Source organism: Pseudoalteromonas obscura, from assembly GCF_030135505.1.
In the GTDB taxonomy this organism is placed as follows: Bacteria; Pseudomonadota; Gammaproteobacteria; order Enterobacterales; family Alteromonadaceae; genus Pseudoalteromonas; species Pseudoalteromonas obscura.
Genome location: NZ_JASJUT010000004.1, coordinates 1 through 57,671 on the forward strand (window position 1 = coordinate 1; position 57,671 = coordinate 57,671).

Annotated in this window: 45 protein-coding genes and 1 tRNA gene (1 of these 46 running past the window's edge); 30 read left to right on the forward strand and 16 right to left on the reverse strand. The window is 43.5% G+C overall.

Annotated features, from left to right (window positions below; all coding sequences use genetic code 11):
• Nucleotides 1-736 precede the first annotated feature (736 nt).
• From QNM18_RS11405 to QNM18_RS11415, 3 genes are read right to left on the reverse strand one after another with little or no spacing between them, the layout of a single operon-like run.
• A complete protein-coding gene (locus QNM18_RS11405) occupies nucleotides 737-1,189 on the reverse strand; it encodes a DUF3299 domain-containing protein (protein ID WP_417714807.1) in 453 nt (150 codons plus the stop codon).
• 55 nt (nucleotides 1,190-1,244) lie between these two features.
• Nucleotides 1,245-2,600, reverse strand: a complete 1,356-nt coding sequence (locus QNM18_RS11410; RefSeq protein WP_284137285.1) for an ABC transporter permease — start codon at nucleotides 2,598-2,600, stop codon at nucleotides 1,245-1,247.
• Nucleotides 2,597-3,283 carry an ABC transporter ATP-binding protein gene (locus QNM18_RS11415; RefSeq protein ID WP_211011449.1) on the reverse strand — a complete coding sequence of 229 codons (687 nt, stop codon included), beginning with the start codon at nucleotides 3,281-3,283 and terminating at the stop codon, nucleotides 2,597-2,599. The genes QNM18_RS11410 and QNM18_RS11415 overlap by 4 nt, the downstream gene beginning before the upstream one ends.
• Before the next feature lie 195 nt (nucleotides 3,284-3,478).
• Here QNM18_RS11415 and QNM18_RS11420 point away from each other — a divergent pair, with 195 nt between their 5' ends.
• Both QNM18_RS11420 and QNM18_RS11425 read left to right on the forward strand, forming a co-directional pair.
• Entirely contained in the window at nucleotides 3,479-4,579 is a 1,101-nt protein-coding gene (locus QNM18_RS11420; RefSeq protein WP_211011448.1) for a phosphoribosylaminoimidazolesuccinocarboxamide synthase, read from the forward strand.
• Between the two features lie 461 nt (nucleotides 4,580-5,040).
• Nucleotides 5,041-7,353, forward strand: a complete 2,313-nt coding sequence (locus tag QNM18_RS11425) for a bifunctional diguanylate cyclase/phosphodiesterase (RefSeq protein WP_284137286.1) — start codon at nucleotides 5,041-5,043, stop codon at nucleotides 7,351-7,353.
• A 5-nt stretch (nucleotides 7,354-7,358) separates the two neighbouring features.
• Here QNM18_RS11425 and QNM18_RS11430 read toward each other — a convergent pair whose 3' ends face one another.
• A complete protein-coding gene (locus tag QNM18_RS11430; RefSeq protein ID WP_284137287.1) occupies nucleotides 7,359-8,372 on the reverse strand; it encodes a glycosyltransferase family 9 protein in 1,014 nt (337 codons plus the stop codon).
• Between the two features lie 90 nt (nucleotides 8,373-8,462).
• Between QNM18_RS11430 and QNM18_RS11435 the strand changes: the two genes are divergently transcribed.
• Nucleotides 8,463-9,296 carry a sulfurtransferase gene (locus tag QNM18_RS11435; RefSeq protein ID WP_349774891.1) on the forward strand — a complete coding sequence of 278 codons (834 nt, stop codon included), beginning with the start codon at nucleotides 8,463-8,465 and terminating at the stop codon, nucleotides 9,294-9,296.
• A 19-nt stretch (nucleotides 9,297-9,315) separates the two neighbouring features.
• On the opposite strand, the gene QNM18_RS11440 is transcribed toward QNM18_RS11435, so the two are convergent.
• Nucleotides 9,316-10,509, reverse strand: coding sequence for an ROK family protein (locus tag QNM18_RS11440; protein ID WP_284137288.1), 1,194 nt, complete (start codon nucleotides 10,507-10,509; stop codon nucleotides 9,316-9,318).
• A gap of 196 nt (nucleotides 10,510-10,705) precedes the next feature.
• Here QNM18_RS11440 and QNM18_RS11445 point away from each other — a divergent pair, with 196 nt between their 5' ends.
• From QNM18_RS11445 to QNM18_RS11460, 4 genes are read left to right on the forward strand one after another with little or no spacing between them, the layout of a single operon-like run.
• Nucleotides 10,706-11,812, forward strand: a complete 1,107-nt coding sequence (locus QNM18_RS11445; RefSeq protein ID WP_284137289.1) for a substrate-binding domain-containing protein — start codon at nucleotides 10,706-10,708, stop codon at nucleotides 11,810-11,812.
• Nucleotides 11,799-12,734 carry an ABC transporter permease gene (locus QNM18_RS11450; RefSeq protein WP_284137290.1) on the forward strand — a complete coding sequence of 312 codons (936 nt, stop codon included), beginning with the start codon at nucleotides 11,799-11,801 and terminating at the stop codon, nucleotides 12,732-12,734. The genes QNM18_RS11445 and QNM18_RS11450 overlap by 14 nt, the downstream gene beginning before the upstream one ends.
• Entirely contained in the window at nucleotides 12,731-13,516 is a 786-nt protein-coding gene (locus QNM18_RS11455; RefSeq protein WP_284137291.1) for an ATP-binding cassette domain-containing protein, read from the forward strand. The genes QNM18_RS11450 and QNM18_RS11455 overlap by 4 nt, the downstream gene beginning before the upstream one ends.
• Before the next feature lie 24 nt (nucleotides 13,517-13,540).
• On the forward strand, nucleotides 13,541-13,858 hold the full coding sequence (locus QNM18_RS11460) for a hypothetical protein (protein WP_284137292.1): 318 nt from the start codon (nucleotides 13,541-13,543) through the stop codon (nucleotides 13,856-13,858).
• Nucleotides 13,859-13,881: 23 nt separating this feature from the next.
• Here the strand turns inward: QNM18_RS11460 and QNM18_RS11465 are convergent, their stop codons facing one another.
• Complete coding sequence (locus QNM18_RS11465) at nucleotides 13,882-14,850, reverse strand: class 1 fructose-bisphosphatase (protein ID WP_284137293.1); 969 nt, start codon at nucleotides 14,848-14,850, stop codon at nucleotides 13,882-13,884.
• 159 nt (nucleotides 14,851-15,009) lie between these two features.
• Between QNM18_RS11465 and QNM18_RS11470 the strand changes: the two genes are divergently transcribed.
• Nucleotides 15,010-17,436 carry a zinc-dependent metalloprotease gene (locus QNM18_RS11470; RefSeq protein WP_284137294.1) on the forward strand — a complete coding sequence of 809 codons (2,427 nt, stop codon included), beginning with the start codon at nucleotides 15,010-15,012 and terminating at the stop codon, nucleotides 17,434-17,436.
• A 68-nt stretch (nucleotides 17,437-17,504) separates the two neighbouring features.
• Here the strand turns inward: QNM18_RS11470 and QNM18_RS11475 are convergent, their stop codons facing one another.
• Nucleotides 17,505-18,461, reverse strand: a complete 957-nt coding sequence (locus tag QNM18_RS11475) for a methylenetetrahydrofolate reductase (RefSeq protein ID WP_211011439.1) — start codon at nucleotides 18,459-18,461, stop codon at nucleotides 17,505-17,507.
• A gap of 288 nt (nucleotides 18,462-18,749) precedes the next feature.
• On the opposite strand from QNM18_RS11475, the gene QNM18_RS11480 reads away from it, so the two are divergent.
• From QNM18_RS11480 to QNM18_RS11490, 3 genes are all read left to right on the forward strand, one after another.
• Entirely contained in the window at nucleotides 18,750-21,635 is a 2,886-nt protein-coding gene (locus QNM18_RS11480) for a M16 family metallopeptidase (protein WP_284137295.1), read from the forward strand.
• Between the two features lie 206 nt (nucleotides 21,636-21,841).
• Entirely contained in the window at nucleotides 21,842-22,663 is an 822-nt protein-coding gene (gene cysE / locus QNM18_RS11485) for a serine O-acetyltransferase (protein ID WP_036976872.1), read from the forward strand.
• A gap of 15 nt (nucleotides 22,664-22,678) precedes the next feature.
• Nucleotides 22,679-23,332, forward strand: a complete 654-nt coding sequence (locus QNM18_RS11490) for a hypothetical protein (protein WP_284137296.1) — start codon at nucleotides 22,679-22,681, stop codon at nucleotides 23,330-23,332.
• A gap of 1 nt (nucleotide 23,333) precedes the next feature.
• On the opposite strand, the gene xseA is transcribed toward QNM18_RS11490, so the two are convergent.
• Nucleotides 23,334-24,683 (reverse strand): exodeoxyribonuclease VII large subunit, encoded by a 1,350-nt coding sequence (xseA, locus tag QNM18_RS11495; RefSeq protein WP_284137297.1) that lies wholly within the window; start codon nucleotides 24,681-24,683, stop codon nucleotides 23,334-23,336.
• Nucleotides 24,684-24,816: 133 nt separating this feature from the next.
• On the opposite strand from xseA, the gene guaB reads away from it, so the two are divergent.
• The 5 genes from guaB to rimI all read left to right on the forward strand — a co-directional run bounded on the left by guaB (nucleotide 24,817) and on the right by rimI (nucleotide 28,999).
• A complete protein-coding gene (guaB, locus tag QNM18_RS11500) occupies nucleotides 24,817-26,286 on the forward strand; it encodes an IMP dehydrogenase (RefSeq protein WP_284137482.1) in 1,470 nt (489 codons plus the stop codon).
• 126 nt (nucleotides 26,287-26,412) lie between these two features.
• Entirely contained in the window at nucleotides 26,413-27,987 is a 1,575-nt protein-coding gene (guaA, locus tag QNM18_RS11505) for a glutamine-hydrolyzing GMP synthase (RefSeq protein WP_023400782.1), read from the forward strand.
• Between the two features lie 146 nt (nucleotides 27,988-28,133).
• Nucleotides 28,134-28,210 (forward strand) — tRNA-Trp (locus QNM18_RS11510).
• A gap of 71 nt (nucleotides 28,211-28,281) precedes the next feature.
• Nucleotides 28,282-28,569 (forward strand): hypothetical protein, encoded by a 288-nt coding sequence (locus QNM18_RS11515; protein WP_284137298.1) that lies wholly within the window; start codon nucleotides 28,282-28,284, stop codon nucleotides 28,567-28,569.
• On the forward strand, nucleotides 28,553-28,999 hold the full coding sequence (gene rimI, locus QNM18_RS11520) for a ribosomal protein S18-alanine N-acetyltransferase (protein ID WP_211011434.1): 447 nt from the start codon (nucleotides 28,553-28,555) through the stop codon (nucleotides 28,997-28,999). Before QNM18_RS11515 ends, rimI begins: the two co-directional genes overlap by 17 nt.
• 19 nt (nucleotides 29,000-29,018) lie before the next feature.
• Here rimI and QNM18_RS11525 read toward each other — a convergent pair whose 3' ends face one another.
• From QNM18_RS11525 to efpL, 3 genes are all read right to left on the reverse strand, one after another.
• Nucleotides 29,019-31,697 carry a hybrid sensor histidine kinase/response regulator gene (locus tag QNM18_RS11525; RefSeq protein ID WP_284137299.1) on the reverse strand — a complete coding sequence of 893 codons (2,679 nt, stop codon included), beginning with the start codon at nucleotides 31,695-31,697 and terminating at the stop codon, nucleotides 29,019-29,021.
• A gap of 228 nt (nucleotides 31,698-31,925) precedes the next feature.
• Nucleotides 31,926-34,643 carry a basic secretory protein-like protein gene (locus QNM18_RS11530; protein WP_284137300.1) on the reverse strand — a complete coding sequence of 906 codons (2,718 nt, stop codon included), beginning with the start codon at nucleotides 34,641-34,643 and terminating at the stop codon, nucleotides 31,926-31,928.
• A gap of 185 nt (nucleotides 34,644-34,828) precedes the next feature.
• Nucleotides 34,829-35,401, reverse strand: a complete 573-nt coding sequence (efpL, locus tag QNM18_RS11535; RefSeq protein WP_211011431.1) for an elongation factor P-like protein EfpL — start codon at nucleotides 35,399-35,401, stop codon at nucleotides 34,829-34,831.
• Between the two features lie 158 nt (nucleotides 35,402-35,559).
• Here efpL and QNM18_RS11540 point away from each other — a divergent pair, with 158 nt between their 5' ends.
• A complete protein-coding gene (locus tag QNM18_RS11540; RefSeq protein ID WP_284137301.1) occupies nucleotides 35,560-36,141 on the forward strand; it encodes a DUF6151 family protein in 582 nt (193 codons plus the stop codon).
• Here the strand turns inward: QNM18_RS11540 and QNM18_RS11545 are convergent.
• Both QNM18_RS11545 and QNM18_RS11550 read right to left on the reverse strand, forming a co-directional pair.
• Complete coding sequence (locus tag QNM18_RS11545; protein WP_284137302.1) at nucleotides 36,138-37,466, reverse strand: hypothetical protein; 1,329 nt, start codon at nucleotides 37,464-37,466, stop codon at nucleotides 36,138-36,140. The two genes, QNM18_RS11540 and QNM18_RS11545, sit on opposite strands and share 4 nt — an antisense overlap.
• Before the next feature lie 262 nt (nucleotides 37,467-37,728).
• Nucleotides 37,729-38,466: a thioesterase II family protein gene (locus QNM18_RS11550; protein ID WP_284137303.1), complete on the reverse strand. Its 738-nt coding sequence runs from the start codon at nucleotides 38,464-38,466 to the stop codon at nucleotides 37,729-37,731.
• 323 nt (nucleotides 38,467-38,789) lie between these two features.
• On the opposite strand from QNM18_RS11550, the gene prfC reads away from it, so the two are divergent.
• The 4 genes from prfC (at nucleotide 38,790) to QNM18_RS11570 (ending at nucleotide 43,693) form a co-directional block, all read left to right on the forward strand.
• On the forward strand, nucleotides 38,790-40,379 hold the full coding sequence (prfC, locus tag QNM18_RS11555) for a peptide chain release factor 3 (RefSeq protein ID WP_063362491.1): 1,590 nt from the start codon (nucleotides 38,790-38,792) through the stop codon (nucleotides 40,377-40,379).
• Between the two features lie 63 nt (nucleotides 40,380-40,442).
• Nucleotides 40,443-42,185: an arginine--tRNA ligase gene (gene argS / locus QNM18_RS11560; protein ID WP_284137304.1), complete on the forward strand. Its 1,743-nt coding sequence runs from the start codon at nucleotides 40,443-40,445 to the stop codon at nucleotides 42,183-42,185.
• Between the two features lie 101 nt (nucleotides 42,186-42,286).
• Entirely contained in the window at nucleotides 42,287-42,928 is a 642-nt protein-coding gene (gene pdxH / locus QNM18_RS11565; RefSeq protein ID WP_284137305.1) for a pyridoxamine 5'-phosphate oxidase, read from the forward strand.
• The gene (locus QNM18_RS11570) at nucleotides 42,929-43,693 is read left to right on the forward strand and encodes a TatD family hydrolase (protein WP_284137306.1); all 765 of its coding nucleotides are present in this window, start codon (nucleotides 42,929-42,931) and stop codon (nucleotides 43,691-43,693) included.
• Nucleotides 43,694-43,748: 55 nt separating this feature from the next.
• Here QNM18_RS11570 and QNM18_RS11575 read toward each other — a convergent pair whose 3' ends face one another.
• Complete coding sequence (locus QNM18_RS11575) at nucleotides 43,749-44,396, reverse strand: AhpA/YtjB family protein (RefSeq protein WP_284137307.1); 648 nt, start codon at nucleotides 44,394-44,396, stop codon at nucleotides 43,749-43,751.
• Between the two features lie 79 nt (nucleotides 44,397-44,475).
• On the opposite strand from QNM18_RS11575, the gene serB reads away from it, so the two are divergent.
• The 6 genes from serB (at nucleotide 44,476) to lpdA (ending at nucleotide 53,263) form a co-directional block, all read left to right on the forward strand.
• A complete protein-coding gene (gene serB, locus QNM18_RS11580; RefSeq protein ID WP_211011471.1) occupies nucleotides 44,476-45,507 on the forward strand; it encodes a phosphoserine phosphatase SerB in 1,032 nt (343 codons plus the stop codon).
• Between the two features lie 93 nt (nucleotides 45,508-45,600).
• A complete protein-coding gene (locus tag QNM18_RS11585) occupies nucleotides 45,601-45,744 on the forward strand; it encodes a hypothetical protein (protein WP_211011423.1) in 144 nt (47 codons plus the stop codon).
• Nucleotides 45,745-46,182: 438 nt separating this feature from the next.
• Complete coding sequence (gene pdhR / locus QNM18_RS11590; protein ID WP_211011422.1) at nucleotides 46,183-46,932, forward strand: pyruvate dehydrogenase complex transcriptional repressor PdhR; 750 nt, start codon at nucleotides 46,183-46,185, stop codon at nucleotides 46,930-46,932.
• A gap of 102 nt (nucleotides 46,933-47,034) precedes the next feature.
• Entirely contained in the window at nucleotides 47,035-49,701 is a 2,667-nt protein-coding gene (aceE, locus tag QNM18_RS11595; protein ID WP_284137308.1) for a pyruvate dehydrogenase (acetyl-transferring), homodimeric type, read from the forward strand.
• A gap of 11 nt (nucleotides 49,702-49,712) precedes the next feature.
• On the forward strand, nucleotides 49,713-51,620 hold the full coding sequence (aceF, locus tag QNM18_RS11600; protein ID WP_284137309.1) for a pyruvate dehydrogenase complex dihydrolipoyllysine-residue acetyltransferase: 1,908 nt from the start codon (nucleotides 49,713-49,715) through the stop codon (nucleotides 51,618-51,620).
• A gap of 218 nt (nucleotides 51,621-51,838) precedes the next feature.
• On the forward strand, nucleotides 51,839-53,263 hold the full coding sequence (lpdA, locus tag QNM18_RS11605; protein ID WP_023400801.1) for a dihydrolipoyl dehydrogenase: 1,425 nt from the start codon (nucleotides 51,839-51,841) through the stop codon (nucleotides 53,261-53,263).
• Between the two features lie 48 nt (nucleotides 53,264-53,311).
• Here lpdA and QNM18_RS11610 read toward each other — a convergent pair whose 3' ends face one another.
• Nucleotides 53,312-53,647 (reverse strand): hypothetical protein, encoded by a 336-nt coding sequence (locus QNM18_RS11610; protein WP_284137310.1) that lies wholly within the window; start codon nucleotides 53,645-53,647, stop codon nucleotides 53,312-53,314.
• Nucleotides 53,648-53,873: 226 nt separating this feature from the next.
• Between QNM18_RS11610 and QNM18_RS11615 the strand changes: the two genes are divergently transcribed.
• A complete protein-coding gene (locus tag QNM18_RS11615) occupies nucleotides 53,874-54,419 on the forward strand; it encodes a hypothetical protein (protein ID WP_284137311.1) in 546 nt (181 codons plus the stop codon).
• A 26-nt stretch (nucleotides 54,420-54,445) separates the two neighbouring features.
• On the opposite strand, the gene QNM18_RS11620 is transcribed toward QNM18_RS11615, so the two are convergent.
• Nucleotides 54,446-55,552: a tRNA nucleotidyltransferase gene (locus QNM18_RS11620; RefSeq protein ID WP_284137312.1), complete on the reverse strand. Its 1,107-nt coding sequence runs from the start codon at nucleotides 55,550-55,552 to the stop codon at nucleotides 54,446-54,448.
• Nucleotides 55,553-55,724: 172 nt separating this feature from the next.
• On the opposite strand from QNM18_RS11620, the gene QNM18_RS11625 reads away from it, so the two are divergent.
• Nucleotides 55,725-56,639: an ExeA family protein gene (locus tag QNM18_RS11625; protein ID WP_211011415.1), complete on the forward strand. Its 915-nt coding sequence runs from the start codon at nucleotides 55,725-55,727 to the stop codon at nucleotides 56,637-56,639.
• A gap of 9 nt (nucleotides 56,640-56,648) precedes the next feature.
• Nucleotides 56,649-57,671, forward strand: partial view of a general secretion pathway protein GspB gene (locus QNM18_RS11630; protein ID WP_284137313.1) — the 5' portion only. Its footprint extends 75 nt past the window's final position; 1,023 of the gene's 1,098 nt are visible here — the first part of the coding sequence; its start codon is at nucleotides 56,649-56,651; the stop codon falls past the right edge of the window.

Sequence of the window (57,671 nt, forward strand, 5' to 3'; positions counted from 1 at the left end):
CTCATTTCACCTTGCGCAAAAAGAGCGCTCTCACTTCGTTCGCTGTCGCTAACCTTTTGCACGATAAGCGCAAGGTGAGGGGAGCAACCTTCACAGTGTTAATTCTTTACTCCTTTTAAATACACTCCCGTAGCAACAGCTAAACTAGCTTATTTCACCTTGCGCGAAAAGAATGTCAGCGCTTCGCGCTGTGTAATTATCCTTTCGCACGATATTCACCTTGTGCAAAAAGAGCGTACTCACTTCGTTCGCTGTCGCTAGCCTTTTGCACTCTAGGCCCTGAATCAAGTTCAGGGTGACGGCTAGGTTGAGTGCCGTGTCACATTGGGTAAAACGGCTCACTTCACCTTACGCAAATTGAACGTACTCGCTTCGCTCACTGTCGTTACATTTTGCACGATGTCATCCTGAATTCGTTTCAGGATCCATGTTTTTGATATTGGGTAGGTTTTGGAGATGACAGCCTCAGCAATAGTTAAAACAGCTCACTTCACCTTGCGCAAAAGAACCGTACTCACTGCGTTCGCAGTCGGTAGCCTTTTGCACGTTATTCTCCTTGCGTAAAAAGAGCGAATTCACTGCGTTCATTGTCGCTAGCCTTTTGCACTCTAGGCCCTGAAACAGGTTTAAAGTGACGAAGAGAGGGGAAAATTGTTTAAGAGAGCTTAGTTATCGGTGAGGTAATAAAGTAGAGTTATGGGAGGTGGAGGAAGTATCGAACTTCCTCATTATTTAGTTAAAGTTCAAAAGGAGCAACACCAACTGCTTTCATGGTATAGCCTGTTTGTGCTAATTCGCTTTTATGACTTTCTACTTTAATAGTGCCAGTCACTGTAATTGCGTCATACAAGCTATCTATGGGCACGCCATTTTTAATCTTTACATGAACAATTTGATTTGGTGGTGGAGGAGGCACGTGGATGCAGGCTCCAAAGTAAGGCACTAATAAAAATTCAGTAATGACCTCACTGTTCCCCTCTAAAGGCACGACAAACCCTGGAAGGCTAACACTTTTTCCATCAAGCGCTTTTACTACAGGGGCGTCTAAGTCGGGTTGTACCCAGTTTTTATCATCGCCATCATGACTGGCGGCTTCTTGATTACTGATTTGTTCATGTCCTTCTGGGATTAAATCATCCCAAAATAACTCTTTAGGTGGCGCTGCGGCAGCTGCGAAAGATATAAACATCACCGCAGTTAAACCTAACCAAGACGCCAAGCGAATTGAATTCATAGAAAACCTCTTAAACTTTGATACTCATACCATCATTGAGTGAGTAAAAATATGCTCGTACAGCTGGAATTGCCCCCATCAGTGTACCTGAGACCATGATAACGCTAAGTAATACGAGTTCATAGTTACTCAGCATTGATATTGAAATTGAAATCCCAAAATGTGCTTGAAGAATGCCTTTTCCTATCAAGATCGCCATGTAAAACATAGCAACACCGATAGCACATCCAATTGTGGTTATGAGTACAGCTTCACTGACCATTAACGTAAATATATGCCTTGGTCTAGCCCCAACAGAACGTAAGATAGCGAGTTCTCTACGGCGCTGACTCAGGGAAGATAATAATGTCGTCAGCATGCCTAGTAAGCTAATTAGTACAACTACAGCTGAAAACAGTAACAGGATTTTCTCAATAATATCGAGCATACCCCAAAGTTCTCTTAAGGTGACACCAGGCATGATTGCTGAGAGCGCTTCTGGCTTATAAATATTGATATTTCTGCGCACTTGCAGCGTATATAAAGGCGAATCAAATCCCATTAAAAAAGCAGTGATCTGTTTTGGTTGGCCAATTAAGTCCCCTAGTTGACTGTCAATAACCTCATGATGCTTGTCATGCTCATGCTCATGCTCATGCTCATGCTCATGCTCATGCTCATGCTCATGCTCGTGATCATGTTGGGCATCAGAGTTACTTTTTTGCCTCATGATTTGCGCTGAACCGTGCTTTGGGCCGTGCATAAGTTCAATTGCCTTTAGAGGGACGTGTACAGTTTTATCTACCGGTGTCCCTGTTGGAGCTAAGATCCCCGTAACAATAAGAGGATTGTCATCATGGTGATGAAAGCTTGTATTACCCATACCGTGTGCGACGATGATTTTTTGACCTAAGTGGTAGTGAAGTTGTTTGGCGACTTCACTGCCGAGTACCACCTCTCGTGCATTATGGAATGGCCGGCCTTGGGAAAATGCTAGGTTCTGTTTGTTACCATAACGATAATACTTGAAGTAGCTTCCATCGCTACCAAGTACCGAAAATCCTCTATGGCTGTCTCCAAGGCTAATCGGTATGGTCCAAGCAACCCCTTTTTGTTGTTTTATATACTGATAGCTTTGCCATGACAGCCCATTGTTAGCATGCCCGATACGAAACACGCTAGAAAGCAATAATTGAATGTCTCCGGTCCGAGCGCCAACTATTAAGTCAGTGCCAGAAATGGTGCTGCTGAAACTTTGTTTTGCTTCTTGCCTTACCCTTTCTATAGAAAGCAGTAACATTACGCTGATGGCGATGGTGAACAAGGTCAGTAACACGCTTGCTCTTCGGTTTGAAATACTCTTAAACGCGAGGGTCATTAACTTCATAGACTCGCTCCATTTATTCCATTTAAACTAACTTGGCGGTCGAATAGACTCGATAAACTTTTATCATGGCTGACAAATATGATGGTTGCTTGGTAGTGCTCTGCCTGCTCAAAAAGTTGATTGATAAAAATATCTCTATTGTCGGCATCGAGTGCAGAGGTCGGTTCATCGGCAATGATAAGTTCAGGTTGACCGATAAATGCCCGTGCTGCTGCAACACGCTGTTGTTGCCCGATACTTAGTTCGCTAACGGCGCGATTTTGACACGATGTATCGAGTCCCAGCTCTTCAAGTAAAATACATGCTTTTTTCCGAGCACAGATACCCTGCGTTTTTAAATTAGCTTGTCTACGCCGAGAGAAGTTGCAGCCGAGCATCACGTTTTCCAATGGACTCAGGTAAGGGAGCAAGTTGAAGTTTTGAAATATAGTGCCAATGTGATCTGCTCTAAATTTGTCTCTTTTGGCGTCATTGAGTTTAGCTAAGTTTTCATTCAGTATGGAAATACTGCCTTTTTGGGCTGTTTGAATTCCGGCAAGAAGACTGAGCAGCGTTGATTTTCCACTACCACTTGGACCGTGCAAAAAAAGCTTTTCGCCTTTCTCGATATTTAGCTCGTCAATAATAAGGGTTGGTTTTGACTGGCCCGGCCAGCTGAAATTGAGATCTGAAATTTGGATCATTTAAACATCTCTTAGTACCGAGTTTCAATAATAGTATCCCAGAAGCTTGCTCGACTGAACCAAGTTACGCTAGGTTTGCCTTGGAATGCGGTAAACAATTGTGATTTTTGCTGCGCTCGACTATTATACACCCCTCTAACCCCCTCTGTATTATGCGTCCTTTAGCAAGACGCAGCCGTTCTCTATGGAGATACAATGAGTAGCTACAAAGTTCTAGACGTCAATGACGATCTACCAATTCGCACCAAAGGTGCAGTTCATAGTGGTAAAGTACGTTCGGTTTATTGGTTAACCGACCAAGATAGTGCCAGATTAATCGAAGAAAAGGGCTATGATGTGCCTGCTGGAACAGAGTTGGCAATCATGGTGATTTCTGACCGTATTTCGGCATTCGACTGTATTTGGCAGGGTGAAAACGGTTTAAATGGTGTACCAGGAAAAGGTATTGCCTTAAATAGTGTTGCAGCCCACTGGTTTAAATTATTTGATGAAGCAGGGCTTGCTGGTAATCACATTGTTGATATTCCTCACCCGTATGTGTGGATTGTTCGCAAAGCAAGTACTGTGCGTGTAGAAGCCATCGCACGTCAATATATCACTGGCAGCATGTGGCGAGATTACAGTAAAGGTGTTCGCGAGTTTTGTGGCATTCAATTACCTGAAGGATTAGTGGCACACCAGAAATTAGATGACGTTTTAATTACCCCGTCAACAAAAGGCATTATTTCAGGTGTTGATGGTGTACCGGAAGTGGACGATGTAAATATTACTCGCAGTAATATTACAGACAATTTGGATGCGTTTAACTTCCGCTCAGAAGAAGATGTAGCACGTTACGAGCAATTACTCAGTGATGGCTTTAATTTAATTTCAGCTGAACTAAACAAGCTTGACCAAATTTTTGTCGATACAAAATTTGAGTTCGGTTATGTCGAAGATGCGGATGGTGCGACACGGCTTATTTATATTGATGAAGTCGGTACGCCTGATTCTTCGCGTATCTGGGATGGCCCTGCATACCGAGATGGTAAAATCGTTGAGAATTCGAAAGAAGGCTTCCGTCAGTTGTTGATAAATAATGTGCCGGACAGCGACGTTTTATTAAATAAAGATCGTATGCCAGAGCGTGAAGCATTGGCAAAATCATATCAGCTTCCGCAAGAGGTTATGATGTCAGTGTCGGATACCTATGTTGGGATCGCAAGTAAGATTGTTGGTAAAGAGTTGGTTATTCCTCAAGACCCTCGTGCCGAAGTCATTGAGATCTTGTCTGAGCAATACGGACTTATCGACTAGTTAGCCTCTCTAAAATGCCTAGCAATCAGTGGTTTAAATGATTGTTAGGCATTCGTTCGTGAATTCCTTGATTTTCCCTTCCAAGTCACTTTAACTTAAGATTACACGAAAACCGAGCGTGGCTAAGTTCGCTCCACTATTTGTATCTGTCTCTTCACAAATATCTTTGCTGAGGAGCGCGCAATGTTGACTATACCTGTCAAATAGGCAAGTATCATTTGATTGCTTTCAACTATATTTTGGGTATGCGAATTACTGGTTTATTGGTTAACAACATAAGTATGCTTAGGTCAGCTACGCACTTTAGTTGTGTATTTTTGAAATATTTTACCAAAACAATCGGTCTTTAGATTGGATTAGCCATAACAGTTTGTCGATGAGGGTCGAAAGAGGAAGCGGCAGCATACTGCGTGCCATTCAATGCCTGCTTTGTTAACTCATTGATGTATCAAAGGAACATTATGGGCACAAGTTTTAAAAACAGAATTATTGTACTGTGTGTTGGCCTAGTATTGATAACCGCAGTGGCTAGTCTTGCTGGGTTTTGGTGGTCGACAAGCCAGTTCAAAGAGCGGCAAGTGCAACAGGATATTCAAAAGGCACAAAGTGTTTATCAGCAGTATTTGGTTGCAAGAGAACGTTTGTTGGTGACTGCTGCGTCAGTACTAACACAAGACTTTGGTTTTAAGCAGGCTGTGGCGACTAGGGACGCTTCGACTATAAGCAGTGTATTGTTCAATCATAGCCAGCGAATAAATGCTGAGCTGATGTTGTTATTGGATATGCGTGGAAAGTTGATTTCTACTAATCAAAACCAACTTGAGTTACCGCAAGATATGCGGCCTTTAGTCAAAGAGCTGTTGGCGCATGAAGAACGTTCTGCTTTTGTAGTACTAGACAAAAAACTGTACCAAGCCATTATTTTACCTGTAAAAGCACCTCGCACTATTGCATTTACAATCGTTGGTTTTGTGGTTGATGAACCCATTGCTGAACAGCTAAAAGGGCTAACGGGGATGGAGATGAGCTTTATCAGTCAGGGCGAGCGGATGAAAGCCAGTTCGATACAGATCCCAGAAGACAGGGATTTGTTTACTCACCTCCATGAACAAAAAATACATCGTTGGTTTGGTGAGTATCCCCTGTACGTAAATGCGGAAGTGGCTCTACCCGCTCTAACTAAAGTGCCCGTTAGTTTAATTTTAAGTGCGGACTTACGTTCTGAATATGAAGAATTTGATCAGTTAGTGCTAACTATCGTTTTTCTCTCTTGTATCACAATGTTATTTGGTTTTGTTACCAGTGGTTTTTTAGCAAGAAACCTAGCAACTCCCTTGCAGCAACTGACGGTGATGGCAAAACGTTTTGCCAAAGGCGACTACCACGCTCAAATTCATGAAGCTCGTCCGACTAAAGAAATTTGCCAGCTTGTTGACGCCTTTCATGAAATGGGAGATGACATTCAAGCTCGTGAAAAGAAAATCCGTTACCAAGCAAGTCATGACTCATTGACAGGGTTTTACAATCGGACTTCAGCGATGCCTATCCTAGATGCTTTATTTTCTTCAGACCAAGTTTATTACTTATTGGTACTAGATATAAAAGGGCTTCGTCATATTAATGATAAGCTTGGTCCGCGCATAGGGGATAGCTGCATACAGGCTGTGGCGGAGCGAATTGAACAGGTTACAGCAAGTTTTGAAGGACTTAACGTTAGGCTTGGTGGTGATGAGTTTTTAACTGTCTTACAGGCCAAGTCACACTCTACCATGGCACAATGTGTAGAAAATTTTTTAGATAAGTTGAATCCCAGTTATACAGTGCATAGTTTTGATATTAACTTGCGCTTCAGTGTGGGCGTAGTCAACATTCCCGAACAAGCTGACAATGCAGACGATAGCATCCGAAGAGCGTTAATTGCGGCAGACAATGCTTCTAATGACATCGAAGATGTCTATTTTTACCAAACTGGGGAAGATGAAGCATATCTCGAAAGGTTAGAAATTGTCGATGAGTTAAAGCAGGCACTTGCAGAAGACGATGGGCAATTATTTATGACCTATCAACCAAAGCTAAATATGCGTACAGGGCTTGTCGATAAGGTTGAATCTTTGATCCGTTGGAAGCGCAACAATGGCGATTGGGTTTCCCCTGAGTTATTTATTGATTTAGCAGAGCAGTCGGGGTTAATTGTCGACTTAACTCAATGGGTGCTGCGTACAGTTATATCCCAAATATCAATGTGGTCTGCACAGGGATTAACGATGAAAGCAGCCATCAATGTATCGGCACAAGACATCGCCGATGCGGAGTTCATCCCGCATTTGCAATCTATGTTAAGTGCTTATTCGGTGCCAGCAAATCTGATAACAATTGAATTGACAGAGCGCGACATGATTGAAAATGAAGAAAAGGGGATCGCAGCTCTGATCGCACTCAAGGAAATAGGTGTTCATATATCATTAGATGACTATGGTGTTGGTCAAACATCGTTAGGGCGTCTAAAGATGTTGCCGATTGACGAGTTAAAACTAGATAAAGTATTTATATTGAAGTTGGCAGGCTCCCATCAAGACCAATGTATCGTGCGCTCGACAATTAGCTTGGGGCATCAACTTGGATTCTCTGTTGTTGCCGAAGGCGTTGAAGATGTTGAGTCTTTGAAGATTTTAGAAGAAATGAAATGCGATTACGCGCAAGGGTACTATTTGAGTCGCCCATTGAAGGCGGATGACTTTACACAGTGGCTAGGCCAGCATCATAAAGCTGTTTGATAGACTCAGTTTGATGAATTAATTGCTTTTTGCAGCGCCTGACAAATTTTATCTGGGTTCACGTCTCGGATCATTTGAGAATCACTAAAAGACATAGAGCGATGATGCAATGCAATTAAAGAGTCGCTTTTAGGAGCAACGATAGACCAAGGTGATGTTCCCTGACCTATAATAGCAATGCAAGGTATATTGCACGCTGCGGCGATATGCATAGGCCCAGAATCAATAGAGATCATTACGTCCATCATACCAATTGTATCAACAAGTTCTTCAAGAGACATGCTACCTGCAAGATTGATGACTGTGACTCCTTTGCGTTCAAGATCGCATTTGAGTGAATCCATGTCAGCTTGTTCTGATTGTGCACCCAATAAGTAGAGGTTAGCGTCATGCTGTTCTTTAATGCGCAGCAATAACTCTTGCGATAGATCTTGTGGATAAAAGCGGGCTCCTTTGACTGATCCCCCCAAATAAAGTGCAACATTGCGTTTATTGAAAGTAAAAGATTTCAGTTTCTTTGGCTGAAGGGTTGGGGCATTAAACTGCTTAAAGGGTTGGCCATGCGGGTCATTGATAAGTTTACAATAGCGGTGAATATAGTGTTCACATTGATTGAGTTTTAGGGCATGACTTAACAGTGGGCTTCTGGCATTTTGTGCATAGCCAACAATAGTTTTGATACCAGACAACCTGATTTGTAGTGCGTCTCTAAAAGATCCACGAAATAGAATAGCCATTGAAAAGTTGTATGACTTAAGTTCGCGGATCATATCGAAAACGCCGTATTGTGCTTTCTCACAATAGCGTTTATCAAGTATAAGCTCTAAACCATAGTGTTCTGCACGACTAAACAAGCCCGCCATAAACGGTCTAATCAGCACGCAAATACGCTTTGTTGGGTACAGCTTTTTCAATAGCTCTAAAGCCGGTAGGGTGTTAATCGCATCACCAATAAACTTTGGTAATACGGCTAAAATGGTATCCCCCATTTGGCTTGAATCAATGACTTTACTACCCATATACACTATTTGAGATATTCACTAAAGCTATCTAGTATAGCGTTAGCTGTGTAGGAATTTAACCAAATTTAATCAAATAAGTGTGTGAAAATGATAAAAAACTTAAAAAGTTGTCAGTGGCTTCACGAAAATAGACAAAATGTCATTATTCTTGATTCTGGAATAATAAAGCCGGGAGAATCTGGGGCTTATAAGCCTGACGCTATCATCCCTGGGTCATTACGCTTTGACATTAGTCACACTTTTAGTGAGCACAATACGTCGGTGCCAAACATGATGTGCTCGCGTGAAGTCTTTCAAGCTGAGGTACGCCAACTGGGTATCAATAACGCTGATATTGTGGTCGTATATGATGACAAAGGCTTGTTTAGTGCAGCAAGAGCTTGGTGGATGTTCAAATCAATGGGGTTTGAGCAGGTATTTGTACTCGATGGAGGCTTAAAGCACTGGCAAGCATGTGGTTATCCTACCGTTGCAGAGTATTCACTTGCAGCGAATATTGGTGATTTTACAGCTGAACCCAAAAACGGCTTTTTTATTGATAGAGAAGAGGTGAAAGAGAAAATTGCGTGTCAACAAACCTTACTTATAGATGCCAGAGGGGCACAGCGCTTTGCTGGTGAAGGTACTGAGCCTCGCTCTGGTATGCGTCAAGGGCACATCCCCAACAGCGTTAACCTGCCTTATAGCAAATTACTTACAGAACAGGGGCTGTTAAAACCGATGCCAGAGTTAACTGTGCTCTTTTCTCAATTAGGTATTCAGCCGCACGCAAAATCACTGCAATTTAGCTGTGGTTCAGGGATCACGGCGTGTATTTTAGCGTTAGCGGCAACTGAATGCGGTTATTCAGATTTACACGTTTATGACGGTTCTTGGAGTGAATGGGGGAAGCTCAAAGATCTTCCAATTGAAACTGGCTAAAATGCGCAATTTAAGCATACTAGATTGCATGTGAAAAAATACTGCGTTGTAATGCGTTTTCATTCCAGAGAGATGGTGTGTACAGTGTTTGCATATTTTTGCTACTCAACGCCGCATGTAGTGGAAGAGTTGAGACACCGGTTAATGCGATGCTACTGATATTCGGCACCTTAATCAATCTAACTATCTCGCGTTCGCCCATTTGTGAGATAGAGGGAATGAATGGCCTCAGCTGCGCAATTAGACTATCTAGGCAGGCTTCGCTCATATCACTACCAACAATGATTGTCTGGGTATTTAATAGTGACTCCAATGTATGAATGGCGATACGCATTGGCTCAGTGGCGCGGGCAATCCACTTTTCACTCATAGGGTGTTGTAACGGGGTTAATTCATCGATAGGTATGGCGGCCTCGGCGCTGCTTGCAAGATAGGTGCGTAGAGAGTTGAGTGAAACAAAATCATTCAGTGTGCCGAGCTCTCCCGTTTTTTCATTGTGCTCTGGGGTCACAAAAATATCCCCTATGGCACCGGTTAATCCATTTTGCCCCAATAGTACTTGTCTATCGTATACAACAGCAGCTTCTACTTTGCTCCCGATATGAATGTAGATAAAATTATGCAGTGTTTGTGCTTCGCCAAACAGCATCTGATAAGCTGCGCAGGCCGATGCAGTAGTTTCAATGGCGACAGGTAAGTGGAGTAGTTCACTCAATTGAGCCTGTAGTGCTTGATTTTTCTGGTGCTGGGTTATTGCGTCAGCGCTATGGATTTGAATCGAAAGTCCCGCAGCCAATATTTTGTTTTGATTTATTTTTTGATCTTTTGCAAAGCTAGTTATCGCCTCAACTATGGCTGCGGCAGTCGGCTGTGATACAAAATGTTGAGTGATTTTGCTGTGACATTCCCCATTGAGGTAATACACCCCCAGTTCCAGTGAATCGGAAGATATTCGAACTGCGTAAGTAAACGCTGCGTACTTGTTTAAACACAACATTTTCGAGGGTTTACCTGCTCCCTCGGTGCGCTTTACGCCTATTTCTTCGACTAGCTCTAAGGTTAAGAGCTCTTCTACCATATTGGTAATCGTTTGCTTTGTTAACATTGTATTACGTGCGATTTCAGCCCGAGAAATTGGTCCTAGGGTTACGATCTGCGTCAATACTAAACGTAAATTAACGGCTTTATTTTGCTTAGCATTTGACCCTTTCACAGTTTTTCCTTCAATGTTATCTCGTATATCGACCACGTCGTTAGATTGCTTATCTTATTACACAAAGAGTGATTTTCGAATAGTTTAAATTTTTCAGTTTACTATCACAGCACAAAGGGGTTAGTAAAATAAATTGACAAACTATAGCGTGCTGATTATATGTACTAATGTGAGTTTTCATTAAAGGGACTGTTGAATGATGCTAAGTAAGCTGAGGCATTATAAAAAAGCGTGTATCAAGTTGTTTTTGGGTGTTTTGGTGTGTTTTGGTTTCAGTTATCTCGCTGTTGCTAATAGCAGCGACGGCTTTACGCTTACGCGGCAGCAAGAAGCCAAGGTTCAAGATGCAAATCTAACTGCGGTTATGGCATGGCATGGTTCTAGTCCTTGGGTTAATTCGGTCACATTGGGTGCCAAAGAGGAGTTCGAGCGGCTCGGTGTAGAGGTGCTAGCAGTAACCGAAGCACATTATGATCCTGCGAAGCAAATATCTGATTTGGAAACTTTAGCAGCTTTAACCCCAGATATTTTGTTGTCACTGAGCATCGATAGTCTCAGTGCAAAGCCCAGCTATTTACGTTTGACCAAAGCCGGAACACAGCTAGTTTTGCTCAGCAACCCAATTGCCGGGTTTATCCACGGTCAGGATTTCGCTGGTTTGGTTGGCGATAATGTAGACGGCATGGGACGCGCAGCGGCAAACTTGCTTGCACAAGCAATTGATAGCCAGGGGAAGGTAGGGATGATTTACCATGAGGCAGATTATCATATCACCAATAAACGAGATGAAGCCTTTATTGGCGCACTCGAACAATATGAAAATATACATCTCACGGTACAGAAAGGCTTTGTGAAAAAAAGCCAAACCGCACAACTAACAGCAGCGATGTTAATTCAGCATCCAGACCTAAAAGCTATTTATGTTTCTTGGGATGCAGCAGCTGAGGGTGTAATAGAGTCACTTCGGATCGCCAATCGCAAAGATATTAAAGTGATATCGCACGATCTCGGCACCAATAACCTGCTAGATATGGCGCTGCATGGTAATATGTATGGTGCTGTATCTGATCGTCCTCACCAAATCGGTACTCTGATGGCAAGAATTGGCGCTGGTGCAGCAACGGGCGTCAGCACACCCCTTTACACTCAAGTAAACTACAACTCAGTGACGTTTGAAAATATCGCTGAATCATGGCGCCTTGCCTTTAAAACACCCCTGCCACATATATTACAAAGTGTATTGAGTCATTCACATGTGGCAACTACTGACGCGGGACACGGAGAAGAGCATGATGCGCATTAAGCTAACAGCACACACGCTTGTTTATTATGCTTTTGCGGTAACAATGCTGATCTTTACAGTGCTACTCTCTCATACCGCATTTTTTACGACAGCCAACTTGCTTAATGTATTGATGCAAACGAGCCCTATTGTGGTGATGGCTATTGGCCTGAGCTTTGCCCTTTCTGTCGGACATATTGACCTATCAATCGGTGCAATAGTGGCATTGTGCGGTATGGTTGCAGCTATGTTACTACAGCCCTTTGGGCTCACTATTGCAGTTGCCGCATCGCTGTTACTTGGTGGACTGATTGGTGCGTTCAATGGTTATTTATGCGAGCGTTTGGGTATACCATCTTTGATTGTCACACTGGGAATGCTTGGATTTCTAACAGGGCTTTCACGACAGCTATCTGGGCTGCAATCTATCCCGATTATAGATCCTCAATTCATTAGTCTTTTTGGTCAAGGTGCTGTGTTGGGTATACCCTCTCAAATATTGTGGCTAGCCAGTCTAGTCTGCTTAGCATATATCATTTTAAATAAACTACGATTTGGCCGTCACTTATTTGCCGTAGGAGCAAGCAAGCCAGCTGCGTATAGTATGGGGCTTGGCGTATCTCGTATCCGAGTTTGGGCAATGGCGTTGTCTGGCGGGTTTGCAGCATTGGCTGGATTGTTATATGCGGGTCGAATGCAAAGCGCGAGATATGCCATTGGCGAGTCCGATTTAATGGCGTTAATTGCTGCGGTGACTTTAGGCGGCTGCAGTTTATTAGGCGGGAGAGTCAATATTATCGGGGTCTTGCTGGGGGTTTGGCTAATTGGGTGCATTAGTAACGGCTTAATTCTCAGTGGATTTTCTAGCAATGAACAAATGATGGTGAAAGGCATAATCTTGATTGTGGCAGTGGTCGTTATTTCAAAGGTGAATAGTAAATGAAACGCACGGCATTGGACCAAACTGTATTAAAGGTGAGTGGTTTACATAAAAACTTCGATGGTGTTGATGTGTTAAATGGCGTGAGCTTTAGCATAAACCGGGGAGAGGTTGTCGCGTTATTAGGTGACAATGGTGCTGGTAAATCGACGCTTGTCAATTGTCTTGCTGGTCGGATACAGCCAAATAAAGGCACGATAGAAATAAATGAACAGGCATTGTTATTAAATTCCCCAAGCGCATCTGAGCAAGCGGGCTTGGCTATTGTTCATCAAGATTTGGCGTTGGTCAATGAATTGAGCGTGATTGAAAATCTATTTCTAAATCGTGAGATTTTGCACTCAAATAAGTTTTTGAGGTTTTTTGGTTGGCTTGATAAAAGCGCCATGGCCAAAAAGGCACAAAAGCTCCTGCAAAGGCTCGGAACATATTTACCTGATCTTAATGCGCCTGTAGCAACCTTGTCTGGTGGTCAAAAACAAGTTATTGCTATTATACGAGCAGTCCATGCAGGGGCCGATATAATAGTTATGGATGAACCAACTTCTGCTCTCGGAGCTGAGCAGTATGAATTTTTAATGTCATTGATCCGACTGCTTAGTTCTCAAGGAATTGCCATTATGCTGATCAGCCATAATTTACATCAGGTGAGTATGTTGTGTGATCGCGCTGTGGTGTTATTTCAGGGTTATTCTGTTGCGGATGTAGCACTCAATGAGGTGGATCAAGCACAGTTACTTGCATATATGAATGGAGCAGTACTTGAAATGGCACAGGCGAGTTAAGTCTATAAGATTTGAGAGGGTAGCGTGAATTATTTTGAAGCTGTATGTGCATTTGCTGAGTTTGGTGTGAATAGAGAAGGTGCCATACAAATTATGCTCAATAATACAGTACAGGTGGGGGCTTACAATTTATCGGTGGCAACCTTCAAAGCGGTGTTGCAACGCACAATTGATGATGAAATCGATGCATCGGATCTGGAGTTTTGGGCGACTGTGTTGTTGCAGAGAGAAGAATATGAAGTGGGAGAATTAGAAGGTAGTTTATACGCCTTATCTGATCCCGAGGTGATGGGAGGCATTGACAAGGCCAAGCTAACGCGCTTAATCGCGCTGTTAGATTGACCTAAAATGCAAAGGGCTTTGGATTACTTGTGGTAATTCAAGCAGGCTTCAACTTCGTTTTTGGAACCCAAAATAACAGCAACACGCTGGTGGATTGCATTTGGTTGAATGTCTAAAATACGTTCTTCACCAGTGTGCGCTAGCCCACCTGCTTGCTCAACTAGCATAGCCATTGGGTTTGCTTCATAAAGGAGTCTTAGTTTATAAGGCTTTTCTGGGTTTTTAGTGTCGGCTGGGTAAGTAAATAAGCCGCCGCGGCACAATACGCGATGCACATCGCCGACCATTGCGGCAATCCAGCGCATGTTAAAGTTTTTCCCTCTAGGCCCTTCAGTGCCTGCCAACAAATCTGCAATATACTCTTTCATTGCTGGTTGCCAGTGACGCTGGTTTGAAGCGTTGACTGCGAATTCTTGAGTATCTACCGGGATTTTTGCGAAATCTTCAGTCAATAAGAAACTGCCATGGGTCTTATCTAGTGTAAAGATGCGTGTACCTTTACCTGTTGATAATGCAAGGGTGGTAGACGGGCCATACAAAACATACCCTGCTGCAATTTGATTTTTACCAGGTTGCATGAAAATTGCGGGATCCGCAGGATCTGAACCTTCTGGTGCTTCCATAATAGAGAAAATCGTGCCAACAAGTGAGTTGATATCAGTGTTAGACGAGCCATCTAGCGGGTCAAATGACACTATATATTTGGCGTTTGGGTTGCCAGCAACTGTATAATCTTCCTCTTCAGAAGCAATTGCTTTTACGTATCCAGATTCCAATAGGATGTCTTTGATGAGCTGGTTTGACAGGACATCTAGTTTTTTCTGGGTTTCTCCTTGAATATTTTCATCCAAAGTAGAGCCTAAAACACCTGACAGTGCACCTTGTCCAACTCTAAAAGAGATCTCTTTACAAGCCGCCAAAATTGTACGGATCAGAGAGACTAATTCTCTAGAGCACCCATCTTCAAATAACACCGGTGGTAATCTACGCATATTTTAAATCCTGATAACGTTTGTCGGGTCGCAGTGGTTTTATGTGAGAGAGGCACTGCGAACTGCGCTGAATTTCGTCTTGAATTACTGTTTTTTGTATACAATTTTATATACTAGCTAAAAAACAACCACAAAACATGAAATAACAAAGACACTATTATGATTAAGAGACGCTATACCCCTTATCTCGTTACTGCTTTGTTACTGCCTATGATAACGCATGCGCAGGCAGCAATTAAGTCCATAGACGAATTTACTGATAAGTTTAACCACTTTCCTGGGTTTTACTCGTTTTATGCTGATCAGAACAGCGGGAAAATTTACCTAGATGTTGATAAGTTTTCGCAACCTTTTCTATTGCAACACAGTTTGCCCTACGGTGTGGGGTCAAATGATATTGGCTTGGATCGAGGGCAGTTAGGCGGCAGCCATTTAGTACAATTTGAGCGCTTTGGTGACAAAGTCATGCTACGTGCAAACAATACCTACTATCGAGCAAGTGCAAATAACGACGCGGAAAAGCAAAGTGTAAAAGAGGCGTTTGCTTCAAGCATTTTGCATGGTTTTAAAGTCGTTGCAGAGGATAGTGACAGCGTTTTGATTGACTATACACCGTATTTAATGTCGGATGTTCACGGTGTTTCTCGCCGATTAAAAGCAACTAAGCAAGGCAATTACAGTTTGGATCCCAGCCGCAGTGCTGTATTTACACCGAGATCCAAAGCGTTTGTACAAAACACGGAGTTAGAGGCGGTACTGACGTTTAAAGGTGGCGAACCTGGCAAGTTTGTTCGACAAGCGGTGGCTGATCCATATTCAATCACAGTCCATCAACGTCACTCATTAATTGCGCTTCCAGACAACAACTATCAGCCACGAGCTTTTCATCCGCAATCTGGGTTCTGGAGCATTGAACATAAAGACTACTCTGCACCACTTGGCAGCTCGATGTATGTTCGTTATATACCGCGTCATCGCCTAGAGAAAAAGGACCCAACAGCAAAGGTATCAGAGGCTGTAAAACCAATCGTATATTATTTGGACCCAGGTGTGCCTGAGCCTGTTAAAACGGCTTTATTGGAGGGCGCTCGCTGGTGGGAGCAAGCTTTTGAGGCAGCAGGTTATAAAGGCGCATTTGAAGTAAAAATGTTGCCAGAGCATGCCGATCCAATGGATATTCGCTATAACGTGATACAGTGGGTTCATAGAGCCACGCGAGGCTGGTCATACGGCGCATCTATTATCAACCCGCTTACAGGGGAGATTATTAAGGGCCATGTAACTTTAGGCTCGCTGCGTGTTCGCCAAGACATTCTTATTGCTGAAGCGCTGGCTGCGCCATTTAAAAATGGAGATGAAGCAACGAAAAAGCTACATGATATGGCGTTGGATCGAATTCGTCAGCTCAGTGCTCATGAAATCGGCCATACTTTGGGAATAGCCCACAACTTTGCTGCGTCGGCTGACGGTCGCGCTTCAGTTATGGACTACCCACATCCACTTGTACAATTTACAATTAATGGTCAGTTAGATGTGAGTCAAGGGTACGCTTCTGGCATGGGTGCGTGGGACATTCAAGCTGTTAAGTATGGATATAGTGACTTCAGAGCCGCTGATGAGGCCGAGGAGCTCGCGCAAGTAATACGACAAACAAAAGAGCTGGGATTGGAGTATATTTCAGACGCAGATGCTAGACCGCAAGGGGGAGCGCATCCTACAGCCCACCTATGGGACAATGGTGAAGACCCGATCACAGAACTGCGCCGTGTAATGGGGATCCGCAAACAAGCCCTAGGACATTTTGGTATTGAAAATATCAAAGCAGGTGTCGCGCTTTCACAGCTAGAAGAAAAGTTAGTCCCGCTATATTTGTTCCACAGGTATCAAGTGGAGTCTGTGGTCAAGCTGATCGGCGGGGTTGACTATGAATACGAAGTAAGGGGCGAAGGAGTCACAAAAGGCGCTGAAGTGGTTGCGAAAGAGCAGCAGATCGATGCGTTAAAGTCTTTGTTAGAGACCTTATCGCCTGAGGCGCTGGCTGTACCTGAAGCAATCCTCGCTTTGATCCCTCCTAAGGCCTATGGTGAAGCGCGCAATCGAGAGAGTATTCACGGCCGCACCGGTTTAACATTGGACGCAATGGCATTGCCAGAAATGGCAAGCCAACATACATTGAAGCTCCTATTAAATGCTGAACGCTTAAATCGAGTGGCGCAACAGCACGCACGTAACAACCGATTTTTAGGTAGCGATGAAATCTTCAATCAAATTCACAAGCAAGTATTTAAAGCAACCCCTAAGTCACCAATGGCGAAAAAGCTAAATGATCGTGTACAGTATTTAACGGCATATAGAATGGCCAATTTAAGTAGCAGTGATAAAGTTGCTCCAGAAGTACAAGCACAGTTACGCTACTATCTGAGACAAATTGCAGCGGACTTAACTGAGCAGTCACTGTTTTCTAGCCCCACCAAAGCGCAAGCCTTCGAGCTCTTCTTGGGTGAGCATATTCAGCACTTCTTGAAAGAAGGTGAATGGCCAGCAAACTATTCACCACTGTCCATGCCGCCGGGTTCACCAATCTAATCGCTTTTAATTTAGATATAAAAAAGCCCCAATTAAGGGGCTTTTTGCTACGAGAATGAAAGTTGTGATTAAGCTATTTGTTTCTCTGCTAATTGCAGTTCCATGGTTGCTTTTAACAGTCTGTATAAGTTAATAGACGCGTCTATTTCTTCTTTACGGTTTGTTAAGCTCTCAATATTCAGTCCCAGTGGAATATTGAGGTGCGCGCAGCTGCGCAAAATCAGGTCGAGATTTTCTCGACAAATTTTAATGGACTCATTAAGCGTGTTTTCTGCATCTAACATGCGCCATTTAGTCGCCTCAGGAACAGAGATACCTAGCCACTTCATAAACTCAAGGGTTTTCTCTCCGCCACAAGGAGTAAATGTTAAAATAATGCGCTTTGGTTCAAGCCCTTGCTGGCGGCATGTACGTGCATAGCTAGTTAATAAGTCAATACTCGCCTGTGCATCATACACTGCTTGTGAAATGAAGTACTCACAACCCTTGGCCGTTTTATCGATTAACCGCTCATGTTCATTGCGTTTATTGGCATGGCGCTCAGCGATTGTGACGCCACCCAAGAAAAAGCGCTCAGGGTGCGCTTGCAACGTTTGGTAAGCTTCTGGTAAGCCTAATTTGATATCACCTTGTGAAGAGGGGCTGCCAACCAGCACTAAATTGTTCAGGTCGAAGTCTTGTTTGGTTTTATGTAACCATTGATTGAATTCTTCGCGGTCCCGCTGTGCGACGCTCTTGTATGTAATGACATCAAGTTTAGAGAGGTCTCGCACCAATTTACTGTATTCACAGGGATCAACTGTTTGTTTAAATGGAAATGGTCTAGGCACTTGTGTACGACTGCTTTCATCTTGAATATCGTAAATTATGACACCGTCATATTCGATTTCATGCAATCTATCTAATAACTTAGTCGCTATGGTATGTAGTTTTTCACTGTCGGTACCTAACTTTGGTGGCGTAGTACCAATCAAGTATACCCCTTGATTCGGGTCTAATATTTTCTCTTGTAGCGATAAAGCCATGTGTCTCATTCCCACTTAATTCACCGTAGTAGGATAAATATAGCAGCCATTTAGACGTCTAGATAGATTTTTTTATTGAATTTATTTCATTAAAGATGAATTTTTTTCATAGTTATTGATATTACTCACTTTTAAGTTGTGCAAATTTAATCCATAGCTAATCGTTTTTTTTAGGCTTTTATCGTGAAGCATAAGACTTTTGCTAGCTATAAGGCATAATCGGGGCATTGACCTACGCTATAAGCGTAGGTACTAAGACAACAAAGATTAAAAGTATTAGGGACACTTATGAAATTTAAGCTTTTGGCTACCAGTTTGGCTGTGACACTGGCATTGACTGGCTGCGCTTCTAATAACGCAAGTAATGCGTCAAGTCTTCAAAGTGATGCAAAGACAGTGAAACAAGTGACTGAAAACAAAGTTTTCTCTCATGATTATGTAATCGAAGAGCTAAGCAATGGCTTGCGCGTCATGGTCGTTAAAACAGATTACCCTGATGTCGTATCTTTGCAGATCCCAGTATCAGTGGGGTCGCGCAACGAAATTGAAGAGGGTAAGACTGGGTTTGCACACTTTTTTGAGCATATGATGTTCAAAGGCTCAAAAAAATATCCTGAGGCTGTATATAAAGATATCATCAAAAATTCAGGCGTAGATAATCGTGCTTACACAACCAATGACTACACCAACTACTATCTGAGCTTTTCTAAAGAGCATTTGGAGAAGGTACTTGAAATTCAGGCTGATATTTTCCAGAACTTACATTTTAGTGAAGAGCAGTTTCGAACAGAGGCACTGACAGTAAAAGGTGAATATCTTAAAAATAACGCCAACCCCATCCGCAAGTTATTAGGTGCGGTGCGCGACAAAGCATTTGATGAACACACCTATAAACACACGACGATGGGCTTTTTTGAAGACATCGAAGCTATGCCAGATCAAATGGCTTATGCTGATCTATTTTTTGAGCGATTTTACAAACCTGAATATGCAACCATCATCATCGTGGGTGATGTTGATCCAAAAGCGACCATAAAAAAGGTGAAAAAGCATTGGGGTGAATGGCAGAGAGGCGAGTATCAAGCAGATATTCCTGTGGAGCCAAAACAGCAAGAGGCAAGGTATCAGCATGTTGTTAATGAAGGTCAACCGGGACACTGGTTATTGGTATCTTACAAAGGTCCTGCTTGGGAACCGACACAAAAAGACCGAGCTGCAGTGGATTTGATTTCCGAGCTCTATTTTTCAAAAAACTCTAAGCTGTATCAAGAGTTGGTTGTAGACAAACAAATTGCCACGCAATTGTTCACTTATAATGCTGAAACTAAAGATCCGGGTTTGTTGCATGTTTTTATCAAAGTTGAAGATGAAAAAGATTTAGTCACTGTACGTGACGCAGTTAACCGGACTTATGCAACAGCGCGTACCGAGTTAGTCGATGAAGAAAAACTTGCAGCATTAAAGTCAAATCTCAGATATAGCTTTGCAAACGACTTAGACTCTTCTAAAGCAATCGCATCTATGTTGGCAAGTTATGTACATTTCGAACGAGATCCTGAAGTGATCAATCAAATCTATGCGACCGCAGATACAGTCACGCCTGAAGACATTCGCAGCATAGCAAATAAATATTTTGTAGATTCAGGCCGCAACACTGTGACTATGTCTGCGAAAGCAAAAGTTGAAGGGTTTGATCGCGAAGTTGCACTTGATGCGCTTAGTGCACAAATGGCGCAACCTGCAACGCAGCACTTTACGGTTTTAGATAAAACATCCAATTCTCCACTGGTTGATGTGAACTGGTTATTTTATACCGGTGCAGCAGCAGATCCTGAAGGCAAAAAAGGTTTAGCGGCTTTGACAGCTGCCATGTTAGCCAAAGGGGGCAGTGCGACCAAATCGTATAAAGAAATTAAAAAAGCCATGTATCCGCTTGCAGGAAGCTTCTCACATCAGGTAGATAAAGAAATGATTGCACTGCGTGGACGTGTTCACAAAGACAATGCGCAGCAGTGGTATGGGTTGGTCAGTGAGCAGTTACTGAACCCTGGATTTAGAGAAGATGATTTCAATCGTTTGAAAAAAGAAATGATGGATAGTATTAACTCGGACTTAAAGTCGTCCAACGATGAAGAGCTGGGTAAAGAGGTACTCTATCACAAGCTTTATCAAGGGCATGCGTACGCAAGTTTAAATTTAGGCGACCTGTCTGATTTAGAGGCTTTGACATTGCAAGATGTGAAGGAGTTCTATCAACAGCAGTTTACTCAAGCTAAATTAAACCTCGGTTTAACAGGGGCTCTGAGTGACGAATTAAAATCACAGCTTATTGCTGATTTGACCAGCCTTCCTAAAGGGCAAGATGCGCGGCTCAATGTAGCCGATGCACCTAAACTAGAAGGGATCCACGCAACTGTGGTTGAGAAAAATGCGAAATCAACGGCAGTGTCTTTTGGTTTTCCTATCGATACCATTCGCAGTAGCAAAGACTGGACAGCGCTTTGGTTAGTAAGATCATATTTTGGAGAACACCGCAATGCAGGCGCATTCTTATTTGACCGAATTCGTCAAACTCGTGGTATGAACTATGGTGATTATGCTTACATTGAGTATTTCCCGCGCGGTATGTACCAGACGTTACCTGATGCAAATTTAGGGCGTTCTGAGCAGATTTTCCAGGTATGGCTGCGCCCGCTACGTTCGAATAACGATGCGCACTTTGCAACTCGAGTGGCGGTATACGAACTGGATAAGATGATTAAGCAGGGGATGAGTAAAAAAGACTTTGAGGCAACTCGAAACTTCCTAAACAACTATGTACCTCAGCTGGTGGCAAGTCAGGATAGGCAGCTTGGTTATGCGTTGGACAGCCAATTTTATAATACGGATGAATTTGTTAGTTTAGTGCGCTCAAACTTGGCCAGCTTGACGTTGGCGGATGTAAACCGAGTGATCCGTGACAATCTGCAGACCGACAACATGCACTATGTATTTGTTACCGGTGACGGTAAAGATATGAAGCAGCGTTTAGCCAATGAGCAAGTGTCGCCGTTAAAATACAATGTCAAAAAGCCGCAGTCGCTATTGGATGAAGATAAAGTTATTGAAAGCTATAAGCTATCAGTTCCGGCCAACAATATCGAAGTGATCCAAGTCCAAGATCTGTTTAAGTAACCTACCTTGAACTGCAATCTTAAACGCCCCGCTAAATCGGGGCGTTTTTATTTGTCAGAGGTCAGTTGCACCCAAGGTAAAAAAACACCATTATAGGAACCTTCGGTTATAATTAATAACTAGAAATTTGCTGCTTACTAGTGCTATCGCAGAGTGATGCGCGCTAAGATAAGCAAACGATGGTATATGAAAGACATGTGGTGATTATGAGACACGAAATTTGGCAACAATTGAGAGAGGAAGCACAAGAGTTGGTGCAAAGAGAGCCATTGCTCGCCAGTCACGTATATTCGAGTGTGCTCAATCATGAATGTTTGGGAGCTGCGCTCAGTTTTATTGTTGCAAATAAACTTTCTGATGCCGTGGTGTCTGCATTTACTATTCGAGAATTGTTTGATCAGGCATTTGTTGATTGCGAGCGAATGTTAACTCATGTTGCTCATGATATAAAAGCTGTTAAAGATCGAGACCCTGCTGCCGATAGTTATCTTAACGTGATATTAAACTTGAAGGGTTTCCATGCATTACAAGCACACCGTCTCGCATACTGCCTGTGGCGACAACAGCGCAAAGAGCTCGCCCGTTTTATTCAAAGCCGCACCTCTGAAGTTTTTGGCGTTGACATCCATCCTGCTTGTAAAGTCGGCCATGGTATTATGCTTGACCATGCGACTGGTATAGTCATCGGTGAAACCGCTGTTATTGAAGATAACGTATCTATCTTGCAGTCGGTTACGCTCGGGGGTACTGGTAATGAGCAAGGGGACCGACATCCAAAAATCCGCGCAGGTGTTTTGATTGGCGCTGGGGCTAAAGTACTGGGCAACATTGAAGTAGGGGAAGGCGCGCGTATCGGTGCCGGCTCGGTGGTTCTAAAAGCAGTTGCACCACACACCACAGTTGTTGGTGTGCCAGCAAAAGTCGTTGGAAAGCCAAATTGTCCATGTCCGGCAGAAAGCATGGACCAAAACTTCTTGGATGACACGATAAGTCGCATTAATGATTCTCACACCAGTGCGATGTTATAGCGAATTCAATTGCGCATGCGGACTACAATAGCTCTGGGATGTGCTTTTTTGGCAGGGGGATTGCTGACGTGTGCTTACTATGAGTTATATGGTGTAAAGCAGCCTGAGTCCTTTCACCATGCCGCCGCTTCAATAGAGGGCGTTACCATGGACGAGGCTCACCCCCCTGAGTCTTCTGGCGACAATGAAAAACCAAATGAAACCTCCTTAGTGCCAACAGAGCCCGCAGAGGCAGATGATCTACGTCTTATCAATCAACAGCTGCAGCAAGAAAATAAACGCATTAAGGCGCAACTAAATGCGCTCGCAACCAAGTCTGTGACGAAGAAATCAAGTCGCAATGTGCCAAAGCAGTTGCAAAGCATTTTTGAGCATCAAAGGCGTGATGATAACTGGGCTTCTGAAGTTGAGCTGTTTGCGGAAGATTTCCTTTATGAAGCACAGCTGCACGATACCATCAATTTGTTATCGGCAGAGTGTAAACTGCACGTGTGCCAATTAAATTTCATCGCGCCGGAAGGCGAACCACAATGGCAACAGCTTCACACTGCCTTACTGCGTATGCCATGGATGAAGCAATTTAAAACGGTGGCAGCAGTGCAAAATACTCAAGCAATGCAAATCCACCTCAGTTTAAAAAGTAGTGATGAGCTGAGCCGAGAATATTAATTTAGCCCTCTTTTTTGACAACACGGGATACCTGTGTGAGTAGTTGCCCATCAGCCAGTTGTGTTACCAGTGAGTCACCTTGTCGTACGTCAGCTACAGAAGCAAGTACGTTGCCATCTTTTTGTGTAATGCTATAACCGCGAGAGAGTACTGCGAGCGGACTAACGCTATCTAGTCTTGCCGAGAGTAACGCTAGACGATTTTGTTTATCGCGCAGCTGGTGGTGCAAAGTGTTATGTAATCTCGATTCGAGCTTTTCGAGCTTGGATTTGGCTTCGTTGATGCGCTTTTCTGGGTGGAACTTTAGCAGAGTATGGCTCAGAACATTCACTTTATGGTGATGCTTTTGTTGTTGATATTGCAATGCACGGGTCAAACGCTGCTGAAGTTCATCAACGCGTTGTCCTTGCTGCATCAATTGATTTTGTGGATGTTGCAAACTCAAACGTTGCTGAAGGCGCTTAATATTTTGTTGCTCATCAAAGATTTTTCTTTGTAACGCATTGATAAGGCGTTGCTTTCTATCAGCAATATAACTTAGAAGCTCGCTGCTATCTGGGCTCACTAGCTCGGCAGCTGCGGATGGGGTTGGCGCGCGCAAATCTGCAACGTAATCACTGATAGTGGTATCAATTTCGTGTCCAACTGCACTGATAGTCGGCAATGAGCATGCAAAAATGGCTCGTGCAACCACTTCTTCGTTAAAGCTCCAAAGATCTTCCAATGAGCCTCCACCGCGCCCGATAATCAGTACATCAACTTCGTTACGCTTATCTGCCAATGCGATTCTTTCAGCAATTTGTGCGGCGGCTTCTTGGCCTTGTACTAGGGTTGGATAAATGATGACTTCTAATTGTGGGGCTCGGCGCTTCAGAACGGATAAGATATCTTTGATAGCGGCACCTGTAGCAGATGTGATAACGCCAATACGATTGATCTGCTGTGGCAGTTGCTTTTTATGAAAACTATTGAATAAGCCTTCCGCAGCAAGCTGCATTTGCAGTGCCTCGAACTTTTGCTTGAGCAGACCCTCACCTGCTGGGGCCATGTGCTCGACAATCAATTGATAGTCCCCACGAGGTTCGTAAACAGACACACGAGCTTTGACTTGTACTTGTGCCCCATTTTCTGGGCGATACTTGCAATAACGATTGTTGCCACGCCACATAGCTGCTTTGATCTGTGCCTTTTCATCTTTTAAGGAAAAATACCAATGTCCAGAGGCGGGGGCGACAAAGTTTGAAATTTCACCAGTCAATTCAAGAGAAGCAAAGCCTTGTTCTAATAAACTGCGTATTTCACGATTAAGGCGCGAAACTGTATAAACTTTGTTGTTTTGTGGCAATGACATACCTAGCTCCATAAAAAATTCACAGACACTTTAGCACATTTTTTGCTAAATTTTGTTTACTCGCATAAGGAACGCTGATAAAATGCGCACGCAATTCCTTATACTCAGAATTCACTTGAGAGAAGCCGCACACATGCTAAGAATTGCAAAAGAAGCCCTAACTTTTGACGACGTACTTTTAGTACCCGCTCATTCAACTGTTCTACCGCACACAGCGAGTTTGAAAACTCGTCTGACACGCGATATCGAGCTTAATCTGCCACTTGTTTCTGCGTCAATGGACACAGTAACTGAAGCACGCTTAGCGATTGCCCTAGCGCAAGAAGGCGGCATTGGCTTTATTCACAAAAACATGACCATCGAAGAGCAAGCTGACAATGTTCGTAAAGTAAAAACTTACGAAGCCGGTATTGTTACTTTCCCTGTGACGGTTACAGCAGATAAAACGATTGCTGAAACGATCGCACTTGCTGATGAAAAAGGTTTTTCAGGTTTCCCTGTCGTTGGTGCTGATAACCAACTAGAAGGTATTGTGACTAGCCGCGATATGCGTTTTGAAACTCAACTAGATAAGCCTGTTTCTTCAGTTATGACAAAAAAAGCTGATCTAGTTACTGTAAAAGAAGGCGCAGGCCGTGAAGAAATTCTTGGTCTAATGCATGAGCACCGTATCGAAAAAATCTTAGTCGTTGATGATGCATTTGCACTGAAAGGCATGATCACAGTAAAAGATTATCAAAAAGCGCAAGAAAAACCGAATGCATGTAAAGACGCACAAGGTCGTTTACGTGTAGGCGCCGCTGTGGGTGTTGGTGCTGGTACTGATGAGCGTATTGCAGCATTGGTTGAAGCGGGCGTGGATATCTTATTGATTGACACGTCTCATGGTCACTCTCAAGGTGTAATTGACCGCGTTAAAGAAACACGCGCAGCTTACCCTGAGCTACAAATTGTTGCGGGTAACGTTGCAACAGGCGCTGGTGCACTGGCACTTGCTGACGCAGGTGCTAATGCAGTTAAAGTTGGTATTGGCCCAGGCTCAATTTGTACAACACGTATTGTTACTGGCTGTGGTGTACCACAAATCACTGCAATATCAGATGCAGTTGAAGCACTTAAAGACCGCGATATTCCAGTTATTGCCGACGGTGGTATTCGTTTTTCGGGTGACATTGTAAAAGCACTTGTTGCCGGTGCGGCTTGTGTCATGGTTGGTTCAATGCTTGCGGGTACTGAAGAGTCGCCGGGTGAAGTTGAACTGTATCAAGGCCGTTACTACAAGTCATACCGTGGCATGGGATCACTCGGTGCGATGAACCAGAAAGATGGTTCTTCAGATCGTTACTTCCAGAAGAGCAATCAAGCTGACAAGTTAGTACCTGAAGGTATTGAAGGTCGTGTCGCATACAAGGGGCCAATTGCTGCCATTATTCACCAACAAATTGGTGGGATCCGTAGTGCAATGGGCTTAACTGGTTGTGCGACGATTGCTGAGCTTAACGTTAAACCTGAGTTTGTACGTGTTACTTCAGCAGGTATGGGTGAGTCTCACGTGCATGATGTACAGATCACCAAAGAAGCGCCTAACTATCGCTTAGGTTAAGCCGGCCAACGAGTGTTGAGCCCGCAAAATTGTCAGGGCTAGCAGCAGCTAGCCCTTTTTAATTCTGGTAAAGCAGGTTAGCTGTGCTTTACTAATTTTATCGTTTCCTAACTAACGAGATTATCAATGAGCAAAGACATCCATGATTCCCGTATTTTGATCTTAGACTTCGGTTCTCAATACACGCAGTTAATTGCACGTCGTGTACGTGAGATTGGCGTTTACTGTGAACTTTGGGCTTGGGATGTAACGGAAGAGCAGATCCGTGAATTCAACCCTCAGGGCATCATCCTGTCTGGTGGTCCAGAGTCGACAACAGAAGAAAACAGCCCGCGCGCCCCAGAATATGTATTCGAAGCGGGTGTACCTGTACTTGGTGTTTGTTACGGTATGCAAACAATGGCAATGCAGCTTGGCGGTAAAGTACATAGCTCTGATAAGAAAGAGTTTGGTTACGCGAAAGTTGAAAAAGTCGGTAACTGTGCACTATTCGAAGCGATTGAAGATCATATCGAAGATGGCGTTGGTCAGCTTGACGTATGGATGAGCCACGGCGATAAAGTTATTGAAATTCCAGAAACGTTTGTAACAAGTGCAAAAACTGACACGTGTCCACACGCGGCAATGTCTTGGGAAGAAAAGCGATTCTACGGCGTACAGTTCCACCCAGAAGTAACGCATACACAGCAAGGTACACGTTTGTTAGAGCGTTTTGCAATTGATATCTGTGGTTGTGAAAAGCTATGGACGCCGTCGCAGATCATTGAAGATGCGGTAGAGCGTATCAAAGAAAAAGTAGGTGATGACGAAGTTATTTTAGGTCTATCTGGTGGTGTTGACTCATCAGTAGTGGCAATGCTTATCCACCGTGCAATTGGCAAGAAGCTAACATGTGTATTTGTTGATAACGGTTTACTTCGTTTAAACGAAGGTCAGCAAGTAATGGAAATGTTTGGTGATAAGTTCGGCCTGAATATCATCAAAGTGGATGCTGAAGAGCAGTTCCTAAATGACCTAGCAGGTCTTTCTGATCCTGAAGATAAGCGCAAAGCAATTGGTCATACTTTCATTGACGTATTCGACGCTGAATCTAAAAAGTTAAAAAATGCTAAATGGTTGGCGCAAGGCACAATTTACCCAGATGTAATCGAGTCAGCAGCGTCTAAAACAGGTAAGGCGCACGTGATCAAGTCGCACCACAATGTAGGTGGTCTGCCTGACGATATGGAAATGGGTCTAGTAGAACCACTTCGCGAGCTGTTTAAAGATGAAGTACGTAAGATTGGCCTAGAGCTTGGCTTACCTTACGACATGTTATACCGTCACCCATTCCCGGGTCCTGGTTTAGGTGTGCGTGTACTCGGTGAAATCAAGAAAGAATACTGTGATTTACTTCGTCGTGCAGATGCTATCTTCATTGAAGAGTTACACAAAGCTGAGCTATACCACAAAGTATCTCAAGCATTCACAGTATTCCTTCCGGTCAAATCTGTAGGCGTAATGGGTGATGCTCGTAAATACGATTGGGTAGTATCACTTCGTTGTGTAGAAACAATTGACTTTATGACAGCGCGTTGGTCACAGCTGCCTTATGACTTCCTAGGCCATGTTTCAAACCGCATCATCAACGAAATCGATGGTATTTCTCGCGTTGTTTATGATATTTCAGGTAAACCACCTGCAACTATCGAGTGGGAATAATTTAAATTAGCGCTCGCTAATTGAATGAAAAAAAGGCGAATATGGGAAATATTCGCCTTTTTGTTTATAAATGACGCAAACAAACAAAAAAATGCATTTTTCCTCTTTACCTTTTCTAAAAGCTCTTTATAATGCGTCGACATTGCAGGGGCGTAGTTCCAATTGGTAGAACAGCGGTCTCCAAAACCGATGGTTGCGGGTTCGAGTCCTGCCGCCCCTGCCACTTCTTACTTTACCCACTTAATTGATTCTTTTAATACTTCCATTTAGACTCAATAAAAAAGTATTTTTACCATGCACCCGATACATGCTCAATTACTTGGTTTAACACCACTCAAACTTAAAGCGCAATATGACACACTCACAGCGTCAAATGATGCCAACAGTGTTTTTGTTCCTTTGGTATTGCCTGTGCGTTTGGCGGAAGATATCGCGCTTGCGTTGAACTGTGAGAATTTAGAGGTGATCTCTGGGGAATCAATTGCACTGCACGGTACAACACTCACTCTACCGAATGAACACTTAACAGCGACGCAAAAACAACAATTATGGCAAATGATATATCATGCAGTATCTACGTAGCGAGGCGTTAGCCAAATTTCCAATAGCAGATATCATGCGGATTGAAAATGCGTGTCACAGCCACCCGTGGAGCGAAAAAACCCTGACCTCTTGTATCGGCGGGCGGTATTTTAATGCATGCCGAGATTCAGAGCTGGGGTTGGTCGGTTACTTTATTGCAGAGCGAGCAGGGCCAGACTATACCTTGATGAATATTTGTGTTGATCCAAAGCATCAGGGGCAGGGGATAGCGACAGAGCTTATGCAAGCGTTAATTCAGCAATGTCGCGATGAACAAGCTGAAAACTTATTTCTAGAAGTACGAGCATCTAACCAAGCAGCCATTGCACTTTATAAAAAAGTAGGCCTGAACATTATGGGAACGCGAAAAAACTACTACCCCGCTGAATTGGGAAGAGAAGATGCGGTTTTAATGGGCTTAGAATTTTAAAAGTAATATCGTAGGCCTGTTATTTTACTGCTTGTAGTTGCACGTCTTCGTTTTCTAATGTGTATCGGATCGCCTGCGTAAGCTGTAGCGTTGTGTATTGCCACTGTGCTTTGTTATTCTCTTGCAGGCTGCTTTCAAGCTCTCCAGCGGCACTGTGAATATTACTAAACCCAAAACAGCCCGCGCTGCCTTTAAGGCTATGAGCGAGCGCACGAAGCGATTCCCACTCTTGATTCTGATAAAGAGATTCAACCAGCTCTAGCTGCTCGGGCAATTTTTCTAAATAATTTTGGCTGATCTGTAGGAACTTTTCGCTTTTGAGTAAATTATTCCATTTAGACGCGTTGTCGTTTGCCAGCTCGAGAAACTCCAGTAACACGGCCCCAAGCTTTTCCCTGTCGATTGGTTTTCCGAGTGTCGCGTTACACCCAGCGGCAAGGTAGGTGTCTATGTCATGCTTCATAATGTTGGCAGTCAAGGCAACAATAGGGCCGTCATAGGCTGCGTGTCTGAGCATCTCAGTGGCTTCCAATCCACCCATAACGGGCATTTGCATGTCCATCAAGATTAAGTCGTAGTCGTTGATCAATGACATCTCCACGGCTTGAGCGCCGTTATTAGCGATGTCTGGAACCAGACCCCAAGAACTTAATAGTAAGGAGATCAACTCTTGGTTATCCTTGTTATCCTCGGCTAACAAAATAGTTGCTTCTAACTGGGTTTCAGCGAGTCTTTGTGAGTTGCTGGTTTGATTGTGAATATATGAGTCACAGTCAATCCATTGAATATCTTGGCTTGCGTGATTGGCAGAGATGGTGATTGTAAACGTACTGCCATTGCCTTGTTCACTGTTTACTTGGACATCTCCACCTAACAATTGCGCAAGATTTTTGGAAATACATAGTCCTAGTCCCGTGCCTCCAAAACGTCTAGTGGTGGTGGTATCGGCCTGTTCAAAAGGCTTAAACACACGCTCCATCTCACTTTGAGACATACCAATACCCGTATCTTTGACAACAAATACAAACTGGTCACTTTGGGTATGAAAATCAATCCCAATAGAGATAAAGCCGTGTTCAGTAAACTTGACGGCATTGCTGGCAATATTGAGTAAGATTTGTTTAAGACGGGTTTCATCGCTGTTGAGGACTTTGGGCAGTGGAAATGCGTAGTCAAGCGTTAACTCTAATTGCTTTTCTTCGGCAAGGGGCTGAATAATCGACTCAATGTCTTTTAGCAGCGGCAAAAACTCAATTTCGTTTTGCTCAACGGCGAGTTTTTCAGCTTCGATTTTGGATAAATCGAGAATATTATTAATTAACTCTAATAGGTGCTTAGAGTTTCTCAAAATGGTGTCTAAGTGCAGATCTGCATTTTTTGCATTTGGGTTGTGCAATAGCTGTTCTGTGAACCCCATAATCGCGGTTAAAGGCGTACGTATCTCATGACTCATATTGGCTAAAAATCGGCTTTTGAGCTGGTTTGCTTGCTCAGCTTCTTTTATTGCAACCTCAAGCTGTTGATTCATTTCTTCCAAAGCGCGTGTTCTGTTCTCTACTTTTTCTTCAAGGTGGAGTTTGTAATCTTCTAATTCACCTTGGAAGTCTCTGATTTGTTTAACCATGTGATTGAAGTCATCGAATAATGTGCCAACTTCATCATCATCATGGGCAGGTAGATACACAGATAAATCGCCATCACCAACTCGGTGACTGGCTTCGCCAAGCAGTTCTATAGGGGTGAGTAAGAGGTTACGCACCACAATGAAGATGAGCACAGGTAGTGTTACTACAGAGAGGATCACAATGAGTGCAGTGATAAGGCTAATAGCTTTGCCCGATTGATAAAGAATGCTCTTAGGTATTGTCGATATATAGTAATACCCACCACTTAACTGCGCACTGTAGGTCATGCGCTTCAGTCCATCTACGGAAGGTAAAACAATAGAGTCGAGCTTACCTCTGTCAGCTAATGAGCTTATTTGTGCCATTTCCTCATCGCTTAAATAACTAGAAGAAAATTGCCCATCTGAAGAGAAAAGTACTTCACCTTGTGCAGATACCAGCAGGTTCAATGTGTTGTCGTAGGGGGCTTCTAATATGCTACTGCTGATAATAGAAGGGGCTACTCGAACTATGATATAGCCTTGGCGCTGAGGCCTTTTGAGGTGAAAATTTACACTGTAAATTTGTTGCACAAAATAGAGCTGAGTACCGTCATCTTTCGCTGGCAGCATATATTGTTGTTGGCGCAAGTTGCTTTTAAGCACTTGGTCAAAAAAAGGATAATCGTCAGGTGCAAAGCTCAGATTGCTCGAATAGAAGGCGTGGCTATTGCCTTCTGCATCAACTAAGTTAATGCTGAGAATATCTGGATAGGCTTCACTGTAGCTTGCAAATACATCCATCAACGCACCTAGGCGTTTCGTTTTTACTTGCTTTTCGTCTGGGGGAGTCAGTAAAAAGTCACTTAGTACGGGCGAGGTGGACAGCAGTTTGGTCGTTGACTGATAGATTTCCATGTAGTTGAACATTTTCTGCTGCTGTTGCTCGACAAAGCGGCTGACAATGAGCTTTGCTTGCTTTTGCGTTGAGCTAGTTACATTGGTCAGTGTAAAGCCACCGAGAAATAACAAAGGCAAAATCACAAGCGGTGTGATGTACCAAAGTAACCTGATACTGAGCTTACTGGTTTTCATCTATCCTGATATCCATATATACCTGTTACAGTCCGTCAAACTATCCATTCATTGTGCAAATAAGGATCATATGATGGCTAGCGTAATTTCTCAAGTTTTTACGCCGTGTCGCGTATAGTCAAAGCTGAAAAGTTTAGCGTCGGAGTAGGGGTTGTCGATGGCTAATGAGGAAGGGGGTTACATACAGAGAGGACAAGGTACACGAGCACCTTGTCCTAGATATGCCATCTATTTAGCACTAAACAGTTCGATTTCAGATAGTTGTAATAAATCGTTACCATTTGCATCGGTGGCGGTATGCGTTAGCTCAATGCGAAATTGAGAGTATGCAGTATCGTTTTCAATACGGAAGGTTTTTGTTTGATTACGTGACTCAAACTGTTGTGATTGACGAGAATCCAGTGTGTGCCATTGAACGCCGTCATTGGAACCTGACACAATCCACTGCGCCGGATCTCGCTCCGGTGCGTCATTGCCACTGGTGATACTGTATGCCTTTAAAGTGCGTGGCTGTGTTGTGTTGAATTGTAACCAACCTTGTTTGGTTAGCGCGACATACTTGTTGCTGCGATCACCGTCAAAGGCACTTTGGTAGCCCTCTCCCCATTGACTAAACCCTTCGTGTTCAGCACTGGCTTCCCCACCGAGTAAAACAAAGTTTTCAAGTGTGACTGGTAACGTGGCGGTTGTTTTATCGGCTAACAAATCGATCTCTGCGATTTGAAATAAGGACTGGCCATTACTTTGGCTACCACTGTTAGTGAAGTTAAATTTAAAATGCTTGAAACTTTGAGTTGGCTCAACGCTAAACTCCCGAGTTTCCAATCTCTGTTCAAATACCTGATGTGACTGCGTGTCTATTTGGTGCCAATTAGTACCATCAGGGGACCCGTATAAAGTCCAACTACTAGGGTCTCTGCTAGGTTGATTTTCGCCAACGGTTATGCGATACGCACCCAGGTGCCCAGCACCAAAAGTAGAAAAGGTGATTTCTGAATGTGCGTTTAAAGTGAGGTATTTAGTATAGCGATCGCCATCGAAGGCGTTCGTAACGTCATAGATAGGGTCAGCAGGCACTGCGGTAGCGCTTGCCTCACCGCCCAAAGTTATCAAACTTAGTTGCTCATCAGGAATGGCTGGTGCTTCGGGAGCAGCGCCTAAAGTCGCTTGATATTTTTGCCATAAAATATTGATATCTTGATTTAAAATGCGCTTGATCGCCTCTTCAAGAGTCCATTCCCAGCCTTCTTTTTGGCTAGTCAGTACCATTTGGTTTATTTTGTAGGTGAAGTCATCGTCGTAGTTATCTTGTATCCAAGATAAAAAGAAACCTGTATTGGTATAGCCACCGAGCCAGTTTTTCGAAGGTGAAGGGCTACGTGTCGCATGAAAGCCTGCTCGGATCCTCACTAGATCAGCGATGCCCTCAATGATGGCATGTGCTTCATTGCCATCAGCCATTGCCCCTGTTGGGAAGTGTTGGTAGCCATGTACAAGCTCGTGCCAAAAAACCCCGAGCAACTCGTAGATCACTTCCTCATCGCTGGCATTGGCCAGTGACTCTGTGATGTATTTTGTACTGAATGCGATTTCCATATTACGGCCAGAGCCTGCCCGATAAGCTAAGGTGTCCATCCACTTCAAGCTAAATGTGACTGAATCAAATTCAGGTGACTCACCATAGTGTTTATATAAATATTGATTGACCTGTAGCGTTACGTCATTGATGGTTTTTTCCAAATCAGGAAAGAGTCTATGAATGCGCTTATATCCTTCGCTTTGAGTATCTTCGTGGGCAAATTTTATTTCTGGATAAGCGAACCCCTGCCAAGGGTTTGCTGGGTCGACGACCTTCACCTGTTGAGTCACTAGTTCACTTTGACCATGCCAGTTGTATGTCGTTAATTCAACATTTTTGACGCCTGGAGTCTTGAATGAGACAAGCGGGTTTTTTGCTAAACTAGCAGCGGGGATACCCTGTTCAAATTGCCATTCAAAACTATTTGGTTGATTGAGGCTAGCATCTTGAAACTCAATGATTTCACCAACAAATACGGTATTGGAGTCACTTGTTATTCCGGCAATTGGCAATTGTGTATTTGTAAACAAGTCAAGTTCGGCAATTTGCAAAAGGTCGTAGCCCCAGTCATCAGTGCCTTTATGTGTTAACTCAAAACGGTAATGTTGGTATGGCTGCTCTTCGGACAATTGATAGGTTTTTTGCTCGAAGCGTTTGCTGAATACTTGCTCGTTACGCTGATCTATTGTCTGCCAGTTTTCACCGTCGTTGGAACCTTTTAGCGTCCAGTTGTGAGGATCTCGACCTGGTGCGTCATTTGCAGAGGTAAACTGATATTGGGTAAGGCTTTGTGGCTGCGCTAGCGATACTTGTATCCAGCCTTGTGGTTTGAGCGTCACGTATTTGGTTCGAGGGTCGCCATCAAATGCATTGTTTAGGGATTCACCGGCTGGTGATTCTGCTTTTTGCTCATTCAGAATAATATTGTGGCCAATTAAACTCATTTGTGAAATTGGATCGTTCTTTTTGTCGTGCGCTATTTTCTCCCATACTTGGCTTGCACCCGGCACTTCGTTTAATGTCCACCACTTAGCCTTGAAAATCTCTCCCTTGTACGCAACCACTTGTCCCTTTGTATAAACTTGTGCGTGCAACCAAGGGTTAGATACCTCACCTTCGCCATTCATGAATTGCACAAACTGCCAAGCGCCCGATGCATTGGTTGCTGGTAAATCTCCTTCTGACCACCACTTAGCCTGGTATACAGCGCCTTGGTAGGTAACTCGCTGGCCTTTTTTATAACTTATTTTATCTTGCCACTCATTGAGTTCAGTTTGTTGAGTGTGTTGATGTGTATGTCCTGAATGTGCGTGTATTGACGTTGATTGAATAGCAAGTGCTAGAGCACACAGTGCAAATCTTCTCATGACTAACTCCCATTATCTTGATTATTTTTATTTGGAACGTTCCATTTATTATTGGCACAAAATTGCAGCAATTCAAAGTATTATTTTAACTTCTAAACTTTAGCTAAGAACTTAGTAACAGGAGAGGTCTAAGAGGTAGTAAAAAAGCCGGGTTATCCGGCTTTTAGTATTGTGTTCAAGCGGTATTAGCTTTCCGCACGACCCATGAATTTAACTTCAGTGGTATTAATTTTGATTTTATCACCTGTAGAGATGTGCTCCGGAACTTGTACAATTAGCCCCGTGGTCAGTGTGGCTGGTTTAGTACGTGCACTGGCTGAAGCACCCTTGATAGAGGGGGATGTTTCTTCAATCACAAGTTCTACACTTGACGGTAAATCAATTGATACCGGGCTGCCTTCAACGACAACCACAGATAGGCCTTTAGTATCTTCGTTAATGAACAATACCTGCTCGGAAATAGCTTCTTTATTTAGGTGATAAGGTGTGTAGTCCTCTTCATCCATAAATACATACTCTTCGCCATCTACGTATGAAAACATTGCAGGGCGGCGAGTTAGATCTGCTAGTTTTAGCATTTCTTCAGCTTTAAATGTTTCATCTACTTTGCCGTTGTTTACGACATCGTACATACGCATGCGGTAAAGGCTACCACCTGCACGACCTTGCGGTACCGAACGTTCTATATCGCGCACAATCATAACTCGACCATTGTATTCAATCGCCGCATGTTTTTTTATTTCACTGGCCTTTGGCATAGTAATTCCCAAATTTATTTTGTTTTGCAGAAAACTAGCATGAAGCTCCGCCAACGCCAAGCCCCGTAGGTATTTTATTGTGTTTTAAAGGGGTGATAGGATAAGAGAGAACGGCATGATATTTGTCTTATTGTGGCTATTGTGAATAAGGGAACTGTATGGGTAAATGTTTGAATTTTAGGTGTCGCTGCTCCAAAGTGCGTGGCACCATATCTTATGGAAATCGGCTATTTCACAATCGTGTGGTTTGTTATTGTGATGATTGCCAGAAATTTGTAAGGCATCTTGGTCAAAATCAAATGCTCAATGAGTATGGCGGTTCAGACGTTTTTCAAGTCAGTTCATCACAACTTGAGGTGCACCAAGGAAAACAGCAAATAGCTTGCCTTACGGTGACAAAAGGTGGTGTTCACCGCTGGTTTGCTGCATGTTGCAATACACCGTTGGGAAATACCGTGAATGCACGTTGGCCTTTAGTAGGACTGTTGCAAGGTTGTATTGAAGAGGATCTAAACGAGGCAGTTGGGCCACCTATTGGCAGCGTTTTCTGTAAGTTTGCCAATGCTGAAATACCTGCCGAAATTAAGGGTCAGTGGTCCCATAAGCGTGTCGTTGTGCATTTGGCATTAAAAATAGCGCTCTGGCGTTTACTTGGCAAAGGCAAGCCCAGCGAATTTTATCAACAAGGCAAGCCGATCGCACAACCTTATTGCTTAGCTGGCGATGAAAAACAACGCTAAAGCGCATACAGTGATGCCATTTCGTAGTAGGTTAAACCGAATTGTTTTTTGAACCAGCTGTTTACAAATTCATGCTGTGGAGAAATTTTGCCACAGCGCAGAATGTATTCACCATAGTGCGCACCGATCAAGCCATTGCAATGAGTTTCGACCCAGATACGATCTAGTTGTGACTTAAAATCTTGCTGTAGTGCATCTAGTTGTGTATCTAACTTAGAGTCAACATCTAAAAAAATTGCTTTCACAGGTTTGATTTTGAGTTGTGGAAAATCCGCTTGGTGGCTTTGTGTATAGTGGGTTTGACTTTCATCCACTCGAAATTCTATAGGTTGAGCTGCAATGATACCCTCGTATTTTGCGTCGACACTAAATTGCTCGGTAAATTCGGTGACAGGGTAGTTGTAGGCTTTTTTTACTTCGACATCGAGTTTGTCCGAGGGGTCGTTTGGATTGCGACGCTCTTCAACAATGGTAAAGTGCTTCTGACGGTTGACCAGCTTAGCGTCTCTAATGTGCTCTAATCTGGCATCAAATTTGAGCCTAAAAGTCTGTTGACCAACTGGGCTATACCACAAGCTTTCTCTGAATATTTGCTTTAGTTCAGAAGAGGCAGTCTGTAACGAATTCGCCTGTCGACTGGTACGATGCAAGTTTACTTTGAATCGCGGTGTCAGTGTAATGCTCGAATAGCGGCTTGGATCTTGGGTCATCGGAGAAAAGCTTTGTGGCAGATCCCATGCCATACAGTATTTTTCAGTAAATTGGCGTAAATAAAAACGCGCGTTATTTGCCTGTGTGAACATGCGAGTACACAGGGCATGTGCCTTGTTTTGCAATGGTGCACGATATATCGCAAATTGGTTATGCAGTTGCGCGTTGCCGATTAAAAACGAATAGCGATGTTCAAAAAAGCGGAACTGATCTGGAAATCGAGACTGGCCCAATTGTTCGGCGCGCTGCTTCAACCATAATGTAGCATATTCAATTTCTTCGTTTTGTGTATTAGCGATGGGCCCAAGAGGCTCTATTTGCCATTCAATTTGGTTACGCAATAGTGATTCTAATTTCATTGCCGCGCCAGTCGGATTACCCCCTAAACGCAGCATTCGAACGTCAATCAAACCTTTATCTAATATTTTATTGCGGGCCTGTAGGAGTCCTTTTTGCGCATCAATATTGTGCGGATCTTCAACCAGTGCTTGCTCATAATATTCAGCTGATTGTGAATACATCCCCGCTTCAAATAAGTTATGCCCTTTTTCGACAAGGCTTTTACAACCACACAGTGCCACTGTCAGCACAGACAACACGAATATTTTTCTCATTTTATTATCATCCTTTTAATATCAATGAGCTGACTTAAAGACATGGCTGCCATTCGCACACGCTTCTAGCAATCATTTTAATACAAAGTGAGCGAGTTAGTTTCTTCATTATGAGAATGCAAACTATTTAGCGCTTTATAGTAATTGGTATTGTGTACCTATGTCTAGGACTGTCGATTAACTTTAGTTTACAAAGGTGTGTGAAAATTGTACAGGTTTGGGAGGTGAATGGACCTCACTGTGATCCATTCAAGTACTTAATTTATAAGGAGGCTAGTATGTCAGACACTTTTGCAATCACTTGATCGCTGAGTGTGTTGATAAAAAAGTGATCGCCATTAAAAGCGTGCTGCTGAACTGGAAAGCTTGATAGCGACTGCCAAGCATCACGTTGAGCTTGTGATATATCAACATCATCGTGACCAAAAAAGACATCGATAGGCAGTGGGAGAGGGCATGGCTCAGCCCGATAACAATCTGCGATTTCGAAATCAGCGCGTAGCAGCGGTAAAAACAGGTCCATCAGCTCAGCATTTGCCAGAATTTCTTGTGGTGTACCATTGAGTTCACGAAGCTTTTTGATGAACTCTTGCTTAGGTAAATGGTAAAGAGGTTGTTTTTGGCTGGCTAAATGCGGTGCTCGACTGGCCGAGGCAATCATTTTAACTGGCAGCGTTTTATTTGCTTTTTGTAAGGTGTAGGCGAGTTCATAAGCAACACGACTGCCAAGACTATGACCAAAGAATACACATGGTTTTTGAGTAATAAAGTCGCTGTGTTGCATTAGCTCTTCAATAATTAAGTGCATTTTGTCATGGGGGGGCTCCATGAGCCGGGCACCGCGCCCAGGTAACTGGACAAGGACTATTTCAATATGAGCGGGTAATTTATCTAGCCAAGGTATAAAAATGCTTGGTGCACCGCCTGCGTAAGGAAAGCAGAAAAGTCGAATGGTTGCCTGAGGGTTCGGTTTTGGCGTTGTAAATAGTTTTGTAGTCATTGAATATTTTTTATTATTGGTTATGGGTATCTATCCTAACAATTTAAATAAAATTGTATAGGGGCCGCAGCGTTCAGGCTTGCACTGCAAAGGGGCCAACTTTGTATATCCAGAGAATCGCCTATTGATTGAATGCTATTGGCGGCACAGGTGGAATGAACGATGAGATTGGTCAAAGTTAGAAATGCCGCAGTTTATCGTCAATTTATGCGCCGATAAGTTGTTAAAATAGTCAGAATCGGAGACAATATGCGGATATGTGTTCACAGCAGAGTGTTATCAGTTAATAGTCTCACTCAGATAAGCCAAAAGTAGAGTTTTCAATGTCAAACAACAGTATCCAGCAAGAAGTATCGCTTCGCCGTACTTTTGCCATTATTTCTCACCCGGATGCGGGTAAAACCACCATTACAGAGAAAGTACTTTTATTCGGAAAGGCGTTACAAAAAGCCGGCACAGTAAAAGGTCGTGGTTCAAACCAGCACGCAAAATCTGACTGGATGGAAATGGAAAAAGAGCGTGGTATCTCGGTAACAACCTCGGTGATGCAGTTCCCGTATAATGATGCATTGGTAAACCTACTAGATACCCCGGGGCACGAAGACTTCTCTGAAGATACTTATCGTACACTGACTGCAGTTGACTCGTGCCTAATGGTAATCGATGCGGCAAAAGGTGTTGAAGATAGAACACGTAAATTAATGGAAGTTACTCGCTTACGTGACACGCCAATCGTGACTTTCATGAACAAGCTTGACCGTGACATCCGTGACCCAATGGAAGTGATGGACGAGGTTGAAACAGAACTGAATATCATGTGTGCACCTATCACTTGGCCAATCGGCTGCGGTAAAGAATTTAAAGGCGTGTACCACATTCATCGTGATGAAACGATTTTATATGCAACGGGTCAAGGCCATACCATCCAAGAAAAACGCATCATTAAGGGCTTAGACAACCCAGATCTAGATGCCGAAATCGGTGATGAGTTAGCCGAACAGCTTCGTGAAGAGCTAGAGCTGGTGATCGGTGCATCAAATGAGTTTGATCATGAGTTATTTTTATCGGGTGAGCTAACACCAGTTTACTTTGGTACAGCATTAGGTAACTTTGGTGTTGACCATATGCTTGACGGTTTAACAGAGTGGGCGCCAACGCCTATGCCACGTCAAACTGAAGAGCGTGAAGTAAAGGCTGAAGAAGAAAAGTTCTCAGGCTTCGTATTCAAAATTCAAGCGAATATGGACCCCAAACACCGTGACCGTATTGCCTTCATGCGTATTGTATCGGGTAAATATACTCAAGGTATGAAGATGGACCATGTACGTATTGGCAAAAAAGTCAGTATCTCCGACGCGGTAACCTTTATGGCGGGTGACCGTGAGCGCGCTCAAGAGGCATATGCTGGTGACATTATTGGTTTGCATAACCACGGTACAATCCAAATCGGTGATACCTTCACGCAAGGTGAGAAGCTGAAATTTAGTGGTATTCCAAATTTCGCGCCCGAATTATTCCGTAGTATTCGCTTAAAAGATCCGCTTAAGCAAAAGCAGTTGCTAAAAGGCTTAGTACAGCTGTCAGAAGAAGGTGCGGTACAGGTATTTAGACCACTACAAAATAATAGCTTAATCGTAGGTGCGGTCGGTGTGCTTCAGTTTGATGTGGTTGTAGCGCGCCTAAAAGCTGAATATAACGTAGATGCAATTTACGAAAGTGTAGCGGTACAAACAGCCCGCTGGGTGACGTGTGACGACGATAAGAAGATGGCTGAATTTAAACGCAAGTGCGAAGCGAATTTGGCCCTTGATGGTGGTGATAACTTAACTTACATTGCACCTAGCCGTGTAAATTTAAACTTATCAATGGAACGCTATCCTGATGTTAAGTTCCATCATACACGTGAACACTAATAAGCGCTTAAATTGAATTTAACCTTGCTGGTTTGATGGCTGGCAAGGACCACAGGATAACAAATGAATATCAAAACTCTATTAATTGAAAAAGCCAATGCAGCAATGCAAGCTGCGGGCATTCCAGAAGGCACAAACCCAGCGGTTACACAATCTACTCGCCCGCAATTTGGTGATTACCAAATCAATGGCGCAATGGGCGCCGCAAAAGCATTAAAAACGAATCCGCGAGAAGTTGCACAGAAGATCATAGACAACTTAGACATTGCCGATCTTGCTGCTAAAACTGAAATTGCAGGCCCAGGTTTTATCAATATTCATCTAAAACCAGAGTTCTTAGCATCAAGCTTAGAATCAGCTAACCAAGATGCAAAACTTGGTGTAGCAGAACACGCGACTCCGCATAAAGTCGTCGTTGATTACTCATCTCCGAACCTTGCAAAAGAAATGCACGTTGGTCACCTGCGTTCGACCATCATTGGTGATGCCGTTGTACGTGCCCTTGAATTTCGCGGTGATAAAGTTATCCGTCAAAACCACATGGGTGACTGGGGTACTCAGTTTGGTATGCTTATCGCACACCTTGAAGATTTACTTGATCAGGGCATTGATCTGGAAGCGGTGGCACTGGCTGATTTAGAAAGCTTCTACCGTGATGCAAAAAAACGCTTTGACGACGAGGAAGGTTTTGCTGATAAAGCCCGAGATTACGTAGTGAAGTTACAAGGTGGTGATGCACATTGCGAAAAATTGTGGCAGTTATTCATCGACACCTCGGTGAAGCACTCTGAAGAAGTGTACAAAAAGCTCAATGTGACATTGGGACGCGAAGACATTAAAGCGGAGAGTGCCTATAACGATCGTTTAAATGGCGTTATTGAGCTACTAAAAGACAAAGACATTGCTGTAGAAGATCAAGGCGCGCAAGTTGTTTTCCTTGATGAACTGGCAAACAAAGATGGTGAGCCATCAGTATTTATCGTACAGAAGTCCGGTGGTGGTTTCCTTTACTCAACAACAGACTTAGCTGCATGTGATTATCGTTCAAATGAGTTGGACGTTGACCGTATTTTAATATTTGTTGATGCTCGTCAGGGTTTGCATTTCAATCAAGTTGAAATTACAGCTCGTAAAGCTGGATTTTTGAAAGATAAAACCAGCTACGAGCCAAGCCTTTTTGGTACTATGATGGGTGACGATGGTAAGCCATTCAAAACGCGTACTGGCGGTACTATCAAGCTTGCTGATTTGTTAGATGAAGCTGTGAGTCGTGCATCAGAGAAATTGGCTGAGCGTGCCTCTGAGCTCTCTGAAGAAGCGCGCGCAGAAATTGCCCGCAAAGTAGGTATTGGTGCAGTTAAATATGCCGATCTGTCAAAGCACCGCACAAGCGACTACATCTTCAATTGGGACACAATGCTGAGCTTTGAAGGCGCAACAGCGCCATATCTTCAGTATGCTTATACACGTGTTAAAAGCATTTTCCGCAAAGCTGAGGTAAATAGCGGATCATTGAGTGGTCAGATCATCATCGCAGAGCCACAGGAAAAGGCTTTGGCCCTTAAGTTATTGCAACTGGAAGAAGTCCTTGATCTGATGATCAATGAAGCGACGCCACACGTATTATGTGGATACCTATATGAACTTGCCAGTTTGTATATGTCATTCTACGAAGCATGCCCGATATTGAAAGATGATGTCGCAGAGCAAACTAGAGAAAGTCGTTTGCTACTATGTAACTTAGTGGCTAAAACACTACACACAGGCTTAGACCTATTAGGCATTGAGGTAATGGAGCAAATGTAAGCTCCATTTATTGGTTAATGTTGTAAAAGCCGCCACTTTAGGCGGCTTTTTGTTTATTGATGAGAGTAAACACCGTTTTAATATGCTAAGGAATCGCCAAGATGAAATTAGATGAAATCCGCAGAGAGTATGTGCAGGATGGGCTGCGTCGAGAAGCGCTGAAAGACAATCCGATTGAACAATTTGAAATTTGGCTACAGCAAGCCGTTGATGCAAAGTTTACAGCGGATCCAACCGCCATGGTTGTGGCAACAGTGGATGCGCAAGGTCAGCCATCACAGCGTATTGTATTGTTGAAAAACCTTGATCAAAATGGTTTTGTATTTTTTACCAATACGGGCTCAAAAAAAGCACAAGATCTAGCTATCAATAACAAGATATCTCTGCACTTTCCATGGCATGCAATTGAGCGACAAGTGATTGTATACGGTGAGGCTCAACCTTTAAGTACAGCCGCTGTGGCGAAATACTTTTTGTCTCGTCCTAAAGAGAGTCAGCTGGCGGCATGGGCATCTCAACAATCCCGTCCAGTTTCGTCTCGACAAGCTTTGATGCAAACATTCCAAAATATGAAAAGTAAGTTTGCTAAAGGTGATATTCCATTGCCTGACTTTTGGGGCGGGTATAGTGTTGTGCCTCATAAAATAGAGTTCTGGCAAGGTGGAGAGCATCGACTTCACGACCGTTTTATGTACGTAAAGCAACCAGATGGCAGCTGGTCGATTGAACGCCTGAATCCTTAAATGCGATTTATCGATAGCCATTGCCACTTAGACTTTGCAGAATTTGCTGACAACGTAAACCAGCAAATTTCAGACGCTGCGTCTTATGGCATCGAAAAGCTGATTGTGCCAGGTGTTTCACTGGCACAGTGCAAGCGTTTAACGAATTTTCAACAAACGCACTCGTGTAGTTATATTGCATTTGGTCTGCACCCTTATTTCTTGACACCAGATAGTCGTCAAGAAATGACGCAGTTGGTTGATTTGGCAATACGATATAGACAGGAATTGGTGGCCATTGGCGAATGCGGCATTGATAGCCAATGTGCAGATCTCGCCCTACAGCAGGCAATTTTTGCTGATCATATCCGGCTGGCTAATACTTTAGAGTTGCCGCTGATTGTGCACCACCGCCAAAGTCATCATCTAATTGCGCAGTCGTTCAAGCAAATAAAACCTAAGTTTGGTGGTGTGATCCATGCCTTTTCGGGTTCTCGGCAACAAGCTCAATATTACGTCAACTTAGGGTTTAAACTTGGTTTGGGTGGTACTATTACCTACCCGCGGGCCCAAAAAACCCGAGATGTGGTGAGCGCGTTGCCACTCTCAAGTTTTGTAATTGAAACTGATGCGCCATCGATGCCAGTTTTTGGCCATCAGGGGCAGGTTAATACACCTGCGAGATTGATGGATGTTTTTACACATGTATGTCAATTACGTAGTGAACCGAAAGAAGTCATTGCGTTGTCACTTTACACGTCGACATGTGAGCTTTTTTCAATTTGATATTAGCTTTAATCGCAAGCCAAATATGGGCAAACGTACACTAGCAGACATGACGTTATGATTGGTTGTTTTCTTCATTTTCAATCAGACTGTCTTCTTGTGCGCTTTTTTTTATTTGTTTTTTGACATCACGGCGCGTTAACGCACGGCCTATTTGCCAGGTAAATACACCAACAATAAGTAGCATTAAAAGTACGATTCGGCCCAATTGATGGAAGTGTTTATGGCTTTCACTCATGGCAGCATCAGTAAGATATTCAATGCTGACAAAGCCGATGGTTTGTTGGCTATCTACAATCTTTCCAACTATGGCATCTTTACTCGGATTGATACCAGCTAACCCGTCAGGTAAACCTTGAAATTCGGGTGCCTCGGTTATGCCGTCGTTGCCTATTAGAAATTGACCCTTTTGGTTATAGACGGCAACAGAGAGCACGTACTGATCGCTGGCCAAGTGGTTGCTTAGGGCTCTGAGTCTTGGCGTGTCCATACGTGACAGTGGTTCAGCGGCATTGAGTGCAAATAGCCGGACCAAGCTTTGCCCTGTGTGATTGGCATTGGTGTGCAGTAGCTGGTGAGAGCGAAAACTGGTGTTGGTCGCTATCCATAGCAGCGCGAGCAAGCAGCCTGCTGCTATAGTGAGTCTCAGTAAACGTTTACTTTGTGAAGATTTTAAAAAAGCATGTGCTTGTGTATTTTTCATAGTTACAGGTTGTTGGCTGACATTATTTTCATTAGATGTTAAAAAGAGCCTATACCGTTATTAGGAGTGCTCAATGCCAATGCAAAATATCATTGATGTCGACCAATTCGATGTCCGCCCTGTTGAAAATCAACTTACCTTATCAAAGTGGTACGAGTTTGGAAATGCCCAATCTGCTAAAGTGGGCGTATCGACAGAGGCCAAGTCTCAATACATCGTTTTATTTGGCGCTAGTGTCAAGGGCACCTCATTGACGCAATTTATCGAGATGCTTTCATCCGAGCACTTAACGTTTATTGGCCTGTGTGCTTTTAAAGCTCATGATGATCTGCCAGTAGGTGTGGCGATAGAAGTTCATTTACAACAAGTTGATGCGTTGCCCAAAGCGATTGTCCGGCAAGCAGCTCAGACAGTGGGATGTCAAGGAGCAATATTGCCTCGTTTACCTCAACTACTAAAACCAGGCCTATTGGTGATGGATATGGACTCTACCGCGATTGAAATAGAGTGCATAGATGAAATAGCCCGTCTTGCAGATGTATACGACGAGGTGGCGTCGGTAACCGCAGAAGCAATGGCAGGTAAATTGGCATTTAGTGACAGTTTGTATAAACGCGTAGCGAAATTAAAGGGTATTGAACTGAGCTTGATTTCTCCACTCAAAGAAGATCTGCCTTTGATGGCGGGGATTAAAGCTCTATGTGAAATACTAAAGTCGCACGATTGGCGATTGGCAATTGCTTCTGGCGGATTTACTTGGTTTGCAGAGGCATTGCAGGTTCGATTGGGGTTAGATCATGTATTTGCTAATACTCTGGAAATTGAAGAGCAAAAGTTAACTGGTCGAGTTATTGGCGAAGTAGTAGATGCAGATAAAAAGGCGCAAGTACTAGAGAGTTTGCGCAGCCGTTACGATATTAGTGCGGGACAAACCTTAGCCATTGGTGATGGTGCTAATGATTTGGTAATGATGGCGGCGGCTGATTTAGGGGTGGCTGTACACGGTAAACCCAAGGTTGTGGAGCGAGCAGATGCAGCCATTTGCGATGGTTCTTTACTACAATTACTGTACTTTCTAACAGTGCCTATGCCAGATGGAATTAAATCATAATGTACACACTGAATAGGGTTTGGTATTGATAGATTGGTAGCGACTCATATACTTGGATTGAAAAAATAACAACAAAACAAAAGGAAAGTAACGATGAAAATAAAACTTATCAAAAAAAATCTCAAAACACTTAATGATGACAAGGTAATTGCATCACGCAAAACCAAGGCCGTTGGTGGTGGAATCAGTGACTTCGTTTGCAGCGGTATCGAAGCATGCGACGTGGCAATTAAGTAATTTAGTTTTTTAAGCTGGAAGCTGTGCGTTTATTCATCAAGTAGACGTGGCTTCCAGCGCATTTACTCATTCTAACTCACCACTCTCTTACTGCTTTATCCACTCTTTATTTTTCAAGCTCCCTTTTATTCACCTTTTACTGCTATGACACTCTGGTCTGACCATTTTTATTTTTCTTTGCAATCAATTTTAATTGTATAAAGTTTAATCTGAATGGATGTCAAAAAAAGGACATTAAAAGTGATGAAAAGGTGTATTTTTGACAGCCGAGCTTGATTTTGGTAACTTAATGTCCAAATTTGGTATGACCAATTTACCTGACTGGTCACAATATACTAAATAATTAAGTAAATATTGCTAAGTTTTAAAGACTTACGGTTTATCGTAGGGGCTTTATTTTTAGCTGGTGGATATAAAACCCAAATTGGCGTGTTATCAATGTCTTTGAAAATTAAAGCTGCGAAACTCTCGGATGTGATTTTAGAGCAACTGGAAAACATGATTTTAGAAGGATCATTACTTCCAGGAGAAAAGCTTCCACCGGAAAGAGAGCTTGCCAAGCAGTTTGAAGTATCCCGCCCGTCGTTACGAGAGGCGATTCAAAAACTCGAAGCCAAAGGGTTAGTGACACGTCGTCAAGGCGGTGGCACGTACGTTAAAAATCAGCTAGAAGAAGGCTTAACTGATCCGCTTTTTGACTTGATCAGTAAACACCCTGAGTCTCAGTTTGACTTACTCGAATTCCGTCATGCCCTCGAAGGGATTGCCGCGTATTACGCAGCACTTCGAGGTACAGACAACGATATGGATAAGGTCAAACAAAGCTATGACAATATTGCTGAGGTAGGGGATGATTTAGCCCTAAAAGCCAAAGCAATCAATGCATTTCATTTCACTGTAGCAGAAGCGTCACATAATGTGGTGTTACTGCACTTAGTGCGTGGGATGCAGTCGTTACTTGAACAAAATGTATTGCAAAACTTAACCGTATTGGTGCAAAAGTCAGACGTTAGCGATCAGCTAGCGCAGCACCGTGCGGTATTGATGGATGCTGTGATCCAAGGGGATCCGGAAAAGGCAAGGCTTGCAAGTAACGCACACCTAGCCTTCATCGAAGAAGCATTACTTGAAGCGGGCAGAGAGCGCTCTCGTATTGAGCGAAGTCTGCGCCGTACTAAACAGCAATAGTTAGGTAAATTCGGTCTTTTTAAGCAAAATCGGGCAATTATGCTCGATTGCGTCATTGGCGCATTGAATAAATTTGCATTTAAAACATAAGGAACACTCCATATGTCTGAAGTCAATAAGTTTGACGTTGACGCGTTAGAAACCCAAGAGTGGTTACAAGCGCTTGAGTCAGTTGTAAAAGAAGAAGGCGTAGAACGTGCGCAATTCTTACTTGAGCAAGTGCTAGAGCAAGCCCGCCTAGATGGTGTAGATATGCCAACTGGTATCACTACAAACTATGTGAATACTATTCCGGCAGGCCAAGAACCAGCTTACCCTGGTGATACCACGATTGAACGCCGTATCCGCTCTATCGTACGTTGGAATGCGATCATGATCGTACTTCGTGCGTCTAAAAAAGACCTAGAGTTAGGCGGCCACATGGCGTCTTACCAGTCTTCAGCAGCATTTTATGAAATGTGTTTCAACCACTTCTTCCGTGCGCCAAACGAGAAAGATGGTGGTGATTTAGTTTATTACCAAGGTCATATTTCACCAGGTATCTACGCACGTGCATTCTTAGAAGGTCGTTTAACTGAAGAGCAGTTAGACAACTTCCGTCAAGAAGTAGATGGAAAAGGTATCTCGTCATACCCTCACCCTAAATTGATGCCTGAGTTCTGGCAGTTCCCAACAGTATCTATGGGTCTTGGTCCAATTGCATCAATCTATCAAGCACGTTTCCTTAAATACCTAGAAGGTCGTGGTCTTAAAGAGACTAACGAGCAGCGCGTATATGCGTTCCTAGGTGATGGTGAGATGGATGAGCCAGAATCACGTGGTGCAATTTCTTTCGCTGCGCGTGAAAAGCTAGACAACCTATGCTACCTAATCAACTGTAACCTACAGCGTCTTGACGGCCCAGTAATGGGTAACGGTAAGATCATTCAAGAACTTGAAGGCCTATTTAAAGGTGCTGGTTGGAACGTGATCAAAGTTGTTTGGGGTTCTGGTTGGGATACGTTACTTGCAAAAGACACAACTGGTAAACTACTTCAGTTGATGAACGAAACAATCGACGGTGACTACCAGACATACAAAGCGAAAGATGGCGCGTATGTACGTGAGCACTTCTTTGGTCGTTACCCAGAGACAGCTGCACTAGTTGCTGATATGACGGATGATGAAATCTTCGCACTTAAGCGTGGTGGTCATGATACATCTAAACTATACGCAGCTTATAAAGCGGCGCAAGATGAAAAAGGTCGTCCAACGGTAATCCTAGCTAAGACTGTTAAAGGTTACGGCATGGGTGAAGCTGCTGAAGGTAAGAATATTGCACACCAAGTTAAGAAAATGGATATGTCTAGCGTTGAGCACCTACGCTCACGTCTAGGTCTTGAAGATCTTGTTTCTGACGAAGAAATTGCAAACTTACCGTACCTAACGCTTAAAGAAGGTTCTGCAGAGTACGAATACCTGCACGCACGTCGTAAAGCGCTACACGGTTACACGCCACAGCGTTTACCTAACTTCACACAAGCACTTGAACTACCAAAACTAGAGCAGTTTAAGCCGCTACTTGAAGAGCAAAAGCGTGATATCTCAACGACAATGGGTTACGTACGTGCATTAAACATCTTGTTGAAAGACAAAGGTGTTGGCAAAAATATCGTACCTATCATTGCGGATGAAGCGCGTACTTTCGGTATGGAAGGTCTATTCCGTCAGATTGGTATTTATAACCCACACGGTCAGAACTACACACCTCAAGACCGCGACATCGTTTCTTACTACAAAGAAGCAACGTCTGGTCAGGTACTTCAAGAAGGTATCAACGAGCTAGGTGCAATGTCTTCATGGGTTGCTGCTGCAACATCATACAGCACCAATGACCTACCGATGATCCCATTCTACATCTACTACTCTATGTTCGGTTTCCAACGTGTTGGCGACATGGCATGGATGGCGGGTGACCAACAAGCGCGTGGTTTCCTATTAGGTGCTACAGCAGGTCGTACAACGCTAAACGGTGAAGGTCTACAGCACGAAGATGGTCATTCGCACATTCAAGCGGGTACTATCCCTAACTGTATTTCTTACGACCCAACGTTCGTATTTGAAGTTGCGGTTATTCTACAAGACGGTATCCGTCGCATGTACGGTCCAGAGCAAGAAAATGTGTTCTACTACCTGACGCTGATGAACGAAAATTATCACCAGCCAGCAATGCCGGAAGGCGCTGAAGAAGGTATCCGTAAAGGTATCTACAAGCTTGAGTCAAACGCAGGTGAGAAAGCACACGTACAACTTATGGGTTCAGGCACAATCTTGAACGAAGTACGTAAAGCGGGTGCAATCCTAAGTGAAGAGTACGGCATTGGTTCAGATGTATTCTCTGTGACGTCATTCAACGAGCTAGCTCGCGACGGTCAAGATGCTGAACGTTTCAACATGCTTAACCCAGAAGCCGATGCAAAAGTACCTTACATCTCATCTGTACTAGGTGAGTCTCCAGCAATTGCTGCGACTGACTATATGAAGAACTATGCAGATCAAGTACGTGCATTCATGCCAAGCAGCTCATATAAAGTGCTAGGTACTGACGGTTACGGTCGTTCAGACAGCCGTGAAAACCTACGTCGTCACTTCGAAGTGAACGCAGGTTATGTGGTTGTTGCTGCACTTAACGAACTTGCTCAACAGGGCAAGGTTGAAAAATCAGTTGTTGCTGACGCTATCAAGAAATTTGATATCGACACAACAAAAGCTAACCCACTTTACGCATAAGAGGCAAAAACATGTCAATTGAAATTCATGTTCCAGATATTGGTGCCGATGAGGTTGAAGTAACCGAGCTCCTAGTAAGCGTAGGTGACACGGTTGAAGTGGATCAATCATTGATCACAGTTGAAGGCGATAAAGCTTCAATGGAAGTACCAGCAGCAGCTGCTGGTACGGTAAAAGAAATCAAAGTTGTTGAAGGTGATAAAGTTTCAACAGGTTCTTTGATTATGATTTTTGACGCAGCGGGTGCAGAAGCACCAGCTGCGGCAAAAGCGCCTGCGGCCCCTACTGCAGCGCCTGCACCTGCGGCGCCAGCTGCGGCAGAGCTTAAAGAAGTACACGTACCAGATATCGGTGGCGACGAAGTAGAAGTTACTGAGATCATGGTTGCAGTGGGCGACGCAGTTGAAGCTGACCAATCAATCTTAAACGTAGAAGGCGATAAGGCTTCTATGGAAGTACCAGCACCATTTGCAGGTACTGTGAAAGAAATCAAAGTGGAAGTTGGCGGTAAAGTATCAACAGGCTCTTTGGTATTCGTATTTGAAGTTGCAGGCAGTGCGCCAGCAGCTGCACCTGTTGAAGCAGCGCCGGCGCCGACAGCGGCACCAGTTGCGGTAGCAGAAGCGAAAGAAGTACACGTACCAGATATCGGTGGTGACGAAGTTGAAGTCACTGAAATCATGGTATCAGTAGGTGATTCAATCGAAGAAGAGCAGTCTCTTATTACTGTAGAAGGCGACAAGGCCTCTATGGAAGTACCAGCGCCATTTGCAGGGACTGTAAAAGAGATCAAAGTAAACGCTGGCGATAAAGTATCGACAGGCTCTTTAATCTTTGTATTTGAAACGGCAGGCAGTGCACCTGCGGCAGCAGCACCTGTTGCAGCGCCAGCTCCAACAACTGCACCTGCGGCGGCTCCAGCTGCCAAGCCAGCTCCGGCAGCAGCGCCTGCATCAGCACAAAAAGATGAGTTTGTAGCAAACGATCAGTATGCACATGCATCACCAGTTGTTCGCCGTCTTGCACGCGAGTTTGGTGTAAACCTAGCGCGTGTTAAAGCGACCGGCCGTAAGAACCGAGTTGTTAAAGAAGACGTTCAAAACTACGTGAAAGAGCTAGTTAAGCAAGTTGAATCTGGTCAGCTGTCAAAAGGTGGCAACACAGGTGGTGGCGAGCTTGGTCTTATTCCTTGGCCGAAAGTAGACTTCAGCAAGTTTGGTGAAGTTGAAGAGAAGAAACTATCTCGTATTCAAAAGATCTCTGGTGCAAACCTACACCGTAACTGGGTACAAATCCCGCACGTTACACAGTTTGACGAAGCAGACATTACTACGCTAGAAGCGTTCCGTAAGGAGCAAAATGTTCTAGCTGAGAAGAAGAAGATGGGCGTGAAGATCACACCACTGGTCTTCGTGATGAAAGCGGCGGCAAAAGCACTTGAAGAGTTCCCAACGTTTAATTCTTCACTATCAGAAGATGGTGAGAGCCTAATTCTGAAGAAATACGTGAACATCGGTGTGGCGGTTGATACGCCAAACGGTTTGGTTGTTCCTGTATTCAAAGACGTGAACAAAAAAGGCATCATTGAACTTTCCCGTGAACTGATGGAAGTCTCTAAGAAAGCACGTGACGGCAAGCTAACTGCGGCTGACATGCAAGGCGGTTGTTTCACAATCTCAAGCCTTGGTGGCATCGGTGGTACATCATTCACGCCAATCGTGAATGCACCAGAAGTGGCTATCTTAGGTGTATCTAAGTCTGAGATGAAGCCGAAATGGAATGGTAAAGAATTTGAGCCGCGCTTAATGGTGCCGCTAAGCTGTTCATACGACCACCGTGTAATTGACGGTGCGCTTGCAGCACGCTTTACTGTGACACTTGCAAACTACCTGAGCGATATTCGTCAGCTAGTGATGTAAGATGATACAAAACCGCCCAACCTAAGTTGTGCGGTTTTGTTGTATTTTTAGTGTCCTGTCTGATAATTGGACGGGACATTAGTGAGTGCGAATGATACACTTTCGCGCACAAAAAACTCTCTCTGTTGGTTTTGTCCTAATTTGGCGACTGGCAGGCAAATTGGGTGCGGATACTCAGTTGAGTAGAGTCCCGTTCGAATAATAGTTAAGGTAATAACATGAGCAACGAAATCAAAACTCAAGTTGTTGTACTAGGCGGTGGTCCTGGTGGTTACTCTGCAGCATTCCGTGCAGCAGACCTAGGTTTAGATGTTACATTGATTGAATCTCGCGATACCCTAGGTGGTGTTTGCTTGAACGTAGGTTGTATTCCTTCAAAAGCACTTCTTCACGTCGCTAAGGTTATCGACGATGCAGCTGAAATGGCTTCTCACGGTGTAACTTTCGGTGCTCCACAAATCGATTTAGACAAAATCCGTACTTGGAAAGAGTCTGTAATCGGTCAACTTACTGGCGGCCTAGCTGGTATGTCTAAAATGCGTAAAGTTAACGTAGTTAACGGTTACGGTAAATTCACAGGCTCTAACACCATCGCTGTTGAAGGCGCTGACGGCACTAAGACAGTGACGTTTGATAACGCTATCATTGCAGCAGGTTCACAACCAGTAAGCCTTCCGTTCATCCCACAAGATGAGCGTATCATTGATTCAACTGGTGCACTTGAGCTTAAAGACGTTCCAGGCAAACTACTTGTACTAGGTGGTGGTATCATCGGTCTTGAGATGGGTACTGTTTACCGTGCACTAGGTTCAGACATCGACGTTGTTGAATTTGCTGATCAGCTAGTACCTGCTGCTGACAAAGACATCATCAAGGTTTACCAGAAGTACGTTAAGAACAAGTTCAACGTAATGCTTTCTACGAAAGTAGTTGCGGTTGAAGCGAAAGAAGACGGTATCTACGTTTCATTCGAAGGTAAGCAAGCACCTGAAGGCCAAGTACGTTACGACAAAGTATTGGTTGCTGTTGGTCGTACACCAAACGGTAAGCTACTTGATGCTGACAAAGCTGGCGTTGCAGTTGATGAGCGCGGCTTCATCAACACAGACAAGCAAATGAAGACAAACGTTGACCACATCTTCGCGATTGGTGATATCGTTGGTCAGCCTATGCTTGCACACAAAGCGGTACACGAAGCACACGTTGCTGCAGAAGTTATCTCTGGTAAGAAGCACTACTTCGATCCTAAGTGTATCCCTTCAATCGCTTACACAGATCCAGAAATTGCATGGGTTGGTGTAACTGAGAAAGAAGCGAAAGAGCAAGGTCTTAAGATCGAAACTGCGGTATTCCCGTGGGCAGCATCTGGCCGTGCAATCGCTTCAGCACGTACTGAAGGTCAAACTAAGCTTATCTTTGATAAAGAGTCAGGCCGTGTTATCGGTGGTGCAATGGTTGGTATCAACGCAGGCGAAATGCTTGGTGAGATCGGCCTAGCGGTAGAAATGGGTGCTGACGCAGAAGACGTGGCACTTACTATCCACGCTCACCCAACACTGAACGAGTCAATCGGTCTAGCTGCTGAAATCTTTGAAGGTTCAATCACTGACCTTCCAAACAAAAAAGCAGTTAAGAAGAAGTAATTTACACTTCTTTTTGAATTGAAAAAACCCGGCGATTGCCGGGTTTTTTTATATGAAACTGTTGTACCATCGCTTTGAGTTAATGTCGTTATGCTTACATGTATTCTTCGGTTGGCTTCGCTCAATGTGTTTAAATACTGAATAGGTGGTCACAGTAACGTTAGATTGCAGCGAATAACCTTGATACTCTTCTAGTATGGCTAAAAAGCTTTTTAGCTCACCAGTATCATTCCCTCTACTTTGTTCAAAAGCGATTTCATCTTCAATATGTGCTATAACGCCCCTACTTCCTGAGCCTTGGATCTCGCCACTAACCAGCTTAAATGTGTCGCCAAGGGAGTCTGAACAGCAGATTATTGCCTCTTGTTGCCTGTATAAGTGCATTGAGCTCATTCAATCGATATTGTTCATGACTGTTGTGAGGCGTTGTATGCAGCGAGTCCATTGATATACAAAGAGGTTGTTATGCTTTGCTTTTGAAATGAAGAATAAAAGAGAGTTGGTTTACTTTGATTTACTTTTCATGGAATTTTGGCCTGATTACCTCTTTAAGTATTGTGACTTTTAAATATAATGACCGACCAATTTATTCCCAATATGACAACAAACAATGAAAAAAGTACTACCTGTATTCTTTGGTTTAACTCTGGCAGCATGTGGTGGAGGCAGTGATGATAAGAGCACGCCGACTGCGCAAGAACAGCAAACAAGTGTTAATGATACAACAACGGCTGTAGAGCCTGCTAAATCAGAGTTTGCACCGATAGTTGGTGTTTATGACGCAAGTTATGAAGGCGATAAAGCGGTTGCAGTAATTGACAGTCAGGGTAAATATCATATGTTTGATCACCTAAATGATAACAAAGGTGGCAATAAAGATTGTTATGCACCAGCAACACAAGAGCTGCCTAACTATGCATTTAATGGATTAAGCTTCAAATATGACGAGAACCTACGTCATTTCCAATTACAAAATGCAACACCGTCACTCGCGTATGAAATAAATGACAACAATGAATTGGAATATATCATTAGCGACAATTTGACGGTTGGTGGCGGTGCTTTGTCAATCAAATCCAACAATCAGCATATTGTGATCCGCAAAGATAAATTAGCTGTTTCTGTTGAGGATGTATTAGGCAAAAAATGTGCTTAATTTTATAGGGGGGCAATAGCCCCTTTTTAAAACGTCAATATGGCCGCAATCCGATTCAACTTTAATTTATCCATTTCTTTTTTTATTTCTGGCCCCTTGGCACCCAAAGCGATGACTTCTTGTGCTTTGACATTACTTGCAGCCTTAAACGCCTTGTTGAGTTCAACGGCCCTAGCTGAGCAGTTCTCATCAATAACCCGTGCAGTGCTGATAAATACACTTAAGCGTTCAGGACGACGCCATGCATCTAGTTGATTTAAAATGGTCATGACCGTGTCTGCTTGCCAATCGTCTGATTTCAGTAATGGTAAATTCGCTTGTAAGTCACGCAAGCTGTCAGCATAGGATTTTGGGATCTTATGATCTTGTTCGAGATTGTATTCACTCAGATCTGCTTGATATTGCCAAAGGCTAAATGCAGATCTCAAATAAGTGTCATTACTTGGATCTAAGCGTTCAAGCTGATCCGATAATGTGTTCGCGGTGCTTTGATCCCATTTAGTTTGCCAAGGTGTGATAAATGGCAGCGCATTCAGATCCTCGAGGACATTGGTAAATATGTGGATAGCGCCATCTTTAAGAGACTTTTCTATTTCCATCCATACGCGCTCTTGAGTGAGGGTATTAAGCTCACCAGCACGTACCATTTTACTCATCAATTGTATGGTTTCATCGGCAATGGTAAAGCCTAAATAGTGATAACGTGCTGCGAATCGTGCAACACGTAAAACCCTGAGTGGATCTTCGCTGAAGGCATCGCTGACATGACGCAGGATCTTATTGTCGAGATCGACTTTGCCATGATAGGGATCGATCAGATTACCTTGATCATCTTGTGCTATGGCGTTCACGGTGAGATCGCGGCGGATCAGATCGTCTTCTAATGTAATGGTCGGTGCAAAGTCACAAATAAAACCTGTATAGCCCTGACCTTGTTTTCGCTCTGTGCGTGCCAAGGCGTGTTCATCTTTACTATCTGGGTGTAAAAATACAGGAAAATCTTTGCCAACTTGTTGGTAGCCAAGTTTTAGCATATCCCGGATTGTTGCACCTACTACGACGTAGTCTCGCTCTAATATAGGTCTGCCGAGCAATCTATCTCTGACGGCACCACCGACCAAATACACCTTCATAGTCTTCCTAATACTTCATTAATTCATTCTTTACTATGGCACTATCACCTTGAGTTTAAAATGTTTGTTCCTAAATTTGTAAAAAATTCAGGGACGATTAAGCAAACAATGTTTTAACTTAAAGTGATTTTTTGCCATTATAGGCAGCATTCTAACAATAAAGAGACAGATCGTGTATTTACGCTATTTTGGTTTAACGGAGAAACCGTTTTCAATTGCGCCGAATCCTGAGTTTCTATTTTTAAGTGATCGCCACAAAGAAGCGCTGGCACATTTAACTTATGGGCTTGGCGATGCCGGTGGCTTTGTATTATTAACAGGGGAGGTGGGCACTGGAAAAACCACGGTGACCCGCAGCATGTTAGCGCAATTACCAGAGTCCACTCAGGTCGCGTTTGTCTTAAATCCAGCATTGTCAGAAATGGAATTGTTAGCGAGTATCTGTGACGAGTTACATATAGAGTATGATGCTAAAGATGCAACACTTAAATCGTTGACTGACGTGATTAAAAAAAGGCTATTGGAGAATCATGAGCAAGGTGGGCACACCATGCTGATCATTGATGAAGCGCAGCACCTTGCAGCAGAAGTGTTAGAGCAACTTCGTTTACTCACCAACTTGGAAACAGATCATAAGAAATTACTCCAAATAGTGCTTGTCGGGCAGCCAGAGCTGCAGCAATTGTTGCAGCGCAATGAGTTACGCCAACTGGCACAGCGTATCACCGCACGGTATCACTTATTGCCCCTGACTGAATCGCAAGTATTTTCTTATATCAAACACAGACTGAATAAAGCCGGGTGTCAAAACCATTTATTTAGTAATGAATCGATTGCTTATATCCACCAAGTTACAGCGGGGATCCCAAGGCTTATTAACTTACTGGCAGATCGCTGTCTACTAGGTGCGTATTCTGCTCAGCAGCAAGAGATCAGCAAGGAAATTGCACAGCAGGCCGCAAAAGAAGCCTTGCCACTGAATTTGATTCCAGAACAACAAACCAAAAAACTCAATGTACCTGTATTAATTTCAGGTTGGGTAGCCGCGATGTTTGCATGCGGTTTTGGTCTTTCATATTTATTTTAATGGTGTGTCATGTCTTATCTTGTTAATGCATTAAAACAATCACAACAACAGTCAAAATCTGAGCAAGACTATGTACAAGCACGTCAATCAGCACAGGTGGCTTTTTATAAACGTTTGAGTCTCGGCCTTGGTGGTGGACTAATTAGTGTCTGTGCATTGAGTGCTGGTTACTTTTTAGGGCAATCAGTACAAGCGCCTGAAGAAGCACTGCAAGCCGAGGTTACAAAAGTGGTAGAAGATGACAAATCTCCCGCCACTGAGCAACCTGCAACCACAAAAGCGGCGGAAAATGTCGAAAAAACGGAAGCGACCCCTGATGCTAAGGTCGCCTTAGCAGCTACACCAGCTGTTGTGCCTGCTATGCCAGTGGCCAGTCAAGTGCAGCAACCTGTGCTTATGCAACGGCCTGTAGTTCAAGGTATGGTGAATAACCAGATAAATTATCAATGGATGTCGGTACAGGTTGGTTTTGATGCCAGTGGGAGAGCTGTGTATTCACAGCAGTTGGTGCCAGTAAATAGCCAAGGGCAAATTATTAACGTACCAGTACAAAGCCAAGTACCGCAAGTACAACGATACGCAACGGCAGGTCAATTTTCGCAGCCTAATATGGCTTACCCACAGCAGTCTATGGTGGCGGCAAATAACGGCCAAATGTACAATCCGAACATGGCTCAGCAGTACACCAATAACCCACAAGCCAACCAATTTAATGGCACCCAAAACGTTCAAGAAGACGAGTTATCAGGTGTATCAGATGAACTAAAGCAGGCGTTTGCGGCGGCCGTAGAAGAAACACGACCCGCATTTACTGTGAATTCTGGTGAAGAGGAAGATGTGGTGTCCAGTAGTAAAGATACAGCACATGCTACGCCTGTTGAGCTGTTACCACCAAAATTACAAAACAGCATTCCTTCTTTGCGTTATCAAGCTCATATCTATGCGACCGAGCCAGAGAAGCGCTGGATAAAATTAAACAATCGAGAGTTGTACGAAGGAGATAACCTCGGGGCATTAACCATTGTAGAGATC

Coding starts and splice junctions, on each gene's coding strand:
- QNM18_RS11405 (WP_417714807.1), bottom strand. CDS start 1,189: ATGTTTATATCTTTCGCAGCTGCCGCAGCGCCACCTAAAGAGTTATTT.
- QNM18_RS11410 (WP_284137285.1), bottom strand. CDS start 2,600: ATGAAGTTAATGACCCTCGCGTTTAAGAGTATTTCAAACCGAAGAGCA.
- QNM18_RS11415 (WP_211011449.1), bottom strand. CDS start 3,283: ATGATCCAAATTTCAGATCTCAATTTCAGCTGGCCGGGCCAGTCAAAA.
- QNM18_RS11420 (WP_211011448.1), top strand. CDS start 3,479: ATGAGTAGCTACAAAGTTCTAGACGTCAATGACGATCTACCAATTCGC.
- QNM18_RS11425 (WP_284137286.1), top strand. CDS start 5,041: ATGGGCACAAGTTTTAAAAACAGAATTATTGTACTGTGTGTTGGCCTA.
- QNM18_RS11430 (WP_284137287.1), bottom strand. CDS start 8,372: ATGGGTAGTAAAGTCATTGATTCAAGCCAAATGGGGGATACCATTTTA.
- QNM18_RS11435 (WP_349774891.1), top strand. CDS start 8,463: ATGATAAAAAACTTAAAAAGTTGTCAGTGGCTTCACGAAAATAGACAA.
- QNM18_RS11445 (WP_284137289.1), top strand. CDS start 10,706: ATGATGCTAAGTAAGCTGAGGCATTATAAAAAAGCGTGTATCAAGTTG.
- QNM18_RS11450 (WP_284137290.1), top strand. CDS start 11,799: ATGATGCGCATTAAGCTAACAGCACACACGCTTGTTTATTATGCTTTT.
- QNM18_RS11455 (WP_284137291.1), top strand. CDS start 12,731: ATGAAACGCACGGCATTGGACCAAACTGTATTAAAGGTGAGTGGTTTA.
- QNM18_RS11465 (WP_284137293.1), bottom strand. CDS start 14,850: ATGCGTAGATTACCACCGGTGTTATTTGAAGATGGGTGCTCTAGAGAA.
- QNM18_RS11470 (WP_284137294.1), top strand. CDS start 15,010: ATGATTAAGAGACGCTATACCCCTTATCTCGTTACTGCTTTGTTACTG.
- QNM18_RS11475 (WP_211011439.1), bottom strand. CDS start 18,461: ATGGCTTTATCGCTACAAGAGAAAATATTAGACCCGAATCAAGGGGTA.
- QNM18_RS11480 (WP_284137295.1), top strand. CDS start 18,750: ATGAAATTTAAGCTTTTGGCTACCAGTTTGGCTGTGACACTGGCATTG.
- cysE (WP_036976872.1), top strand. CDS start 21,842: ATGAGACACGAAATTTGGCAACAATTGAGAGAGGAAGCACAAGAGTTG.
- QNM18_RS11490 (WP_284137296.1), top strand. CDS start 22,679: ATGCGGACTACAATAGCTCTGGGATGTGCTTTTTTGGCAGGGGGATTG.
- xseA (WP_284137297.1), bottom strand. CDS start 24,683: ATGTCATTGCCACAAAACAACAAAGTTTATACAGTTTCGCGCCTTAAT.
- guaB (WP_284137482.1), top strand. CDS start 24,817: ATGCTAAGAATTGCAAAAGAAGCCCTAACTTTTGACGACGTACTTTTA.
- guaA (WP_023400782.1), top strand. CDS start 26,413: ATGAGCAAAGACATCCATGATTCCCGTATTTTGATCTTAGACTTCGGT.
- QNM18_RS11515 (WP_284137298.1), top strand. CDS start 28,282: ATGCACCCGATACATGCTCAATTACTTGGTTTAACACCACTCAAACTT.
- rimI (WP_211011434.1), top strand. CDS start 28,553: ATGCAGTATCTACGTAGCGAGGCGTTAGCCAAATTTCCAATAGCAGAT.
- QNM18_RS11525 (WP_284137299.1), bottom strand. CDS start 31,697: ATGAAAACCAGTAAGCTCAGTATCAGGTTACTTTGGTACATCACACCG.
- QNM18_RS11530 (WP_284137300.1), bottom strand. CDS start 34,643: ATGAGAAGATTTGCACTGTGTGCTCTAGCACTTGCTATTCAATCAACG.
- efpL (WP_211011431.1), bottom strand. CDS start 35,401: ATGCCAAAGGCCAGTGAAATAAAAAAACATGCGGCGATTGAATACAAT.
- QNM18_RS11540 (WP_284137301.1), top strand. CDS start 35,560: ATGGGTAAATGTTTGAATTTTAGGTGTCGCTGCTCCAAAGTGCGTGGC.
- QNM18_RS11545 (WP_284137302.1), bottom strand. CDS start 37,466: ATGAGAAAAATATTCGTGTTGTCTGTGCTGACAGTGGCACTGTGTGGT.
- QNM18_RS11550 (WP_284137303.1), bottom strand. CDS start 38,466: ATGACTACAAAACTATTTACAACGCCAAAACCGAACCCTCAGGCAACC.
- prfC (WP_063362491.1), top strand. CDS start 38,790: ATGTCAAACAACAGTATCCAGCAAGAAGTATCGCTTCGCCGTACTTTT.
- argS (WP_284137304.1), top strand. CDS start 40,443: ATGAATATCAAAACTCTATTAATTGAAAAAGCCAATGCAGCAATGCAA.
- pdxH (WP_284137305.1), top strand. CDS start 42,287: ATGAAATTAGATGAAATCCGCAGAGAGTATGTGCAGGATGGGCTGCGT.
- QNM18_RS11570 (WP_284137306.1), top strand. CDS start 42,929: ATGCGATTTATCGATAGCCATTGCCACTTAGACTTTGCAGAATTTGCT.
- QNM18_RS11575 (WP_284137307.1), bottom strand. CDS start 44,396: ATGAAAAATACACAAGCACATGCTTTTTTAAAATCTTCACAAAGTAAA.
- serB (WP_211011471.1), top strand. CDS start 44,476: ATGCAAAATATCATTGATGTCGACCAATTCGATGTCCGCCCTGTTGAA.
- QNM18_RS11585 (WP_211011423.1), top strand. CDS start 45,601: ATGAAAATAAAACTTATCAAAAAAAATCTCAAAACACTTAATGATGAC.
- pdhR (WP_211011422.1), top strand. CDS start 46,183: ATGTCTTTGAAAATTAAAGCTGCGAAACTCTCGGATGTGATTTTAGAG.
- aceE (WP_284137308.1), top strand. CDS start 47,035: ATGTCTGAAGTCAATAAGTTTGACGTTGACGCGTTAGAAACCCAAGAG.
- aceF (WP_284137309.1), top strand. CDS start 49,713: ATGTCAATTGAAATTCATGTTCCAGATATTGGTGCCGATGAGGTTGAA.
- lpdA (WP_023400801.1), top strand. CDS start 51,839: ATGAGCAACGAAATCAAAACTCAAGTTGTTGTACTAGGCGGTGGTCCT.
- QNM18_RS11610 (WP_284137310.1), bottom strand. CDS start 53,647: ATGCACTTATACAGGCAACAAGAGGCAATAATCTGCTGTTCAGACTCC.
- QNM18_RS11615 (WP_284137311.1), top strand. CDS start 53,874: ATGAAAAAAGTACTACCTGTATTCTTTGGTTTAACTCTGGCAGCATGT.
- QNM18_RS11620 (WP_284137312.1), bottom strand. CDS start 55,552: ATGAAGGTGTATTTGGTCGGTGGTGCCGTCAGAGATAGATTGCTCGGC.